The 56,803-nt window shown below is 67.4% G+C and carries 46 protein-coding genes and 11 tRNA genes (1 of these 57 running past the window's edge); 40 read left to right on the plus strand and 17 right to left on the minus strand.

Annotation, left to right across the window (positions count from 1 at the left end; translation table 11 throughout):
- The 3 genes from ACZ0AE_RS04090 to ACZ0AE_RS04100 all read left to right on the plus strand — a co-directional run.
- On the plus strand, positions 1-352 hold the 3' portion of the coding sequence (locus ACZ0AE_RS04090; protein ID WP_038690219.1) for a hypothetical protein. The gene continues 158 nt to the left of window position 1, outside the view; 352 of the gene's 510 nt are visible here — the last part of the coding sequence; its start codon lies off the left edge, out of view; the stop codon is at positions 350-352.
- 19 nt (positions 353-371) lie between these two features.
- On the plus strand, positions 372-1,205 hold the full coding sequence (locus ACZ0AE_RS04095; protein WP_448133095.1) for a pseudouridine synthase: 834 nt from the start codon (positions 372-374) through the stop codon (positions 1,203-1,205).
- A gap of 92 nt (positions 1,206-1,297) precedes the next feature.
- Complete coding sequence (locus ACZ0AE_RS04100; RefSeq protein WP_463600446.1) at positions 1,298-1,642, plus strand: hypothetical protein; 345 nt, start codon at positions 1,298-1,300, stop codon at positions 1,640-1,642.
- Positions 1,643-2,081: 439 nt separating this feature from the next.
- Here ACZ0AE_RS04100 and kbl read toward each other — a convergent pair whose 3' ends face one another.
- Positions 2,082-3,293, minus strand: a complete 1,212-nt coding sequence (gene kbl / locus ACZ0AE_RS04105) for a glycine C-acetyltransferase (protein WP_463600447.1) — start codon at positions 3,291-3,293, stop codon at positions 2,082-2,084.
- A 195-nt stretch (positions 3,294-3,488) separates the two neighbouring features.
- Here kbl and ACZ0AE_RS04110 point away from each other — a divergent pair, with 195 nt between their 5' ends.
- Entirely contained in the window at positions 3,489-4,190 is a 702-nt protein-coding gene (locus ACZ0AE_RS04110) for a TorF family putative porin (RefSeq protein WP_038690211.1), read from the plus strand.
- A gap of 164 nt (positions 4,191-4,354) precedes the next feature.
- On the opposite strand, the gene tdh is transcribed toward ACZ0AE_RS04110, so the two are convergent.
- The gene (gene tdh / locus ACZ0AE_RS04115; protein WP_038690209.1) at positions 4,355-5,377 is read right to left on the minus strand and encodes an L-threonine 3-dehydrogenase; all 1,023 of its coding nucleotides are present in this window, start codon (positions 5,375-5,377) and stop codon (positions 4,355-4,357) included.
- A gap of 467 nt (positions 5,378-5,844) precedes the next feature.
- Here tdh and ACZ0AE_RS04120 point away from each other — a divergent pair, with 467 nt between their 5' ends.
- The 7 genes from ACZ0AE_RS04120 (at position 5,845) to ACZ0AE_RS04150 (ending at position 14,604) form a co-directional block, all read left to right on the plus strand.
- The gene (locus tag ACZ0AE_RS04120; RefSeq protein ID WP_463600448.1) at positions 5,845-8,007 is read left to right on the plus strand and encodes a S46 family peptidase; all 2,163 of its coding nucleotides are present in this window, start codon (positions 5,845-5,847) and stop codon (positions 8,005-8,007) included.
- 275 nt (positions 8,008-8,282) lie between these two features.
- On the plus strand, positions 8,283-8,927 hold the full coding sequence (locus ACZ0AE_RS04125; RefSeq protein WP_038690206.1) for a histidine phosphatase family protein: 645 nt from the start codon (positions 8,283-8,285) through the stop codon (positions 8,925-8,927).
- Positions 8,928-8,973: 46 nt separating this feature from the next.
- Positions 8,974-10,248: a bifunctional tetrahydrofolate synthase/dihydrofolate synthase gene (gene folC, locus ACZ0AE_RS04130; protein ID WP_463600449.1), complete on the plus strand. Its 1,275-nt coding sequence runs from the start codon at positions 8,974-8,976 to the stop codon at positions 10,246-10,248.
- Between the two features lie 107 nt (positions 10,249-10,355).
- A complete protein-coding gene (locus ACZ0AE_RS04135) occupies positions 10,356-11,393 on the plus strand; it encodes an SPOR domain-containing protein (protein WP_463600450.1) in 1,038 nt (345 codons plus the stop codon).
- A 55-nt stretch (positions 11,394-11,448) separates the two neighbouring features.
- Positions 11,449-12,246, plus strand: a complete 798-nt coding sequence (locus ACZ0AE_RS04140) for a CvpA family protein (RefSeq protein ID WP_463600451.1) — start codon at positions 11,449-11,451, stop codon at positions 12,244-12,246.
- A 29-nt stretch (positions 12,247-12,275) separates the two neighbouring features.
- Entirely contained in the window at positions 12,276-13,742 is a 1,467-nt protein-coding gene (purF, locus tag ACZ0AE_RS04145; protein WP_038690198.1) for an amidophosphoribosyltransferase, read from the plus strand.
- A gap of 10 nt (positions 13,743-13,752) precedes the next feature.
- Complete coding sequence (locus tag ACZ0AE_RS04150; RefSeq protein WP_137190932.1) at positions 13,753-14,604, plus strand: ferritin-like domain-containing protein; 852 nt, start codon at positions 13,753-13,755, stop codon at positions 14,602-14,604.
- 146 nt (positions 14,605-14,750) lie between these two features.
- On the opposite strand, the gene ACZ0AE_RS04155 is transcribed toward ACZ0AE_RS04150, so the two are convergent.
- A complete protein-coding gene (locus tag ACZ0AE_RS04155; protein WP_463600452.1) occupies positions 14,751-16,238 on the minus strand; it encodes a DUF2235 domain-containing protein in 1,488 nt (495 codons plus the stop codon).
- Positions 16,239-16,457: 219 nt separating this feature from the next.
- Between ACZ0AE_RS04155 and ACZ0AE_RS04160 the strand changes: the two genes are divergently transcribed.
- Complete coding sequence (locus ACZ0AE_RS04160; RefSeq protein WP_038690194.1) at positions 16,458-17,711, plus strand: M12 family metallo-peptidase; 1,254 nt, start codon at positions 16,458-16,460, stop codon at positions 17,709-17,711.
- 59 nt (positions 17,712-17,770) lie between these two features.
- On the opposite strand, the gene ACZ0AE_RS04165 is transcribed toward ACZ0AE_RS04160, so the two are convergent.
- The 10 genes from ACZ0AE_RS04165 to ACZ0AE_RS04210 all read right to left on the minus strand — a co-directional run bounded on the left by ACZ0AE_RS04165 (position 17,771) and on the right by ACZ0AE_RS04210 (position 32,602).
- Positions 17,771-18,427: a hypothetical protein gene (locus tag ACZ0AE_RS04165; RefSeq protein ID WP_463600453.1), complete on the minus strand. Its 657-nt coding sequence runs from the start codon at positions 18,425-18,427 to the stop codon at positions 17,771-17,773.
- 18 nt (positions 18,428-18,445) lie between these two features.
- On the minus strand, positions 18,446-19,189 hold the full coding sequence (gene lpxH / locus ACZ0AE_RS04170) for a UDP-2,3-diacylglucosamine diphosphatase (RefSeq protein ID WP_038692461.1): 744 nt from the start codon (positions 19,187-19,189) through the stop codon (positions 18,446-18,448).
- A 51-nt stretch (positions 19,190-19,240) separates the two neighbouring features.
- Positions 19,241-19,780, minus strand: coding sequence for a phosphatase PAP2 family protein (locus tag ACZ0AE_RS04175; protein ID WP_038690190.1), 540 nt, complete (start codon positions 19,778-19,780; stop codon positions 19,241-19,243).
- A complete protein-coding gene (locus ACZ0AE_RS04180; RefSeq protein WP_038690188.1) occupies positions 19,761-20,900 on the minus strand; it encodes a glycosyltransferase family 4 protein in 1,140 nt (379 codons plus the stop codon). The genes ACZ0AE_RS04175 and ACZ0AE_RS04180 overlap by 20 nt, the downstream gene beginning before the upstream one ends.
- Positions 20,901-21,429: 529 nt before the next feature.
- Positions 21,430-24,363, minus strand: a complete 2,934-nt coding sequence (locus ACZ0AE_RS04185) for a TonB-dependent receptor domain-containing protein (RefSeq protein ID WP_463600454.1) — start codon at positions 24,361-24,363, stop codon at positions 21,430-21,432.
- Positions 24,364-24,818: 455 nt separating this feature from the next.
- Positions 24,819-26,345, minus strand: a complete 1,527-nt coding sequence (ppx, locus tag ACZ0AE_RS04190; RefSeq protein WP_038690184.1) for an exopolyphosphatase — start codon at positions 26,343-26,345, stop codon at positions 24,819-24,821.
- A 183-nt stretch (positions 26,346-26,528) separates the two neighbouring features.
- A complete protein-coding gene (gene ppk1 / locus ACZ0AE_RS04195) occupies positions 26,529-28,610 on the minus strand; it encodes a polyphosphate kinase 1 (RefSeq protein WP_038690182.1) in 2,082 nt (693 codons plus the stop codon).
- Entirely contained in the window at positions 28,607-29,947 is a 1,341-nt protein-coding gene (gene phoR / locus ACZ0AE_RS04200; protein WP_038690180.1) for a phosphate regulon sensor histidine kinase PhoR, read from the minus strand. Before phoR ends, ppk1 begins: the two co-directional genes overlap by 4 nt.
- A 189-nt stretch (positions 29,948-30,136) precedes the next feature.
- Positions 30,137-30,826, minus strand: a complete 690-nt coding sequence (phoB, locus tag ACZ0AE_RS04205) for a phosphate regulon transcriptional regulator PhoB (RefSeq protein ID WP_038690178.1) — start codon at positions 30,824-30,826, stop codon at positions 30,137-30,139.
- Between the two features lie 135 nt (positions 30,827-30,961).
- A complete protein-coding gene (locus tag ACZ0AE_RS04210) occupies positions 30,962-32,602 on the minus strand; it encodes a M48 family metalloprotease (protein WP_463600455.1) in 1,641 nt (546 codons plus the stop codon).
- A 154-nt stretch (positions 32,603-32,756) separates the two neighbouring features.
- Here ACZ0AE_RS04210 and grxC point away from each other — a divergent pair, with 154 nt between their 5' ends.
- The 6 genes from grxC to ACZ0AE_RS04240 all read left to right on the plus strand — a co-directional run bounded on the left by grxC (position 32,757) and on the right by ACZ0AE_RS04240 (position 37,414).
- Positions 32,757-33,056 carry a glutaredoxin 3 gene (gene grxC, locus ACZ0AE_RS04215; RefSeq protein ID WP_038690174.1) on the plus strand — a complete coding sequence of 100 codons (300 nt, stop codon included), beginning with the start codon at positions 32,757-32,759 and terminating at the stop codon, positions 33,054-33,056.
- Positions 33,053-33,445 carry a carboxymuconolactone decarboxylase family protein gene (locus ACZ0AE_RS04220; protein WP_038690172.1) on the plus strand — a complete coding sequence of 131 codons (393 nt, stop codon included), beginning with the start codon at positions 33,053-33,055 and terminating at the stop codon, positions 33,443-33,445. The genes grxC and ACZ0AE_RS04220 overlap by 4 nt, the downstream gene beginning before the upstream one ends.
- 288 nt (positions 33,446-33,733) lie before the next feature.
- Positions 33,734-34,741 (plus strand): isocitrate dehydrogenase, encoded by a 1,008-nt coding sequence (locus ACZ0AE_RS04225; protein WP_038690170.1) that lies wholly within the window; start codon positions 33,734-33,736, stop codon positions 34,739-34,741.
- 176 nt (positions 34,742-34,917) lie between these two features.
- Positions 34,918-35,661, plus strand: coding sequence for a cysteine hydrolase family protein (locus ACZ0AE_RS04230; protein ID WP_463600456.1), 744 nt, complete (start codon positions 34,918-34,920; stop codon positions 35,659-35,661).
- Positions 35,662-35,717: 56 nt separating this feature from the next.
- On the plus strand, positions 35,718-36,626 hold the full coding sequence (locus tag ACZ0AE_RS04235) for a LysR family transcriptional regulator (protein WP_463600457.1): 909 nt from the start codon (positions 35,718-35,720) through the stop codon (positions 36,624-36,626).
- A gap of 26 nt (positions 36,627-36,652) precedes the next feature.
- Positions 36,653-37,414, plus strand: coding sequence for a sulfite exporter TauE/SafE family protein (locus tag ACZ0AE_RS04240; RefSeq protein WP_038690164.1), 762 nt, complete (start codon positions 36,653-36,655; stop codon positions 37,412-37,414).
- 44 nt (positions 37,415-37,458) lie between these two features.
- Here ACZ0AE_RS04240 and ACZ0AE_RS04245 read toward each other — a convergent pair whose 3' ends face one another.
- Entirely contained in the window at positions 37,459-38,217 is a 759-nt protein-coding gene (locus ACZ0AE_RS04245) for a Bax inhibitor-1/YccA family protein (protein WP_038690162.1), read from the minus strand.
- A 175-nt stretch (positions 38,218-38,392) separates the two neighbouring features.
- Here ACZ0AE_RS04245 and ACZ0AE_RS04250 point away from each other — a divergent pair.
- The 18 genes from ACZ0AE_RS04250 (at position 38,393) to ACZ0AE_RS04335 (ending at position 51,176) form a co-directional block, all read left to right on the plus strand.
- Positions 38,393-38,469, plus strand: a tRNA-Pro gene (locus ACZ0AE_RS04250).
- 42 nt (positions 38,470-38,511) lie between these two features.
- Positions 38,512-38,588: transfer RNA gene (locus ACZ0AE_RS04255), tRNA-Arg, on the plus strand.
- Positions 38,589-38,623: 35 nt separating this feature from the next.
- Positions 38,624-38,700 (plus strand) — tRNA-His (locus ACZ0AE_RS04260).
- Positions 38,701-38,781: 81 nt separating this feature from the next.
- Positions 38,782-38,857 (plus strand) — tRNA-Lys (locus tag ACZ0AE_RS04265).
- A gap of 224 nt (positions 38,858-39,081) precedes the next feature.
- A tRNA-Lys gene (locus tag ACZ0AE_RS04270) sits at positions 39,082-39,157 on the plus strand.
- 267 nt (positions 39,158-39,424) lie between these two features.
- Entirely contained in the window at positions 39,425-39,688 is a 264-nt protein-coding gene (locus ACZ0AE_RS04275; RefSeq protein WP_463600458.1) for a hypothetical protein, read from the plus strand.
- A gap of 64 nt (positions 39,689-39,752) precedes the next feature.
- Positions 39,753-41,102 carry a chloride channel protein gene (locus ACZ0AE_RS04280; RefSeq protein ID WP_463600459.1) on the plus strand — a complete coding sequence of 450 codons (1,350 nt, stop codon included), beginning with the start codon at positions 39,753-39,755 and terminating at the stop codon, positions 41,100-41,102.
- Between the two features lie 87 nt (positions 41,103-41,189).
- Positions 41,190-41,274, plus strand: a tRNA-Leu gene (locus tag ACZ0AE_RS04285).
- A gap of 237 nt (positions 41,275-41,511) precedes the next feature.
- Positions 41,512-42,807 carry a trigger factor gene (gene tig, locus ACZ0AE_RS04290; protein ID WP_038690156.1) on the plus strand — a complete coding sequence of 432 codons (1,296 nt, stop codon included), beginning with the start codon at positions 41,512-41,514 and terminating at the stop codon, positions 42,805-42,807.
- Between the two features lie 66 nt (positions 42,808-42,873).
- Positions 42,874-43,500: an ATP-dependent Clp endopeptidase proteolytic subunit ClpP gene (gene clpP / locus ACZ0AE_RS04295; RefSeq protein ID WP_038690153.1), complete on the plus strand. Its 627-nt coding sequence runs from the start codon at positions 42,874-42,876 to the stop codon at positions 43,498-43,500.
- 125 nt (positions 43,501-43,625) lie between these two features.
- Complete coding sequence (gene clpX, locus ACZ0AE_RS04300) at positions 43,626-44,915, plus strand: ATP-dependent Clp protease ATP-binding subunit ClpX (protein WP_038690151.1); 1,290 nt, start codon at positions 43,626-43,628, stop codon at positions 44,913-44,915.
- A 142-nt stretch (positions 44,916-45,057) separates the two neighbouring features.
- On the plus strand, positions 45,058-47,523 hold the full coding sequence (lon, locus tag ACZ0AE_RS04305; protein WP_038690143.1) for an endopeptidase La: 2,466 nt from the start codon (positions 45,058-45,060) through the stop codon (positions 47,521-47,523).
- Between the two features lie 205 nt (positions 47,524-47,728).
- Positions 47,729-48,001 carry an HU family DNA-binding protein gene (locus ACZ0AE_RS04310; RefSeq protein ID WP_038690141.1) on the plus strand — a complete coding sequence of 91 codons (273 nt, stop codon included), beginning with the start codon at positions 47,729-47,731 and terminating at the stop codon, positions 47,999-48,001.
- An 11-nt stretch (positions 48,002-48,012) separates the two neighbouring features.
- A tRNA-Val gene (locus ACZ0AE_RS04315) sits at positions 48,013-48,087 on the plus strand.
- Positions 48,088-48,114: 27 nt separating this feature from the next.
- Positions 48,115-48,191 (plus strand) — tRNA-Asp (locus ACZ0AE_RS04320).
- Between the two features lie 113 nt (positions 48,192-48,304).
- Positions 48,305-48,381, plus strand: a tRNA-Asp gene (locus ACZ0AE_RS04325).
- A 90-nt stretch (positions 48,382-48,471) separates the two neighbouring features.
- Positions 48,472-48,548: transfer RNA gene (locus tag ACZ0AE_RS04330), tRNA-Asp, on the plus strand.
- A 654-nt stretch (positions 48,549-49,202) separates the two neighbouring features.
- Entirely contained in the window at positions 49,203-51,176 is a 1,974-nt protein-coding gene (locus ACZ0AE_RS04335) for a peptidyl-prolyl cis-trans isomerase (RefSeq protein WP_038690140.1), read from the plus strand.
- A 403-nt stretch (positions 51,177-51,579) separates the two neighbouring features.
- Here the strand turns inward: ACZ0AE_RS04335 and ACZ0AE_RS04340 are convergent, their stop codons facing one another.
- Both ACZ0AE_RS04340 and gloB read right to left on the minus strand, forming a co-directional pair.
- Complete coding sequence (locus tag ACZ0AE_RS04340; RefSeq protein WP_038690138.1) at positions 51,580-52,809, minus strand: lytic transglycosylase domain-containing protein; 1,230 nt, start codon at positions 52,807-52,809, stop codon at positions 51,580-51,582.
- Positions 52,806-53,573 carry a hydroxyacylglutathione hydrolase gene (gene gloB, locus ACZ0AE_RS04345; RefSeq protein WP_448133111.1) on the minus strand — a complete coding sequence of 256 codons (768 nt, stop codon included), beginning with the start codon at positions 53,571-53,573 and terminating at the stop codon, positions 52,806-52,808. Before gloB ends, ACZ0AE_RS04340 begins: the two co-directional genes overlap by 4 nt.
- 11 nt (positions 53,574-53,584) lie before the next feature.
- On the opposite strand from gloB, the gene ACZ0AE_RS04350 reads away from it, so the two are divergent.
- The 3 genes from ACZ0AE_RS04350 to dnaQ are packed head-to-tail and all read left to right on the plus strand — an operon-like array spanning position 53,585 to position 55,423.
- On the plus strand, positions 53,585-54,229 hold the full coding sequence (locus tag ACZ0AE_RS04350; protein ID WP_447592175.1) for a methyltransferase domain-containing protein: 645 nt from the start codon (positions 53,585-53,587) through the stop codon (positions 54,227-54,229).
- An 11-nt stretch (positions 54,230-54,240) separates the two neighbouring features.
- A complete protein-coding gene (rnhA, locus tag ACZ0AE_RS04355; protein ID WP_038692460.1) occupies positions 54,241-54,693 on the plus strand; it encodes a ribonuclease HI in 453 nt (150 codons plus the stop codon).
- A 4-nt stretch (positions 54,694-54,697) separates the two neighbouring features.
- Positions 54,698-55,423: a DNA polymerase III subunit epsilon gene (gene dnaQ, locus ACZ0AE_RS04360; RefSeq protein WP_137190911.1), complete on the plus strand. Its 726-nt coding sequence runs from the start codon at positions 54,698-54,700 to the stop codon at positions 55,421-55,423.
- 123 nt (positions 55,424-55,546) lie between these two features.
- On the opposite strand, the gene ACZ0AE_RS04365 is transcribed toward dnaQ, so the two are convergent.
- Positions 55,547-56,251, minus strand: a complete 705-nt coding sequence (locus tag ACZ0AE_RS04365) for a PP2C family protein-serine/threonine phosphatase (protein ID WP_038690130.1) — start codon at positions 56,249-56,251, stop codon at positions 55,547-55,549.
- 169 nt (positions 56,252-56,420) lie between these two features.
- Between ACZ0AE_RS04365 and ACZ0AE_RS04370 the strand changes: the two genes are divergently transcribed.
- Positions 56,421-56,511, plus strand: a tRNA-Ser gene (locus tag ACZ0AE_RS04370).
- Positions 56,512-56,803: the final 292 nt, after the last annotated feature.

The raw sequence follows: 56,803 nt of genomic DNA on the forward strand, positions 1-56,803 counted from the left end.
GCAGCTCGGCATGCCTGCCGGCGTGCTCACCTCCAACTTCGACCAGCAGCAGTCGCTTGATCGCGTCCTGCAGCGCCTGCGCATCGACGGCTGCCAGAACATCGCCAAGGCCATGCCCGGCGCACCGGCGATCAAGGCCAACGACCCGGCCGCCTACAAGCCGGCCACCGAGTTCGACAACACGCCGTGGCGCTTCGACATGAGCCAGAACGGCAAGCGCATGACCGCTGAAGAATTTGATGCCTGGATGAAGGCCCGTGGCGTGCGCGTGGTCAAGGCGCGCCCGGTTCCCGCTGCAGCGCCGGCCGCGGCCGAAGTACCGGCTGACACCAAGCCGGGCGAGAAGAAGTAAGCCGCCTGCGCGGAGCACGATGAGCACACGCCGGCCCCCTGCCGCGCCTGCATCTCGACCACGCCGCCCCGAGCGGCGTGCGTCACCGGTAAGCGCAGCGCGCACCGACAGCGCGCCGCGCCATGGCCTGGCCCGCGTCCTGTCCAAGGCCGGGCTGTGTTCGCGTACCGAAGCCGCGCGCTGGATCCAGGCCGGGCGTGTCACCGTCGATGGCCGCGTCATCAACAACCCCGAATTTCCCATCATCGACGGTCGCCACCACGTGCGCGTCGATGGCCAGCCGCTGGACGCGCCGCGTCGCATCCACCTGATGCTCAACAAGCCGCGCGGCCTGGTCACCACCGCGCAGGACGAGCAGGGCCGTGACACCGTCTACCGCTGCTTCGATGGTGCCGGCCTGCCGTGGATCGCCCCGGTCGGGCGCCTGGACAAAGCCAGCGAAGGCCTGCTGTTGTTCAGCAACGACCCCCAATGGGCCGCGCGCCTGACAGATCCCACCACCGGCCCGGACAAGACCTACCACGTCCAGATCGACGCCATTCCCGATGCGGCGCAGCTGCAGGCGTTGTGCACCGGCGTGGAGGACGAAGGCGAGCTCCTGCGCGCGCGTCGCGCCACCCTGCTGCGCAGTGGCGACAAGACTGCCTGGCTCGAAGTGGTGCTGGAAGAGGGCCGCAACCGGCATATCCGCCGCCTGCTGGCCGCATTCGACATCAACGTGCTGCGCCTGGTGCGCGTGGCCATCGGGCAGTTGCCGATGGGTGCGCTGGGCAAGGGCACCTGGCGCGAACTGAGCGCGCACGACCTGGACCTGCTGTATGCCGCGGCCGACGGTGCCGCGGCCCCGCCGTGATTTCCTGGCCTGCCCGTGCGTGGCAGGCCAACCGAACCGGGCAATGGATGGCCTTGTACCCGACGTTCCATTCACTCCCGGGAGATTCCCCCATGCACGCCCAACGCCTCAACCTTTCCCTGTTCCGCGGCGCCTGCCTGCTGGCATCGGCCGCGCTGCTCACTGCCTGCGGCGGACACAAGCACACCGCCAAGGCGGACGCGCCGGCGGCTGACAAGGTGGTGGAAGTCAAGACCCCTGAGCTCGACGGCCGCGGCAGCTACCGCTTCATGATGAGCAACGGCGACAAGAAAATGTCCGCCGACGAGTTCGACGCCTGGATGAAGGCCAACGGCATCCGCGTGGCCAAAGGCAACGGCCAGGACCGCCCGGTCGCCGCACCGGTGGTGGTGGCCAGCAAGGAACAGGCCAAGGACAAGAAGAAAAAGAAGAAGTAACCCCGCGCGCGGGGCGGATGTCCATGACCCGCAACGGCCGGGTCCACCCCGGTCATGCGCGCCAACGCCGGTAGAGCCGACCGTTGGTCGGCTGGGGCACGCCCGCGTGCCCCTGTGTCAGATGATCATGACCCCGGACGAAGGGCAGCCGACCAACGGTCGGCTCTACCCCGGTTACATGCTCCTGTGTCAGATGTTCATGACCCTGGACGAAGGGCAGCCGACCAACGGTCGGCTCTACCCCGGTTACATGCCCCTGTGTCAGATGTTCATGACCCTGGACGAAGGGCAGCCGACCAACGGTCGGCTCTACCCCGGTTACATGCCCCTGTATCGGATGTTCATGAGCCGCAACGGTCGTGTCCAACCCGGTCATGCGCGTGTCCGATGTCCACGACCCACAACAACGGTAGAGCCGACCGTTGGTCGGCTAAAGCACTCAGCCCTTGATCACACCCAGCTCCACACCAATGCGGGTGAACGCATCGATCGCGCGGTCCAGGTGGGCACGCGTGTGCGCGGCGCTGATCTGGGTGCGGATGCGCGCCTGGCCCTTGGGCACCACCGGGAAGAAGAAGCCGATCGCGTAGATGCCTTCTTCCAGCAAACGCTCGGCGAACTTCTGCGCCAGCGGGGCGTCGTACAGCATCACCGGGCTGATCGGGTGCACGCCCGGCTTCACGTCGAAACCGGCGGCGGTCATCTTCTCGCGGAAGTAGGCGGTGTTCTCGGCCAGGGTATTGCGCAGGTCGTCGGCGGCGGCCAGCATCTCGAACGCCTTGATGCCGGCGGCGACCACGTGCGGCGGCAGCGAGTTGGAAAACAGGTACGGGCGCGAGCGCTGGCGCAGCAGTTCGACCACTTCGGCGCTGGCGCAGGTGAAGCCGCCCAGCGCGCCGCCCATGGCCTTGCCCAGGGTGCCGGTGATGATGTCGATCTTCTCCAGCACGCCCTTGACCTCGGCCGAGCCACGGCCGGTGGCACCCAGGAAGCCGGTGGCATGGCATTCGTCGATGTGCACCAGCGCGTTGTACTTCTTCGCCAGCGCGGTGATCTCGTCCAGCGGGGCGATGAAGCCGTCCATCGAGAACACGCCGTCGGTGGTGATCAGCTTGGTCTTGCAGCCGGCGGCATCGGCAGCCTGCAGCTGGGCTTCCAGGTCGGCCATGTCGCAGTTGGCGTAGCGGAAGCGCTTGGCCTTGCACAGGCGCACACCGTCGATGATCGAGGCATGGTTGAGCGCGTCGGAGATGATGGCGTCGTTCTCGCCCAGCAGCGGCTCGAACAGGCCGCCGTTGGCATCGAAGCAGGCCGCGTACAGGATGGTGTCCTGCTTGCCGAAGAAGGCGGCGATCTGCTGTTCCAGCTGCTTGTGCAGGTCCTGGGTGCCACAGATGAAGCGCACCGAGGCCATGCCGAAGCCGTGGCTGTCCAGCGCGTCCTTGGCGGCCTGGATCAGGTCGGGGTGGTCGGCCAGGCCCAGGTAGTTGTTGGCGCAGAAGTTCAGCACCGTGCGGCCGTCGTCCAGGGTGATCTCGGCCGACTGCGGGCTGGTGATGATGCGTTCGGACTTGAACAGGCCCTGGGCGCGGATCGCCTCCAGTTCTTCAACGTAGTGCTGGGTCAGCGGGGCGGAGGTGGCGTCGCTCATGGCAGGCAGTCTTCGGCACGGGAAAACCGGGATTTTACCTGTCGGCGCCGGGCCCGGGGGGCGCTGGCGGGGTCCTGGCAGGTCGGCGGCGCGCGAAACGGTTGCACACGTGATTGTTGCATCGCAATATCAATCAGGTTAAAAAACCGTAAACCCCGCTGTACCGCCCACCCCACGTCCCGGAGAGACCCCCGCATGAACCACGCCACGCGCTGTACCGCCGCCGCTGTGCTCTGCGCCGCCCTGCTTGCCCCGTTTGCCGCCAGTGCCCAGGACGAGGCCGAATCGCCGTTCAGCTGGAACATCACCGGTGTGTCCGATTACGTGTTCCGCGGGGTATCGCAGACCGATGAGAACCCGACCGGCCAAGCCGGTTTCACCTACACCTCCCCGGTGGGCCTGTACGCCGGCGTGTGGGGCTCGGGGGTGGACTTCGGCGACGGCAGCCCGGATCTCGAAGTCGACTACTTCATCGGCTACGGGGTGGATGTCAGCCCGAACGTCAACTTCGATGTGATGCTCAACCACTACAGCTATCCGGGGGCGAGCGATCTGGCGTACACCGAGCTGATCACCAAGACCACCTTCGCCGAGCACTACAACCTCACCGTGGCTTACACCAACGATGTCTGGAACACCGACACCGACGGCTGGTACTACGCGGTGGGTGGTGAGTGGGCGCTGCCGCAGGAGTTCAACCTGACTGCCAATGTCGGCCGCAGCACCTTCGAGGACGGTATCGCCAAGGACTACACCGACTGGAACGTCGGCGTGAACCGCAGCTTCGGCATGGTTACCCTGGGCCTGGGGTACTACGGCACCGATGGCAACGGTCGCGACAACTCGGGCAAGCTGGCCGACAACCGCGTGGTGTTCACCGCCTCGGTCGGCAAATGACCTGACGTTGCGATGGACATGAAAAAGGCGCCGAAAGGCGCCTTTTTCGTTTGCGGGCGTGTACCGACCATCGGTCGGTACCTACCGAGGGCACGCCGCAATCGCCGGTCGGGTCACGACCGCCGCCGCGGCAGGTCACGCCCGTGGGCCGTGACCGCGCTGCCTCAGTTCCAGCTCAGCACGACCTTGCCGGCCTTGCCCTGTTCCATCAGGTCGAAGCCCTTCTGGAAGTCGTCGATCGGCAGCTGGTGGGTGAGCACCTTGCCGAGCGGGAAGCCGGACAGCACCAGCTGGGTCATCTTGTACCAGGTCTCGTACATCTTGCGGCCGTAGATGCCCTGCACGGTCAGGCCCTTGAAGATGATCTTGTCCCAGTCGCAGCCGGCGCCCTTGGGCATGATGCCGAGCATGGCGATCTTGCCGCCGTGGTACATGCAGTCGAGCATGTCGTTGAAGGCGCGCGGGTTGCCGCTCATTTCCAGGCCGACGTCGAAGCCCTCCATGTGCAGGTCCTTCATGACGTCCTTGAGCGATGTGTTGGACACGTTGACCACGCGGGTGGCGCCCATGTCGGCGGCCAGCTTCAGGCGGAAGTCGTTGACGTCGGTGACCACCACGTTGCGCGCACCGATGTGCTTGCAGATGCCCGCGGCGATGATGCCGATCGGGCCGGCGCCGGTGATGAGCACGTCTTCGCCGATGACGTTGAACTCCAGCGCGCAATGCGCGGCGTTGCCGTACGGATCGAAGAAGGCGGCCAGCTCGGACGGGATCTGGTCGGGGATGGGCCACAGGTTGCTGGCCGGCATCACCATGTATTCGGCGAAGGCACCGTTGACGTTGACGCCGATGCCGACGGTGTTGGGGCACAGGTGCGGGCGGCCGCCACGGCAGTTGCGGCAGTGGCCGCAGACGATGTGGCCTTCGGCCGAGACGCGCTGGCCGACTTCATAGCCGGTGACGCCGGGGCCGATCTCGGCGATGCGGCCGACGAATTCGTGGCCGATGGTGAGGCCGGGCTTGATGGTGCGCTGGCTCCATTCGTCCCACAGGTAGATGTGCAGGTCGGTACCGCAGATGGCGGTCTTTTCCAGCTTGATCAGGACCTCGTTCGGGCCCGGGGTGGGGACCGGAACTTCTTCCAGCCAGATGCCCTTGGCGGCTTCACGCTTGACCAGGGCCTTCATTGTTTGCTGCGCCATCGGGGTGGAACTCGTCTGGGGGAAAACGCGGATTATAGGGCCGCGGGCGGTTTTCCCATGTTGCATTGCGGGTGGTTTAGCGGGGCGGCAGCGCCTGCTTCTGGCGAGCGAGGTGGCGGGCAGGCCGGTGCAGGACACGCCGTGAACCCGTCCATGGGGGCTCGTGGTCCGCATCCATGCGGCCCAACGGTCCTGCACCGGCCTGCCCGCCACCTCCAGCCGGCTGTCCGTGCCCGCGGAGGGCGTAGAGCCGGGCTCTGCCCGGCTGGTGGTCAGCATCCCTGCGGCGCAACCGTCCTGCACCGGCCTGCCCGCGGGGTGCGTAGAGCCGGGCTCTGCCCGGCTGGCAGGGCCGCCCGCCTGCCCGGCTGGCGCGCCCCATGACTTCCGGGCTTCGGGCCGGGGCAGGGGGCTGGGCTACACTCGGCGGTTCTTTCACCAGGGGCTGCTCAATGCGCTCGAACCTGCTCGCTTTCTCCGTCGTCGCCAGCCTTGGGCTGGTCCAGGTCGCCCATGCCGCTGAAGGCATGTGGGTGCCGCAGCAGCTGCCGGAGATTGCCGGGCCGCTCAAGCAGGCGGGCTTGAAGCTGTCCGCCGAGCAGATCTCCAACCTCACCGGCGACCCGATGGGCGCGGTGGTGGCACTGGGCGGCTGCACGGCCAGCTTCGTGTCCCCGCAGGGCCTGGTGGTGACCAACCACCATTGCGCGTACGGCGCGATCCAGCTGAACTCGACCGCCGAGAAGAACCTGATCAAGGACGGCTTCAACGCGCCGACCCTGAAGGATGAGCTGAGCGCCGGCCCGAACGCGCGCGTGTTCGTGCTCGACCAGATCACCGACGTGACCGCGCAGGCCAAGGCCGCGATCGCTGCCGCCGGCAAGGACCCGCTGGCCCGCACCCGCGCGCTGGATGCGTTCGACAAGGCGCAGACCGCCGCGTGTGAGGCCGATGCCGGTTTCCGCTGCCGCCTCTTCAGCTTCTCCGGTGGCAACACCTACCGCCTGTTCCGCAACATGGAAATCAAGGACGTGCGCCTGGTCTATGCGCCCCCGGGCAGCGTGGGCAAGTTCGGCGGCGACGTCGACAACTGGATGTGGCCGCGCCACACCGGCGATTTCTCGTTCTACCGCGCCTACGTGGGCAAGGACGGCAAGCCGGCGGCCTTCGCGGCCGACAACGTGCCCTACCAGCCCAAGCACTTCCTGAAATTCGCCGACCAGCCGCTGGGCGCCGACGACTTCGTGATGGTGGCCGGCTACCCGGGCCGCACCAACCGCTATGCGCTGGCCGGTGAGTTCAACGAAACCGCGGGCTGGACCTACCCGACCATCGCCCAGCACTACAACGCGGTGCTGAAGATGATCGACGAAGCCGGCAAGGCCGACGCCGACATCAAGGTGAAGTACGCCGCCACCGCGGCCAGCATGAACAACGTGGCCAAGAACTACGTCGGCCAGCTGGAAGGCTTCAAGCGCATCGACGCTGCCGGCCAGAAGAAGGCCGAAGAAGCGGCCGTGCTGGCCTGGCTGAAGCAGCAGGGCGCGGCAGGCAAGCCGGCGCTGGCCGCGCACGCGCAGCTGATCAAGCACCTGGATACCAGCAAGGCCACGCGCGAGCGCGACCTGTTCGTGAGCCAGTTCAACAGCACCTCGGCGGTGGGCGCGGCCCTTTCGCTGTACCGCCTGTCGATCGAGCGCGCCAAGCCGGATGCCGAGCGCGAAGCGGGCTTCCAGGAGCGCGACCTGACCACCATCGAAGGCGGCCTGAAGCAGATGGATCGCCGCTACGTGGCGAAGATGGACCAGCAGCTGCAGACCTACTTGCTGGACCAGTACGTCGCCCTGCCGGCCGATCAGCGCAGCAACGACGTGCTCAACACGTGGCTGGCCGGCAGTGATGCCGCTGCGGTGAAGGGGCTGGTGGCCAAGCTGGGCGGGACCGAACTGGGCAGCCTGGACAAGCGCCTGACCTGGTTCAAGGCCGACCGCGCCGCCTTCGAGGCCAGCACCGATCCGGCGATCCAGTACGCCGTGGCGGCGATGCCGTCGCTGCTCAAGCAGGAGGAGCAGAAGAAGATCCGCGAAGGCGAATCGCTGACCGCCCGCCCGCTGTACCTGCAGGCCGTGGCGGACTACAAGAAGAGCAAGGGCGGCTTCGTTTACCCCGATGCCAACCTGTCGCTGCGCATCACCTTCGGTAACGTGATGGGCTATGGCAAGGACGGCGTGAACTACACCCCGTTCACCACCCTGGAAGGCGTGGCCGCCAAGGAAACCGGCGTGGATCCGTTCGATTCGCCCAAGGCGCTGCTGGATGCGGTCAAGGCCAAGCGCTATGGCGGCCTGGAAGACAAGCGGATCGGCTCGGTGCCGGTGAACTTCCTGTCCAACCTGGACATCACCGGCGGCAACTCCGGCTCGCCGGTGCTGGATGCGCACGGCAAGCTGGTGGGCCTGGCCTTCGACGGCAACTGGGAGTCGGTGAGCTCCAACTGGGTGTTCGACCCGGTGATGACCCGCATGATCGCGGTGGACAGCCGCTACATGCAGTGGATCATGCAGGAAGTGGCGCCCGCGCCGCAGCTGCTGAAAGAGCTGAATCTGGCGAAGTGACCCCCAAAACCCCGCGACGAAAGCCGCGGGGTTTTTCGTTGGGGGATCGGGCGTGCCGCGCGTACCGACCAACGGTCGGTACCTACCGGCGACAGATGCCGACCCGCACCCATCCGCGTAGATGCCGACCGTTGGTCGGCATGCAGGCGGTTCAGGGCACAGGCGGCATGCCGACCAACGGTCGGCATCTACCGGGTATCATGCGGTGCTGCGCGCTCATTCACGTCATGTGAACGATTGCGACAGCCTTCCTCCCCCAAGGACTCCCAGTACGCATGCGCATCCTGCTTGCCCGCCACGGTGAAACGCCGTGGAATGCCGAAGGCCGTTACCAGGGCCAGATCGATATCCCGTTGTCGCCGATCGGCGAAGCCCAGGCCCAGGCCCTCGGGGAGCGCCTGAAGTCGGTGGATATCACCCGCGCGGTGGCATCGCCGCTGTCGCGTGCGCAGCGTACCGCGCAGCTGGCGCTGGGTGCCGAGCGTGCGTCGATGCTGCTGACCGAACCGGAGCTGCAGGAGATCGCGCACGGTGAGTGGGAAGGGCTGCTGGCCAGTGAAATCCATGAAAAAGATCCGTCGCGCCTGCAGGCCTGGCGCGACGAGCCCGACACCGTGCTGATGCCCGGTGGCGAATCGCTGCGCCTGGTGCTGGAGCGCAGCTGGCGTGGCCTGGCGCGTGCCGCCGAAGGCCTGGGCGAGCACGACACCCTGCTGGTGGTCGCCCACGATGCGGTCAACCGCGTGATCCTGTGCCGCATCCTCGGCCTGCCGCTGTCGCGCCTGTGGACCTTCCGCCAGGCCCCGACCACGCTGAACCTGCTCGAAGGTGCCGACCTGGACCAGCTCGAACTGGTGCGCCTGAACGACTGCGCGCATCACACCCCGTTCTTCGGCGAAGCCAAGCACCGCGCGCTGTAACCGTCCCGCGTCCCATTCCGTCGTTCGCCTCACTGATCCAATGCCCATGACCACCGCCCGACCGCAGACCCTTTCCGCCTGGCTCAGCCATATCGAGCAGCAGCACCCGGCCACCATCGACATGGGCCTGGAGCGCGTGCGCAGCGTCGCGCAGGCATTGGGGCTGGCGCAGCCGGGCGAGCACACCGTGGTCGTGGGCGGCACCAACGGCAAGGGCTCCACGGTGGCCTTCATCGAGGCGATCGCGCGGGCCGCCGGCTGGAAGGTGGGCGCGTACACCTCGCCGCACCTGCTGCGTTACAACGAGCGCGTGCGCATCGATGGGCAGGACGTCACGGACGAAGCGCTGATGGCCGCGTTCAATGCGATCGAAGACGCACGCGGCAGCACCACGCTGACCTATTTCGAGTACGGCACGCTGGCCGCGCTGTACCTGTTCGGGCAGGCCGGGCTGGACCTGGCGGTGCTGGAAGTCGGCCTCGGCGGCCGCCTGGACGCCGTCAACATCGTCGACAGCGACGTCGCGGTGATCACCACCGTGGACATCGATCACAGCGAGTGGCTGGGCGAGGACCGCGAAGCGATCGGCGTGGAGAAGGCCGGCATCATCCGCGGCTGGAAGCCGGTGATCCTGGGCGAAACCGATCCGCCGTCCAGCGTGCTGGCACGTGCCTACCTGCTGGGGGCCAACGCGATCCGCGGCGGCAGCGATTTCTTCGCCGATGTCATCGACGCACAGCAGTGGCGCTGGCGCGATGTGGGGTTCAGCATTGAATTGCCGGCGCCGGCACTGCGCGGGCCGATCCAGCTGCGCAATGCGGCCTCGGCGATCGCCGCGCTGCGTACGCTGGACAAGCCGCTGCCGCGCGCGGCCATCGCCGAAGGCGTGGCCCATGCGCGCATCCGCGGCCGGTTGCAGAGCGTGCAACGCAACGACGTGGACGTGCTGGTGGATGTGGGCCACAACCCGCAGGCCGCGCGCGAACTGGCGGCTGCACTGAAGGCCGCACCGGTGGCCGGGCGCACCCGGGCGGTGTTTGCCGCCCTGCAGGACAAGGACGCGGCCGGCGTGGTCGAAGCGCTGGGTGGGCAGGTGGATGACTGGCACCTGGCCGGCCTGGACGGTGCCCGCGCGCAGAGCGCGCAGGCGCTGCAGGCACGCCTGCTCGACACCGCCGCGGCCGCTGCCCAGCAGCACGCCACCGTTGCCGATGCGCTGGAGGCCGCGCTGGCTGCCGCCGCCGCGGGCGACCGGGTGCTGGTGTTCGGCTCGTTCCATACCGCCGCACAGGCGCTGCAGTGGCTGGACGCAGCGGACTGAGCCACCCTTTTCATCGCGCTGCGGCCGTTCAGCCGCCGCCGTCGCCGCTCACGCCGACACCCGTATAATCGCCGTGGCATTCCGCCGCGCCGCCCTGCCTGCCTTCCGTGGATACTCCTCTGAAACAGCGACTGATTGGTGCCATCGTTCTGGTGGCTTTGGCTGTGATCTTCCTGCCCATGCTGGTCAAAGGCCCCGCGCCTGACAGTGGCGTGGCCAGCGTGCCCATCAGTGCGCCGGCAGCGCCGTCGGACGGCCAGTTCGAAACCCGCGAACTGCCGCTGGTCGCGCCCACCGGTGCGGCCACAGGCCTGCAGGGGGCATCGACCACCCAGCCGCTGCAGGATGGCGTGGACGCCCCCCCGGCGGCCGCCGCAGCCGATACCTCGCCCGCCGTGGCGGCCGGCAACTTCGCGGTCAGCTTTGGCGCCTATGGCAGCCAGGCCGATGCCGACGCGGTGATCGCCTACCTGAAAAAATCGCAGCTGCCCGGGTTTGCCGAGCCGGCCACCATCAATGGCCGCCAGGCGTGGCGCGTGCGCGTCGGCCCGTATGCCGATCGCGCCCAGGCCGAAGCCGCCCGCCTGCAAGCGGTGAAGGTGCGCAATGACGTCAAGGCCGAAGTAGTGACGCTGGATGCGCGCGCCGACACGGCCGTGGCCGCTGCCCCGACGCCGACGCCGGCTGCCACTGCCGCCCCTGCCACTGCGTCCAGCGCGGCCGCTGCGCCATCCAGCGCGGCGGTCAAGACTGAAGCGCTGCCGCCGGAGCCGGTCGCCGCGACCAAGCCGGTGGCGCCCAAGCCCGAGCCCAAGCCGGCCCCGGCCAAGCCTGAGCCGGCCAAGCCGGATCCGGCGGCAACCGCCGCCGCCAAGCCGGTGGCCACCCCGGCGGCGCCGGCCGCCAGCAGCATCGGGTTCGCCGTGCAGCTGGGCGCGTTCGGCCAGGCCGCTGAAGCCAATGCACTGCGCGACAAGGTCCGCGCGGCCGGGTTCAGCGCGTTCGTGGAACAGGTACGCACCGACAAGGGCACGCTCAACCGCGTCCGTGTCGGTCCGGTCGCCAACCGCGCCGACGCCGAAAACCTCAAGGCCCAGGTGGCGTCCAAGGTGGGCGTGGCAGGCATGGTCCGGCCGCATCCCTGATGCCGCACGCGTCCGCGCGCCCTGAGCCTGCACGGCCCCGGTGCCGGGGGCGCGCATGATCGATATCGCCCTGCTGGTGGTGATCGCCCTGTCGGCACTGCTCGGCGTGCTGCGCGGCTTTGTCAGCATCGTCATCAGCCTGGCGTCGTGGGTGCTGGGCGGCTGGGCCGCGCTGGTCTTCGGGCAGGACGTGGCCACCTGGTGGGCAGCGTCGGCCGAACCCGGCACCGGCCATGTGATCGCAGGCTATGTGTCGGTGTTCCTGCTGGTCATGGTGGCGGTGTGGGCCATCGGCCTGGTGATCCGCCAGCTGGTACGGGCCACCAGCCTCAACGGTGCCGACCGCCTGCTGGGCGGGGTACTGGGCGTGGCCCGGGGCGCGGTGATCGGCTGCGTGCTGTTGCTGGCGGCGTCCTACACCCCGATGGCCAATGAACCCAGCTGGCGCGACTCGCAACTGCGGGGCGTGCTCGACCCCGGCGTGGCCTGGTTGCAGGCGCGCATGCCGGGCATGCCCGAGCTGCCGCAACTGCCCGGCGTGGACGCCCTGCAGGGCCTGGCCGGTCTGCCGGCGGCGTTGCCGGAGGTGAATGCGGCGCAACTGCCCGGCGCGGAGTTGGGCAAGCCGGGCCTGACAGGCGATAATGGCGTGCTTGGCGGATTGCTGGCAGGGCGCGGATGGCCGCGACCACTGGATGAAACCCCGCAGCAGGCGGGAGACCCCACCGACGTGGGGGCGCGCAGCGGCAGCCCAGGTTCCTCGCAGCACAACGATCCGGCGCGCGTGCGCCCGGATCAGCCTGTTCCGGCACGGAACGGGTCCCCCGGCCAGGCACGGCCACCTTCACTGTAGATGGGCACAGCCCAGCGGAGATTCGCACCATGTGTGGCATCGTCGGAATCGTCGGCAACCAGAACGTCGCCGGGCAGTTGTATGACGGCCTGACCGTCCTCCAGCATCGTGGCCAGGACGCGGCCGGCATCGCCACCGCCGACGGCACACGGCTGCGCGTGCAGAAGGCCAACGGCCTGGTCCGCGACGTGTTCGACGCCAAGCGGATGTCGACCCTGGAAGGCCGGGTCGGCATCGCCCACGTGCGCTACCCGACCGCCGGTTCGGAAGGCATGGACGAGGCGCAGCCGTTCTACGTGAACTCGCCGTACGGCATCGCGCTGGCCCACAACGGCAACCTGATCAATACCGAAGCCCTGCGCCAGCAGGTGTTCGAACAGGACCGCCGCAACGTCAACACCGATTCGGACAGCGAAGTGCTGTTGAACGTGTTCGCCTACGAACTGGACGCGCAGCGCCAGCTCACCCCGGAAGCGGCGATCCGCGCCGTGGCCGGCGTGCACCGCCGGGTCAAGGGCGGCTATGCGGTGATCAGCGTGGTGCTGGGCCTGGGCCTGGTCGCCTTCCGCGATCCGCATGGCATCCGGCCGCTGGTGCTGGGCAAGCGCGCCCACGCCGAAGGCGATGAATACATCGTGGCCTCCGAATCGGCCGCGCTGGACGTACTGGGCTTCCAGCGCGTGCGCGACGTGCGCCCGGGCGAAGCGCTGGTCATCACCGCGCGTGGCGAGCTGTTCTCCGAAGTCTGCGCCGAGCCGGCCGAGCACAGCCCGTGCATCTTCGAATACGTGTACTTCGCACGTCCCGATTCGATGATCGACAACGTGTCGGTGCACAAGGCGCGCATGCGCATGGGCATCAAGCTGGGCGAGAAGATCCTGCGCCTGCGCCCGGACCACGACATCGACACCATCATCCCGATCCCGGACACCTCGCGCGACGCCGCGCTGGAGATCTCCAACACGCTCGGGGTGAAGTACCGCGAAGGCTTCATCAAGAACCGCTACATCGGCCGCACCTTCATCATGCCGGGGCAGGGCGAGCGCGTGAAATCGGTGCGCCGCAAGCTCAACCCGATCCACCTGGAGTTCCGCAACCGCGTGGTGCTGCTGGTGGATGACTCGATCGTGCGCGGCACCACCAGCCAGCAGATCGTGCAGATGGCGCGCGACGCCGGTGCGCGCAAGGTGTACCTGGCCAGCGCCGCGCCGCCGGTGCGTTACCCCAACATCTACGGCATCGACATGCCGGCCGCCGAAGAACTGGTGGCGCACAACCGCAGCATCGAAGACATCGAAAAGCACCTGGGTTGCGACTGGTTGATCTACCAGGACATCGAAGACATGGAAGCGGCGGTGCGCGAAGGCAACCCGGAGCTGAAGGCCTTCGATTCGTCGTGCTTCAACGGCGTCTACCCGACCGGTATCGAGCCGGGGTACTTCGAGCGCATCCAGCAGTTGCGCTCGGACGATGCCAAGCACAAGCGCCGCGCCTGAGGGTGCATCGATGGCTGAGCAGTTGCCGCTGGAGGCGGCCGGTGACCTGCTGCGTGCCGCGCAGCAGTGCCTGGCCGCAACGGACCCGCTGCATAAAGTCGCGCTGACCCAGGCCTACGCGGTGCAGTTCCGCGCGGGCCAGCTCAAGGCCCGCGCCGATGCCGCACCGCCCGCGCCGATCCGCATGCCGGGCCGGCCGTCCAGGCCGCACCTGGTGCACCCGCGCGACCTGCCCAAGCGCGGGCTGGGCAGTGTGGAGGGGCGCGCGGCGTTCATCCATGCCATCGCCCATATCGAACTCAATGCCATCGACCTGGCCTGGGATGCGGTGTACCGCTTCCGTGGCCTGCCCGGTGCGTTCCATGCCGACTGGGTGAGCGTGGCCGACGACGAGTCGCGCCATTTCATGCTGTTGCACGGGCGGCTGCAGGCGCTGGGGTTCGATTACGGGGATTTCGACGCGCACAACGGCCTGTGGGAAATGTGCGAGAAGACCGCGCACGATGGGCTGTCGCGGATGGCGCTGGTGCCGCGCGTGCTGGAGGCCCGCGGGCTGGATGTCACCCCGGGCATGATCAACAAACTGCGGTCGGCCAATGACCACGCCACCGCCGATGTGCTGGAGATCATCCTGCGCGAGGAAGTGGCGCATGTGGCGGCCGGGTCGCGCTGGTATCACTGGTACTGCAAGCGCGCCGGGGTCGAACCGCGCGAACGCTTCATCGCGCTGTTGAACGAGTACGCCGGCGGCTTCCTCTACGGCCCCTTCAACCTGGAGGCGCGCCTGCTGGCCGGGTTCGACGAAGAAGAACTGGCCAACCTCATCGAGCAGGCCGGCCGCACCAGCGGCCCGGTGCGGTAACCCCACACCGGGTGCGGCCACCCAACATGGTGCAGCCACCCATGGGGTGGCTCTACCGCATCACGCGACACGGTAGAGCCACCCCATGGGTGGCTGGCGCATCACGTTTGGTGGCTGGCGCATCACGTTGGATGGCTGCACGTAAATCACGCGTTTGGCAACACCACGCGTTTGCCGTCCTCGGTCGGCCGGTTGATGTAGAACAGCCCCGGCCCGGGGCGATACGGCAATTCACGGGTGCCTTCATCGGCGGCGTACAACAGCGCGGTATCGCCGAGCGCATCGAAATTCCAATGCGCCGACTGCATCAGGTAGTGCTGCCGCAGCAGCTGTTCCTGTGCCGCATCCAACGCCTGGCCCGACAACAGCCGCGCTGCGATCGGCAGTAGCACGTCGGGCAGGGTGAGCGCGGCCACGTCATCGGCATCGGCCAACCAGCGCACGCCGGCCGCGGCCGCACGCTGCTGCATCAGCCGCAAGGCCACCCACTGGTAGCGCCCGTCGATGTCGCGCTTCAACACCACCGCCGCATGCGCATACAGCACCCACTGCGGCAGCACGCTGGCACTGCCGGCCACCCGCTGCGCCTGCCAGCGGTGCCACACATCCACCCACACCGCGTCATCGCCCAATCCCAGCGCGGCTTGCCAACGCTGGCACGCCGCCAGCGCCTGCCGGTACACCTGGGTGCCCTGTAGCAGGTGCAGCGGCGGCACCTCGGTGTCGGCCAGGCCGTGCCCTGTAACGCGCTGGCCAAGCGGGCGGGTCAACAGCTTGGGCCCCTCGATGCGCTGGTCGTAGCCGCCGCCGATGTTGGCGTGCACGCCGGGCAGGGCGATCTCTTCATGTTGCGGCGCCACCGAGGTCAGCGCGAAGTGGTAACGGTGTTCGTCGCGCGCGGCAATCTGCAGCACCTTGGCGGCGCACCCGGCCGGCAGCGCGACATCGGGCAGTTCGTCGCGCTGCTGCGGGTTGATCGCCACCACCGTATCGAAGAGCCCGACAAAGCGCGCCGGCCGTGCGGGGACGGTCGCCTCGTTGGCCACCTGCCAGCCGGTGCGGTGCACCTGCTCGCGCAACCACGCGCGGCCGTCGGCGCGGTTGAGCCGAGTGAGCGCATCGCGCGCGGACGCCGCGCCACGCGAAAAACCGAACAGGTCGATATGCAGCGTTTCCAGCACCGCCTGCGGATGGTTACGCGCCAGCGCCCGCAGTGCATCGGGCAGCAGTTCGTCCAGCGCCCGCCGCGCCTTGGCGCGCACCCCCGTGCGCCCAATGCCGAAGGCCAGGCCCATCAGGTCGTCATCGGTGCCGGTGCGGGTGCCGGCGCCCTCGATGTAGATCGCCAGCGACACCACCGGGCCGCGCGCCCGCTGCGCGCGGTCGTCGGGATACAACGCATGCAGCCGCGCGATGTTGGTCAGCCCGTTGCTGTAGCTGCTGGTCAGCCGGCTCTGGTACGGCGAGGCGTCATCGGCCACCAGCGGCGCCGGTGGTCGTGCGGTGGGCGTGGTGCTGCCGGGAGGGCGTGACGCGCGCAACAGGTTGTCGGCGTTGTTGCGGGTGCCGTCGAAGAACAGGCCGATCTGCAGCGACAGCGTCGCCGTGGGTGCCGGAGGGGGCTGTCCTGCCATGGCCGTCTGTTCCCAGTGGATGTGACGACGTTAGCGCGAAAACGACACGGACGCGACGTCGCTGAACCGCGCGGTCGGCGGTCACAGTTCGGAAAAGTGATCGACCTTGTCTATTGAATTCACGCGATCAAGTGGAGCCATATGGGCGGGCCCGCTCGCAGGGGCAGCACCGTAACCACGATGTCCACCCCCGTTTTCCACTCAGAGAGAGACGACACGATGTCCAGATCGATGAGCAAGGCCGCAGGTGTCATCACGTTGTGCATGGCGGCGGCAGGCGCTGCCAGCGCCGCCCCGTTGTTCGAACCGGTCACGGTGCTGAGCCGTGCCGGCAGTGCCAACCAGCCCGCCGCGCAGGCGGTGCTGTCGGCCGCGTCCACCGCGGCGGTGCAGGAGGTGCGGATCGATGCCGCAGCGGTCAATGCCGGCCAGCGCCAGCTCGAGTTCGAGCTGCTGGGGACGCCGGTGCAGGCGCTGCAGCAACGCGTCGAGGCCCTGCCGGACGGCGGCAGCGTCTGGTACGGCCAGCTGCAGTCGCGCAGCGCCAAACTGGGCGCGCGGGCGGCTGCCAACGACCCGGCCAACTCGGTGATCCTGGTGCGTAACGGCGACACGGTGACTGGCTCCATCCGCAAGGACGGCCAGCTGTACCGCCTGCGCCCGCTCAGCGATGGCCGCCATGTGCTGGTGGAAGTGGACGAGTCGCGCATGCCGGCCGACCACCCGGCCGACTACAACAGCCTGCCGCAGGTGGCCATGCCGGTCAGCGACCGCGCCGGCATCGCCGCTGCGTCATCGGGAACGCCGGCCACCATCCGGGTGCTGGTGGTGGCCACCAACGGCGCGGTGGCCGCGTACGGCGGCAACATGCAGTCGCTGGTGCAGTTGGCGGTGGCCGAATCCAACCAGGGCTACGTCAACAGCAACGTGGGCATCACCCTGCAGCTGGCCGGTTACGAGACCACCCCCTATGTGGAATCAAGCAGCTTCTCCACCGACCTGTCGCGTTTCCGCAACACCAGCGACGGGGTGATGGACAGCATCCACACCAGCCGCAACACCACCCGCGCCGACGTCGCCGTGCTGGTGATCAACAACGCCAGCTCGTGCGGCCTGGCCTCCGGCATCGGCTCCACCGCCGCCACCGCGTTCGCGGCGGTGCATTGGGACTGCGCTACCGGCTACTACTCCTTCGCTCATGAAATCGGCCACCTGCAGAGTGCGCGCCACGACATCGCCACCGACCCGAGCACCTCGCCGTACGCGTATGGCCACGGCTACCGCTACGAGCCGTCGAGCGGTTCGCGCTGGCGCACGATCATGGCCTATGCGTGCACGGCGGGCTGCCCGCGCCTGAACTTCTGGTCCAACCCGAACATCAATTACAACGGCGTGCCGATGGGCATTGCCAGCAGCGCCGACAACCAGCGCGTGCTGGTCAACACCAAGGCTGCGGTGGCCGCCTTCCGCTGATCTCTGGCCAACGCCCTGCCTGCCACCGCGCGCTGCGGTGGCGGGCAGGGCATCTTGGGTCAGGCGGGATCTGCCGCGTCGGGGCGGCAGCGCCGCAGCGCGGTCTGGCCATCGCCGGCCTCGATCCGACCGGCGGTCTTGTCGCCCCCGGCGGCGGTGCTGTCGGCATCGATGAAGAGCAACAGGTTCACGATCGCACTGGTGGCCGTATACGCGGTGTCGCCGTCGGCCGTGGTCACGCCGCGATACAGCCGCGGGGTTTTGCCACAGACCACCAGCTCGTAGGCCATCGCGCCAACGCCCTCGCCATCGCCGGCCTGCAGCCGCATGCGTTCGCCATAGGGGCCGCTGCCAAAGCGTTCCAGCAGCACCCAGCCCTGCGCGGGAGGCGCCTGTTCGAACGCGAATACGGGCGTGCGTCCCTGCGCATCGGTGATGCCCTGGTAAACATCCTTCTCCGCGGCCACGAACGGCAGGTCGAACGCGGTGTGCGACAGCGCGAACGGCCGCAGTGCGGCCGGTGCGGCGCTGACCGTATCGCGCAGCACGAACTGGTACCGGTGCGGGCCGCTGCCCACCTGCGGCGCGTGCGGGTCGGGGGGGATCTGTTCCACCTGGGGTGACCCAGTGGCTTCGGCGGGGGCGGCGCTGGCTGCCACAGGCGCGCCCAGCGAAAGCAGCGCGGCCAGCAGCAGGGCCGGTGGACGGTCGATCATCCGTGATCCTTTATCGGCTCAGCGCGCCAGCGTGTCCAGGCTCCAGCCCTGCGCGGTCACGCGCAGCACCGACCCTTGTTCATACCAGTCACCCAGGACAATCCGGGTGCACGGGCGATCGCCGACCTGCAGCGCGTGGATCGCCGGGCGGTGGGTGTGGCCGTGGATCATGGTGTCCACGCCGTGGCGTACGTAGGTGGCCTCCACTTCGGCCGGTGCCACGTCGGTGACGGTCTCGAAGCTGGCGCGGTCGTCCTGCTTCATTTCCGACTGTCGCGCCTGGCTGGCGTCGCGCGCTTTCTGCGCGAAGGCGATGCGCGCGGCCAGCGGCTGGGACAGGAACTGCGCCTGGAACACCGGGTCGCGGGTCTGCGCGCGGAATTGCTGGTAGGCCACGTCGTCGGTGCACAGCAGGTCGCCGTGCTGCAGCAGCACCGGGCGACCGTACAGGTCGATCACGCTGGGGTCGGGCAGGATGCGGAAGCCGGCACGGCGCGCGTAGTCGTTGCCGACCAGGAAGTCGCGGTTGCCGCGGATGAAGTACACCGGCACGCCGGCATCGGACACGGCATGCAGCGCGTCGGCCACCGCGTCGGCGGCGGCCGAGGGCGTGTCATCGCCGATCCAGGCTTCGAACAGGTCGCCCAGGATGTACAGCGCGTCGGCCTGCATCGCTTCATCGCGCAGGAACGCCAGGAACAGCTCGGTGATGGCTGGACGACTCGGGTCCAGGTGCAGATCGGAAATGAACAGCGTGGTCATGCGCGCATTGTAAAACGGGTCGGGCGGCTCTGCTGCGGCCTGCACCCCAGGTTACAGCGGCAGCGGCAACCACCGAAGGCTGGCGCCGGCCAGGGCTGTCGCAATTGCCGTGGCGGCCAGCACATCGCTGGGATAGTGCAGGCCCAGCACTACCCGGGACAGTCCCACCGCGGCGGTGAACGGCACCAGCAGCGGTGCCAGCCACGGGTAGTAGGCCAGGGCGACGATGGTGAACGACACCGCGTGCAGGGTGTGCCCGGAAGGGAAACTGAATTCATCCAGCGGCGCGACCCAGGCGCGGATGCGCAGGTCGGCGGCATACGGGCGCGGGCGTCGGGTCCAGCGTTTGAGACCCTTGTACAGCAGCAACGCCATCAGCCCGGTGGCGGCCATGTGCAGCGAGGCCTGCAGCCCTTCAAACCCGTCCAGCAGCACCAGTGCGGCCATCAGCGCATACCAGAACACCCCATCGCCCAGCCGGCTGACCACGGCGAACGCGCGGCGTACCCGGCGGCGCCTGCAGTAGTGGTTGGCGCGGCGGCACCAGCGGGTTTCGTGCCCGCGCAGGGCGTCAAGCGGCGTGGTCGGCATGGGGCCTCCGGGCCGTGGCCAGTTCGGACAACAAGGCATCGAATTCGGCCACCACCTGCTGTGGATGCAGCCGTTTCATGGCGGTGGCCGCGTTGCGGCCCAGCCGGGCCCGCAGCACATCGTCGCCGGCCAGCTGCAGCGCGGCGGCGACGAACTCACTGTCGGTGTTCACCGCCATGCCGTTCTCATCGGTGCGCAGGTACTCGCGTGCCGCGCCGTAATCGAAGGCCACGGTGGCCACGCCGCTGGCCATCGCTTCGAGGGTGACGTTGCCGAAGGTCTCGCTGCGGCTGGGGAACAGGAACAGGTCGCCGCTGGCGAAGTGGCGCGCGAGCGCGTCGCCGCGCTGCACGCCGCAGAAGATGAAGTCGGGATTTTCATGCGCCAGTTTTTCGCGCGAGGGGCCATCGCCCACCCAGATGAAGCGCGCCTTGGGGCGTATCTGCTGCAGGCGCCGGAACGCCTTCACCGCCAGGCCGAGGTTCTTTTCCGGCGCGATGCGGCCCACGTAGATCGCCGCAAAGCCGTTGCCATCGATGCCCCATTCCTCGCGCAGTGCGGGGTCGCGCCGCGGTGGTTCAAACTGGCTGCTGTCCACCGCACGGGCCAGCAGGCGCACGCGGTCGAAGCCCTGTTCGCCCAGGAACTGCTGCAGTTCCTGGGTGGGCACCAGGGTGGCATCGGCCTGGTTGTGGAAGCGCCGCATCCAGCGCAGCGCAGCGGCCTGCAGCCAGGCCACGCCGTAGTCGGGCAGGTACTCGTCGAAGCGGGTGTGGAAGCCGCTGGCGACCGGGATGCCGAGCCGGCGCGCGGTGCGCAGTGCGGACCAGCCCAACGGGCCTTCGGTGGCGATGTAGATCGCATCGGGGCGCTGCAGCTGCCATTGCCGGGCCAGGCGCTTGGGCGCAGGCAGCCCGAAACGCAGGCCGGGGTAGCGCGGCAGCCCGGCGCCGGTCACCAGCAGGGTGCCTTCCTCGGTGTCGGCTTCGGTGGCCTGGCGCGGGCGGACCAGGTCCACCTGGTGGCCAGCCGCGCGCAGTCCCTGTTCCAGCCCCTGCACGGTCAGGGCAACGCCGTTGACTTCGGGGGGGTACGTTTCAGTGACGATGGCATAGCGCATGGCGGGCCTCCGGTATGTGGCCATGCTGGGCGCGCGCGATGTAGCGCCCATGACGCGCGCATGACCGGCCGATGACGCCCCCAGCTTCTGCACGCGCAGTTTGGATCGGCTGGCGTCCCCGATCGGGGCGGTCGCGCGCGTGAGGGCCCCGTAGCAGCCGGTAGGCCCCTGGCGCAAATGTCCCCCGGCCGCGAAGCGGCCTCCTCCTTTATTTTGCCGAGGGGCCTACCGGCTGCTACGGGGCTCGGCTTGCGGTGCGCAGGTGGACGCCACGCCTTTTTGGGCGGTGGGTCGGGCGCTGGGCCCTCATGCCCTTGGAGGCGAAATAAAGGGGGAGGGGGCGGCCGCAGGCCGACGCCGGGGGCGTCGCCGGAAAGGGCATGGGGGCCCAGCGCCCGATCCGCCGCCGGCTGTGTGCCGGGAAAGCATCAAGGCACGTTTCTGCCTGCCCCGCAGATGGGCGAAGAACCAAAAAAAACCACGGCCCCGAAGGGCCGTGGTTGGGTGTTGCGGTATTACCGGGCAGCGATCAGAACTGCTGCTTGTACTGCATGTACACGAAGCGACCGATGTCGAAACCGCCGTAGTACGAGTACACCGAGTTCGGCTTGGTGTACATCACCGGGCCGAGACGGTTGAACACGTTGTTGGCGCCGATCGACACGGTGGCGTTCCACGGCAGCTTGTAGCGCGCCTGCACGTCGTGGAAGGTGACCGAGCCACGCTCGTTGTAGTTGCGTGCGCCCTTGTACCACGGTGCATACACGCCCGGATCGGAACACTCGTCCGGATGGTTCGGCAGGCTCAGGCACTGCTCCTTCACACCGGAGTAGTAACGCGCGCTCCAGCTGACGCCGAAGTTCTCCAGATCCCAGCCCACGGTGGCGTTGGAGCGCACGCGGAAGCCGATGCCGGTGTTGGCGGCGATGCCGTTGATGGTGGTCGGCACGGTCGCCGCGTCGTTGGACGAACGGTAGATGTTCGAGCTGACGTAGGTGGTCGACCAGGAGGTGCTCAGCTTGCCGTAGTCGGTATCCAGACGGTAGCTCAGGTCCATGTCGTAGCCTTCGGTCTCGGCGAAACCGGCATTGCGGTTGCCGAACTTCAGGCCAGTGACGATGCCGGTGACCGGATCACGCGAGAAGCGGGCGCAACGCGACTCGATGTTCTGCTCGTAGCAGTCGATCAGGATCTGATTCGGGCTGTCGGAGACGATCGTGTTGTCGATGCGGATCTTCCACCAGTCCAGCGACACATTGAAGTTGCTGATGAAGGTGGGGCTCCAGACCACGCCCAGCGTCTTGCTGGTCGAGGTTTCCGGCAGCAGGTTGGGATTCGAGCCGGAGGTGAACGGGACCGGCGTGGCCGCGCTCGAACCCGAGGTGGGCTGACGGGTCGAATCAAGCTGACGGAAGGTGGCGACGTTGGCGATGTCCTGCGCGCAACGGGCACGCACGCTGCTGCTGCTCTTGGCCGAGCCATACACGCTGTCGCACGGATCGGTGAAGGTCGCGAAGGTTTCCGAACCGCCACCGAACAGGTCGTTGATGGTCGGGGCACGGAAGCCCTCGGCCCAGGTACCACGCACCAGCAGCTGGTCCAGCGGACGCCACTTGAAGCCGAACTTGCTGTTGAGGGTGTCACCGAAGGTGTTGTAGTCCGAGTAGCGGGTCGCGGCGCTGAAGCTCAGCTCCTTGGCACCCGGCAGGTCGGCCAGCACCGGCACGTTCAACTCCAGGTACGCTTCCTTCACCTTGTACGCGCCACCGGTCGGGCCTGCGGCCAGGTTGGTGGTCGCGCCGGTCTGGGCGAGCGCATCGGGGACGAACTTGCCGTTCTCTTCGCGGTTTTCCAGGCCGAACGCGAAGCCGACATCGCCGGCCGGCAGGGTGAACGCGCTGCCGCTGAGGTTGGCGAACCAGTTCTTGGTCGAGGTCTGACCGGTGGCGTTCTCTTCCGGGAACAGCCAATCCTGCAGCGCCTGGTTGCCGTCCAGACCGTACGGGTTCTGCACGCCGTACGGCACCAGCGGGTTCCACACCATGCAGTTGGCCTTCGGGGCGGCAGCGCTGCCGCACTCGACCTTGCCGGTCGCGGTGTTCAGGTACGACGGCCCCACCGCATCAATGACGCGCTGCTTGTGCAGGTTGCCGGTGGTGTGCTGGGTCAGCTCGTTCTTGCTGTACTGGTAGCCCACTTCCCAATCGAAGTAGCGCTCGCCCAGGTCGAACGAGCCCTCGAAGGAGGCCACGGCACGGTAGGTCTTCAGCTCGCTGGTGCTGGTACGCGGCAGTTCCCAGGTACGACGGTTCCACTGCATCGCGGTCGGGGCAGCGTAGCCGTTCTTGTTGCCGAACGGGTTGAAGTAGCTGTCGATCGACATATTGCCGACGTTGTTGGCCCCCAGCGCGCTGGAGGCCAGCGGGTAGCCGGCGGTGACGCGGGTCGACTCACGCTTGTTGTAACCGAGTTCGGTCTTGAAGCGGACGTTGTCGGTGATGTCGGCCTGGCCGGAGAAGAACACCGAGTCACGCTTGATCGGATAGCTCAGGTGCATCTGATCGTTGGTGTTGCTGGTGTCACCGGTGAACGCGGCCGGGTCGGTCAGGTGGTAGTTGCCCGGCTTGGTCGGATCGGCGCCACGGTTGAGCGAGTAGTCGCAACCGGCAGTCTTGGTGCAGCCCGGGCCGCCCTTCAGGCCGGTGAACTGGCCCCACTGGCTGGTGGTGGTCCAGCCTTCGGTCGGGTGGCGGTCGGTGTTGCTGTACTGGCTGAAGCCGCGGTCACGCGCCCACACGGCCTTTTCTTCCGAATGCTCGGCGGCGAAGGTGGCCGAGAGGCGGTCGTTGGACCAACCGGCAACCACGTCGAAGCGGTCACGCGCGCCGTCGCCTTCGCTGAACTGGCCGTGGTAGACGTTGGCGGTCACGCCGTTGACGTTGCTGCGGGTGATGATATTGACCACGCCGGCCATGGCGTCGGAGCCGTAGATGGCCGAGGCGCCGTCCTTCAGGATCTCGATGCGCTCGATCGCCGACACCGGCAGGACCGACAGGTCCTGGTAGCCGGAGGTGCTGATGCCCAGGCGACGACCGTTGACCAGCACCAGCGTGCGCTGGGTACCCAGGCCGCGCATGTCGACGTAGGTACCGCCGGCATTTTCACCGGCGGTCAGCACGTTGGCACGGCTGATCGTCGGGCTGCCCATGGCGGTGACGTTCTGCAGGATGTCCGAGACCGAGCTGAAGCCCTGGCGCTCGATGTCCATGCGGGTCAGCGCCAGCACCGGCTGGGCGGTTTCCACGTCGACCTGGCGGATGCGCGAACCGGTGATCTCGATGCGGTCAAGGTTGGTTGCTGCCGGCGCGTCCTGTGCCATCGCCGGGGCGGCCATCAGGCCTGCGGTGCCGGCGACCAGGGCATAGCGGATCGCCTGCCCCAGTACGTTGGTGCGTGAATTCATGTGGCTCTCTCTCTCGTTTGGAACTGGATCAAAAAGAGTCGGCGGGCCCAAGTTCCCGCGTCCCCAAAAATCCGACCGTGTGAAGGCCGGTTCCTTGATCATAGTCTCGGTCGTTAATACTTTGTAAATAGTCCGCGAAGAAATTCTCACGGTCTTCTAACGAGCGAGACAAAACTGCAAGAGAAGCAATGACTTGTCGTGGCGGTTCAGGGGGCGCTACGTATCGGTTTGTGTCGAAATGTAGCAATTTGATGCAATGCGGCATGGTTCCCGCGCAAATCCCCCCGCGCCCGGCAGCTGGAGCGGCTGGCAAACGGCCACGACGAAGCCGCCGCCCGCCGGGGTGGGGCGCGGTCAGGGCAAGGGGACATGGTGGGACTACCGCCGCCCGGTACCGCCACGCGGCACAGAAGACGCAGGGAGGGCGGCCCGCGGCGGTGCGCGGGCCGCTGAACTCAGGCCACGAACGGCCGGAACTGCACGCCCAGCCCGGCCATGCCCTCGGTTTCACCGATCAGGTCGGCGCGCAGCAGCGGCCGCGCATCGATGTAGGCCTGCGGCAGGATCAGTGCCAGGCGGCTGTCGTCGGCGGTCAGTTCCAGCGCCGGCATCGGGGTTTCCTCGTGGGCGCGGTTGAGCAGCACCGCCAGCCGCAGCAGCGCGGTCATGCGCCGTGCCGGTTGCAGCAGGCGCTCTGGCAGCGCCTCGAACGCCGACTTGGAGATGTTGCGGCGGTGGCTGCGGACCAGCGCGGCCAGCAGTTGCTGTTCCTGCCGCGAGAAGCCGGCGATGTCCGAGTTCTCCAGCACGTAGCTGCCGTGCACGTGGTAACCGCTGTGGGCGATCATCAGACCCAGCTCGTGCAGGCGCGCGGCCCAGCCGAGCATGCGCGCGTCGTCGGGGTCCAGCGCCCAGCTGTCTTCCACCTGGGCCAGCAGGTTCATCGCGGTGTGCTCGACGCGGTCGGCCTGCACGATGTCGATGCCATAGCGCAGGGTCAGCGCGGCCACCGATTCGTCGCGCAGGTCGTTTTCGCTGGCGCGGCCCAGGATGTCGTACAGGATGCCTTCGCGCATGGCCGCCTTGCTGACCAGCAGCTTCTGCAGGCCCAGCGCCTGGAAGGCCGCCTCCAGCACCAGGATGCCGCCGGCGATGATCGGGCGGCGGTCGGCCGACAGCCCGGGCAGGTTGATGTCTTCGATGCGCTTGGCCTTGAGCAGCTCATCGCGCAGCTGCGGCAGGGCTTCGGCGGTGATCGCGCCCTTGCTCAGCTTCATGGTGGCGCAGATCTCGCTGATCGCCTTGTGCGTGCCCGACGAGCCCAGCGCTTCGTGCCAGCCCAGCGCCCGGTACTTGTTGGCGAACTGCTGGAACTCCGCGCCGATCTCGGTCAGCGCATCCTTCCAGCGCTTGCGGCTGAGCTTGCCGCCCGGGAAGAACCGGCGCGTGCTGGCGATGCAGCCGGCCTGCAGGCTTTCGCGTTCCAGGGTCTGCATGCCCTGGCCGATGATGAATTCGGTGGAGCCGCCGCCGATGTCGATCACCAGCCGGCGCTGGTCCGGCTTGGGCGGCTGCGCGTGGGCCACGCCCAGGTAGATCAGGCGGGCCTCTTCGCGGCCGCTGACCACTTCGATGGCATGCCCGAGCGCGGTCTCGGCCGGCATCAGGAAGGCCTGCGGCGAGCGCAGCTGGCGCACGGTGTTGGTCGCCAGCGCGCGCACCCGGACCGAGGGAATGGCGCGGATGCGCTGGCCGAACCGCGCCAGGCATTCCAGCGCGCGCTGGCGCGCCTCGGCGGACAGGCCGCCCTTGCCATCCAGGCCATCGGCCATGCGCACGGTCTCGCGCAGGCGGTCGACCACCCGCAGCTGCCCGAGCGTGTAGCGCGCGATGACCATGTGGAAACTGTTGGAACCCAGGTCGATGGCGGCGAGCAGGTCGCCATCCTGCAGGGCGGGCGGAGTCGTGGAGGTATGCGGCATTTGCGAATGTTAGCCGAAGGGTGGGTCGCGAAGTCACCGCGCGCCCTTCACATGGGCAGGCTGCGACGACCGGTCGCATCGAAGGGGGCAGGCGGCTGCCCGGCCGGTAGGTGCCGACCGTTGGTCGGCACGCAAGAACGTACCGACTCGGGCTATCAACGCGTACCGACCAACGGTCGGTACCTACAGGCCCTGCATCAACGCCATCTGCGCCGCGTGCGGCGGCTCGTCGTGGTCCGGGGTGCACTTCCGGTAGCTGCCGTCGGCCTGCAGCTGCCAGGCGTTGAGGTTGTCGTCCAGGTAGTTCTGCAGCACGTCACGGTAGACCTTGCGCGCCAGCTCCGGGTCCAGGATCGGGAAGCAGGTTTCCACCCGGCGCAGCAGGTTGCGCTCCAGCCAGTCGGCACTGGCGCAGTAGAGCTCGGCGGCGCCATCGTTGCCGAACCAGTAGACACGGCTGTGCTCCAGGAACCGGCCGACGATCGAACGCACCCGGATGTTGTCCGACACCCCGGGCACGCCCGGGCGCAGGGTGCAGGCGCCCCGCACGATCAGGTCGATCTGCACGCCGGCCTGGGAGGCGGCATACAACGCGCGGATCACCTGCGGCTCGTTGAGGGCGTTCATCTTGGCGATGATCCGGCCCGGGCGACCACTGGTGGCCAGGCGGGTCTCGCGTTCAATACGCTGCAACAGGCCGGGGTGCAGGGTGAACGGCGATTGCAGCAGGCGCTTGAGCTTGGTTCGCGGCGCCAGGCCGGACAGCTGCTGGAAGAGCAGGTGCACGTCGTTGCCGATGTCCGGGTCGGCGGTGATCAGGCTCAGGTCGGTATACGCGCGTGCGGTACCGCTGTGGTAATTGCCGGTGCCCAGGTGCACATAACGGCGCAGCTTGCGGCCCTCGCGGCGCACGATCAGCAGCATCTTGGCGTGGGTCTTGTAGCCCACCACGCCGTACACCACCTGCACGCCGGCTTCCTGCAGGCGGTCGGCCAGGCCGAGGTTGGCCTCTTCGTCGAAGCGCGCCCGCAGTTCCACCACCACGGTGACGTCCTTGCCATTGCGCGCGGCCTGGATCAACGCATCGACAATCTGCGAATCCTTGCCGGTGCGGTACAGCGTCTGCTTGATCGCCAGCGCGTTGGGATCCACCGCGGCCTGCTTGATCAGGTCCAGCACCGGGGTGAACGCATCGAACGGATGGTGCAGCAGCACGTCCTTGCGCGCCACCACGTCGAAGATGCCGTCGCCGTCGCGCAGCACGCGCGGGCTGAGGGTGGGGTACTTCAGTTCCGGGCGGGCCAGCAGGTCGTACAGCTGGATCACGCGGTTGAGGTTGACCGGCCCGTCGATGCGGTACACCGCGTTTTCGGTCAGGCCGAAATTCTGCAGCAGCGTGCGCACGATGTCGCGCGGGCAGTCCTGCGCGATCTCCAGGCGCACCGCCGGCCGGTAGCCGCGGTCGACCAGCTCGTCGCGCAGCGCCAGCGCCAGGTTTTCCACTTCTTCCTCGTCCACCACCAGTTCGGAATTGCGGGTCACGCGGAACTGGTAGGCGCCCTGGACTTCCATGCCCGGGAACAGTTCGTCGACGAACGTGGACAGCACCGAGGACAGGAACACATAGGTCTGCGGGCCGCCGAGTTTTTCCGGCAGCTGGATGATGCGCGGCAGCGAGCGTGGCGCGCGCACGATGGCCAGGTGGCCGGCGCGGCCGAACGCATCGGTGCCCTTGAGCACCACCACGATGTTCAGCGACTTGTTGAGGATCTTCGGGAACGGGTGCGACGGATCCAGCCCCAGCGGCGACAGCACCGGCATGATCTCGTTGCGGAAATAGGCGCGCAGCCAACGCTTCTGGCGGTGGTTCCAGGAGTGCCGGCCAAGCACGTCGATGCCGGCGTCGTGCAGTGCCGGGCGCAGGGTTTCATTCCAGCAGCGGTACTGCTGGTCCACCAGCTGTGCGGCGCGATCGTGGATCGCGTTGAGAATCGCCTGCGGGGTCATGCCATCCGGGGCCGGCGGCAGCCCGAACTCCTGCGCATGGCGGACCGCGGCGGCGCGGATCTCGAAGAACTCGTCCAGGTTGGTGCAGGAAATGCACATGAAGCGCAGCCGCTCCAGCAGCGGCACCTGCGTGTCCATCGCCTGGGCCAGCACGCGGAAGTTGAAATCCAGCTGCGACAGCTCGCGGTTGATGTACAGCGCCGGGTCACGCAGTGGATCGTTGTCCACAGGCACGGCGATGGGAACGAGAGTGCTCATGCGGAAAGGTCTTCGGAAGAGGAAAGGGAGGCCGCGTCGGCGCGCTCGCGGACGTGGTCGGCATCGAAGTGGCACGCAAACACGCTGCCCTTGCCGACCTCGCTCTGGATCTCCAGGCGTGCATGGTGCAGGCCCAGGATGTGCTTGACGATCGACAGGCCCAGGCCGGTGCCACCGCTTTCGCGCGAACGGCTGCTGGACACCCGGTAGAACCGTTCGGTCAGGCGCGGCAGGTGGGTGGCGGGAATGCCGTAACCGGTGTCGCGCACGCTGAGCACCACGCCCTGGCCCTCGCGCGCCAGCTCTACTTCGACCCGGCCACCGGCCGGGGTGTAGCGCACCGCGTTGGTGACCAGGTTGGAGAAGGCGCTGTGCAGTTCCTTGTTGGAGCCCTGCAGATCGACCCCGGCACTGTCGATCACGCTGATCTGGTGGCGGCCCTGGCTGTGCGCCTCGGCCTCACGGCGCAGCGTGGCCAGCATCGGCGCCATCGCCACGGTCTCTTCTTCGGTGTGTTCCTGCGATTCCAGCCGCGACAGGGTGAGCAGGTCTTCGACCAGCTGGGCCATGCGCTGGGACTGCTTGCGCATCTCTTCCAGCATCGGGCCGGTGCCGGGGAAGTCCTCCGGCTCCATCATGTCCAGGTAGCCGTGCACCACTGTGAGCGGCGTGCGCAGTTCATGGGACACATTGGCCACGAAGTCGCGGCGCACCTGTTCCAGCCGCAGCAGCTTGCTCACATCGCGTGCGATCAGCAGCCAGTAGTCCGGCGAGTAGGGAATCAGGCGCAGGTTGAGCCGGATCGCCGGGTCGACCGGGGAGGGCACGTCCAGGATCGGTTCGGCATTGCGCCCGCCGGCGAGCCAGTGGGCCAGCGGCATCGGTTGCAGGCGCTCGACCAGAGCCTCGCCCAGGTCACCGGGATGGTGCAGGCCCAGCAGCGAGGTGGCCGCTTCGTTGAACCACTGCACGCGCTGGCTGTTGCGGTCCACCACCACCACCGCGTCGGGCAGGGCGGCGGCGGCGGCGCGGTAGCTGCGCAGCATGTCCAGCAGGCGCCGCTTGCGCGTGCGCATTTCCAGCTGGTTGCGGTACAGCAGGCGGTCCAGTTCGTTCCACACGCCGTTGCCGCCGCCCATGTCCCAGCGCTGCCGGGCGGTCAGCCGGCGCAGCACCCGGCGCAGCCGCCAGTAATGCCAGGCCAACGCGCCGATGGAGGCCAGCGCGATGCACATCCACACATGGCCGGTGAGCAGCCCCAGCACGCCGGCGGCGAGCAGCAGCAGGGCGAGGGTGGCCAGTGTCTTCAACCAGGCAGAACGGATGTGGCGCGGCATTGCGGTCTCGCGGAAAGTGCGGTCCCCGGTGTGATCCGGGGAGAGCGGGGCGCTGCCCCGCTACCAAACGTGGAGCGGGACTCTACCCCGCTGCGTAGGGCGGGACTCTACCCCGCTGCGTAGAGCGGGGCTCTGCCCCGCTGCTGCAGCTGCTGCAGCTGCCTGAGCCTAGCAGAAGCAGCGCCGTGATCAGGTCGAGGTGGAGAAGCGATACCCGGCGCCGCGCACGGTCTGCACCATGTTTTCCGCCGCGAACGGTTCCAGCGTCTTGCGCAGCCGGCGGATGTGCACGTCGATGGTGCGTTCCTCCACGTAAACGCTGCCGCCCCACACATGGTCCAGCAACTGGGCGCGGGTATAGACGCGCTCGGGGTGGGTCATGAAGAAGTGCAGCAGGCGGTATTCGGTGGGGCCGATCGGCACCGGCTGGTCGCCAGCGAACACGCGGTGGGCGGCGCCGTCGATGCGGATCGAACCGACCGCCACGCTGCCATCCTCGTCATCGTCGCGGGCGCGGCGCATCACCGCGCGGATCCGGGCCAGCAGTTCGCGGGCCGAGAAGGGCTTGACCACGTAGTCGTCGACACCGGCTTCCAGGCCGCCGACGCGATCGTTCTCTTCGCCTCGCGCGGTCAGCATGATGATCGGCACCTCGCGGGTGAGGGCCTCCTTGCGCCAGCGCCGGGCCAGGTCCAGCCCGCTGGTGCCCGGAAGCATCCAGTCCAGCAGGATCAGGTCGGGGACGCGATCGGCGATCGCCGTCTGCGCTTCGCGCGCATCGCCGGCATGGATGGGGTCGTAGTCGCCCTTGCGGAGGGCGAAGGCGACCATTTCGCGGATCGCGGGTTCGTCATCGACGATCAGAATGCGTTTCTGCACGTGCGCACCGTATTGCTTATCAGACCGGGATTGAGCCCAGTAGACTACGGTTTCATGACATGTTTGTGACGACCGGGGCGGCGATCGATGCCGATTGCCATGCGCTGGTCATCTGCCGGCAGCGCGGTCGCCGGCTCAACGCCGTTCCAGCTCCGGGTCGCTGATGCCCTGGCGGCGCATTTCGAGCACGGTCGGGGTGATGGTCTCGATGCGCGCATCCACCCGCGCGCGGCCGACATAGTCCAGCCCGGGCTGCTTCTTCAGGGCCTGCAGCTGGATCAGCGCCTGCTCCGGCCGGCCGTTCAGGTAGGCCGCCTCGGCGTACGCCTCGCTGGCCCGTACGGTGTCGCCGGCCAGTTCGCTGGCCCGGGCATAACGCAGCTGGAACACCGGATCATTGCCGCTTTGCGACAGCAGCGGGCGCAGCATCGCCTGCGCGCGCTGGCCGGCCTCGCGGCCGCCCTGCTCGTTGAGGATTTCGGCGTAGGTCAGGGCCACCGGGCGGCTGCCGGGGTGCTGGCGCAGCAGCGTCTCGAAGCGGGCGTTGGCCTGGGCGGCCTGGCCGGCGCGCGACTCGGCCTGGCCCAGCGCCACCGCGACCCACAGGTTGTCGGGATGGTCGCCCAGCAGCGCGACAAGGTCGGTACGGGCCTGCGCGGCCCCGCTGTTGCGCAGCCGTGCCAGGGCCAGGCCGTAGCGCTGCGCCGGGCTCAAGCCGTCCTTCTGCGCGCGCTGCAGGTTTTCGTACTCGCGCACCACGTCGCCCGGCGTATCGGCGCTGAGCACCCGCAGGCGTTCGCGCGCCCATTCGAACTGGCCGCTGGCGCCCCGGCTGAGGGCATTCACCGACAGCTGCATCGAGGCCGGCAGCAGCGGGTTGCCGCGTCGCACGATCGGGTCGGACAGGGCCGGGTCGGCGGGGTTCACCCGTTCCTGGCGGACCCCACCGGGAACCTCGGTGGTCAGCAGCACGGTGTCCTTCTTCATCTGCTCGGCGCGGGACTTGGCCTCGCTGATGCGGGTGGTGTTGACCGGGTGGGTCTGCAGGAAGTCGGGCACCGAGTAGCCGCCGGCGTTGCCGCGCATCGAGGCGGACATGCGTTCGAAGAAGCCGGCCATCGCATCCACGTCGTAGCCGCTGCGGGCCAGCGTGCGGATGCCCAGACGGTCGGCTTCGGATTCGTTGCTGCGGGTGTAGTTGATCTGGCGCTGCTGCATCAGGCCCATGCCCGAGGTGATCGCGGCCATGGTCGCATCGCCGGAGGAGCTGCCGCCGGCCTGCTGCGCGGCGACCACCGCCGCCAGCATGCCCAGCAGGATCGGGATCTGGTCGCGCTGGGCGCGCTCCACCCCGCGCAGCACGTGCTGCTGGGTGACATGGGCGATTTCGTGGGACAGCACTGCGGCCACCTCATCCTCGCGTTCGGCGGTCAGCACCAGGCCCGCGTTGACCCCCACATAACCGCCCAGCGTGGCGAAGGCGTTGATCTGCCGGTCCTTGAGCATGAAGAACGTGTAGGACTGGCGCGGCTGGGCACTGTTGGAGCCCAGCCGGGTGCCGATGTTCTGCAGCCAGTCGTCCACCAGCGGGTCGTCCAGCAGGAAGCCGTAGTTGCGCAGCTCGCGCAGCATCATCCCGCCGTACTCGGCCTGGCGCGCCGGGGTCAGCAGTTCCCCGGCCGACGACCCGATGTCCGGCAGCTTGGAGTCCTGGGCCGAGGCCAACGGCGTGGCCAGGGCGAGGGTGAGCGCGGCGGAGAGCAGCAGAGGGCGCAAGTGAAGCTCCAGGACGGGCAGGGCGGGGAACCAGGGCGGCAGCGTGACAGGCCCCATGCCAATCTGCGGTTAATCCACAGTGTTGCGGTCATGACATGGAAAAACCAGCGGCCAGCTACCATATACAGACACTCGTTTGTCCGTGGAGTTTCCCGTGAGCCAAGATGTTGCGTCCAACCCGGGTGGGGCCCCCGCCATCACCATCTATTCCACCGCCGTCTGCCCCTACTGCGTGGCCGCCAAGAACTTCCTGAAGAGCAAGGGGCGCGACTGGACCGAAGTGCGGATCGACCTGGACCCGGTCGAGCGCGACAAGATGATGGCCAAGACCCGCCGCACCAGCGTGCCGCAGATCTTCGTCGGCGACGTCCACGTGGGCGGCTATGACGACATGATGGCGCTGCACCGGGCCGGCAAGCTGGAACCGCTGCTGGCCGGCGAGGGCCAGGCGTGAGCGCGGCCGACGACGGCAGCAAGGACCGCATCGCCGAGTTCACCGAATTCCGCCAGCGCATGAACCAGCGCATCCTGGGCGAGCCCAACCAGGTGGTCCGCCGCTTCTTCGCGCTGGACACCCAGACCTACCAGGCCGGCGCGCTGGATGTGAAGACCAAGGAGCTGCTGGGCCTGGTCGCCTCGATGGTGCTGCGCTGCGATGACTGCATCAGCTACCACGTGGCCCAGTGCAAGGACGCCGGGGTGACCCGCGAGGAGTTCTTCGAGACGTTCTCGGTGGGCCTGGTGGTCGGCGGCTCCATCGTGATTCCGCACCTGCGCCGCGCGGTCGATTTCCTGGACCAGCTCGAAGGCGGCGCCGCCGCACCGGCTGTTCACGAACATTGAGGTTGGGGCGGCCGCGGCGCTGCCCTCCCTGATGACGCCGGCGACGCGCCGGCGGGTTTCTGTTCATGTTCGGCATTGGGTGCCCACCGACCAACGGTCGGTGGCTACCGGTGGGGCGCTGGCTGCCGGTGTGTGGGGCTGTCTGGTTGCCGGCCAGCGGCCGGCACTACCAATGGCGGATTTGGGTCCGTTGGGCGGGTCAGGCATAATTGCCGATGAAACTTCCCTTGCGCCCGTGCTCCGCGTAGCTGACGGACGGCGCTCCCCCTCGGTTCGGAATACACATCAATGACGCAGAAAATCACGGTCATCCGCGGTGACGGCATCGGCCCGGAGATCATGGACGCTACCCTGTTCGTGCTCGGCAAGCTGGACACCGGCTTTGAATACGAAGACGCCGACGCCGGCTTGGTCGCGCTGGAAAAGCACGGCGACCTGATGCCCGCTTCCACGCTGGAATCGATCGCACGCAACAAGATCGCCCTGAAGAGCCCGCTGACCACCCCGGTCGGTGGCGGCTTCACCTCGATCAACGTCAGCCTGCGCCGTCACTTCGACCTGTACGCCAACGTGCGTCCGGCCGTGTCGTTCCCGAACACCAAGTCGCGCTTCGGCGACGGCGTGGACCTGATCACCGTGCGTGAGAACACCGAAGGCGCCTACCTGGCTGAAGGCCAGGAAGTGTCGGCCGACGGCGAGACCGCGTTCTCCGGTACCCGCATCACCCGCAAGGGCTCCGAGCGCATCGTGCGCTACGCCTTCGAGCTGGCCCGCAGCACCGGCCGCAAGAAGGTCACCGCCGTGCACAAGGCCAACATCATCAAGTCGACCTCGGGCCTGTTCCTGGCCGTGGCGCGCGAAGTGGCGGCCAAGTACCCGGACATCGAGTTCCAGGAAATGATCGTCGACAACTGCTGCATGCAGCTGGTGATGCGTCCGGAACAGTTCGACATCATCGTGACCACCAACCTGTTCGGCGACATCATCTCCGACCTGTGCGCTGGTCTGGTGGGCGGCCTGGGCCTGGCCCCGGGTGCCAACATCGGTGAGAACGCGGCCATCTTCGAAGCCGTGCACGGCACCGCGCCGGACATCGCCGGCCAGGGCAAGGCCAATCCGTGCGCGCTGCTGCTGGCGGCCGCGCAGATGCTGGACCACGTCGGCCAGACCGACAACGCCGAGCGGCTGCGCAAGGCCATCGTCGCCACCCTGGAAGCCAAGGATTCGCTGACCGGCGACCTCGGCGGCACCGGCAACACCATGGGCTTCGCCCAGGCCATCGCCAGCCGCCTGTAAGCGGTCGGTCGACATCGGCAGAGTCCACAACGGGGCGCCTTCGGGCGCCCCGTTGCGTTGGGGGCCTGGGACGTTATCTGTGCGAATTGGGCACAGATTCTGTGCGGTCAGAGGGCTGGTTAGTGCGAGATCCGCGCAGCATCCTGTGCCCACTTTCCACGCGCAGGAACACCACGATGAACCTCACCGCCTTCGGCCTTGCCAGCCTGGCCGGCATGGCTGCCACCGCCCCGGTGGCAGCCGCCGAACCGACCCATCCCACCATCCGCCACCTGGCCGGTGCCCCGGCGATCGCCGCGCTGGACGCCGCCAAGACCGCCGTGCTGGTGATCGATGTCCAGAACGAGTACTTCGATGCCCATGCCGCGGCAGGCTTTGCCGGGGGCCGCATGGTCATTCCCGACGGCGTGGCCGCACTGCGCCAGACCCGCCGCGTGGTCGACTTCGCCGATACCCACGGCATCCGCGTCATCCACGTGCAGCATGTGCTGCCGGCGGGCGCGCCGCTGTTCGCGCAAGGCAGCGTCAACGTCGCCTTCCATCGCGACATGCAGCCGCGCAGTGGCGAAACCGTCATTGAGAAGGACAACGTCAGCGTCTTCGCCGGTGGCTCGGCCGCAGTGCTGGACAAGGCGCTCAAGGACGCCGGCATCGACACGTTGATCATCACCGGGCTGCAGACCCATGCCTGCGTCGTCGGTGCCGCCCGCGATGCGGCGGCCGCGCCGCGCGGCTATCGCGTCCTCGTGGCGTCCGACGCCAGTGCCAGCCGCGACCTGGACCTGGCCGACGGCAAGCGCATCGGCCACCGCGCGCTGCACGAGGCGTCGCTGGCGCAGATCCAGGATGCGTTCGGCGATGTCATGGCCACCGACGCGATCCTGGCCCTGCCGGTGCGCGAGGCCGGCAACGGCGCTTGATAAGCTGGCGGGGCCCGCAACCGCGGGTCCTGCCACCCACCTGGAGCTGCCTGTCGATGGACCACTTCGCCGCCCTGCGCGCGCTGCGCGCCATCGTCGAGGCCGGCAGCTTCAGTGCGGCCGCCGAGCGGCAGGGGACCACCCACTCGTCCATGTCGCGGCAACTGCGGCAGCTGGAAGAGCATCTGCAGGTCCGGTTGCTCGATCGCACCACCCGGCGGCTGTCGCTGACCGAGGCCGGGCGTGACTATTACCGCGATGCCGTGGCCTTGCTGGAGCGGCTGGAACTGGCCGACGACCGCGCCCGCGCCGTGCAGGCAGCGCCGAGCGGCCGGGTGCGGATCAGCGTGCCGCAGGTCGTTGCAAGCCAGGAGCTGGCGCACTGGTTGCCCGGTTTCCTGGCCCGCTATCCGCAGGTGTCGCTGGACCTGTGCGCCGACGACCAGCTGGTCGACGTGGTCGGTGGCGGTTTTGACATGGCCCTGCGCATTGCCGCCACCTTGCCCGACAGCCAACTGGTGGCGCGCGAGCTGGCCTGCTGCCCGCGCATCCTGGTGGCCGCACCGGCCTACCTGGCCCGGCATGGTTTGCCGCGCCAGGTGGCCGACCTGCACGCCCATACGCTGCTGGCGTTCCAGCCCGGCGCCGCCAGCACCCCGTGGCACCTGCACGGGCCGCGGGGTGCACAGGCCAGCGTGGACGCCGGCCAGCGCCTGCGCGTGGATGCCACGCCCGCCCTGTACGCCGCCGTGCAGGCGGGCATGGGCATCAGCCTGTTCACCGCGTTGACCGTGCAGGACGACCTGCGCGCCGGTCGCCTGATCCGCGTGCTGCCGGGATGGCATGCCGGTGAGCGGCGCTACTTCGCGCTGTACCCGCACGCACGTTCGCTGGCACCGAAGGTGCGCGCGCTGGTGGACTACCTGGCCGCGCATTACGCTGGGCTGGTCAGCGCGGCCGTCTAGCGGTCGCCCAGCAACGGGACGCGTGAATGGATTCGGTGTATCTGGTGGTCGCGCTGGGCGCGATCGTGGCGGGGTTCGTGCAGGGCCTGTCGGGCTTTGCGTTCGGCATGGTGGCGATGTCGTTCTGGGCGTGGACCCTGGACCCGCGGCTGGCGGCCACGTTGTCGGTGTTCGGTGCGCTGGTGGGTCAGTTGCTGGCGGTGTTCACCGTACGCCGTGGCTTCAACCTGCGGCTGCTGCTGCCGTTCGTGCTGGGCGGATTGGCAGGCATCCCACTTGGCGTGGCGGTGTTGCCGCACCTGGACATGGCGTGGTTCAAGGCGCTGCTGGGTGGGTTTCTTGCGCTGTGGTGCCCGGTGATGCTGATGGCGCGTTCCCTGCCGCCGATCACCGTCGGTGGTCGCCTGGGCGACACGGTGGCCGGCATGGCCGGTGGTGTGCTCAGCGGCATCGGTGGCTTCGCCGGGCCGGTGCCAACGCTCTGGGCCACGCTGCGCGGCTTCGGCAAGGACGAGCAGCGAGCGGTCATCCAGAACTTCAACCTGTCCATGCTGCTGGTCACCATGGGCGTGTACCTGGGCAGTGGCGTGGTCACCCGCCAGATGCTGCCGTACTTCGCCATCGTCGCGCCGGCCATGCTGGTGCCGACGCTGCTCGGTGCCCGTCTCTACATCGGCATCAGCGAAGCGCGCTTCCGCCAGATCGTGCTGGGCCTGCTGACCGCCTCGGGCGTGGCGCTGCTGGCCTCGGCAGTGCCCACGCTGCTGGCCCGCCAGGCCGGCGCATGAAAAGGGCGCCCGAAGGCGCCCTTGGGTGTTTCCCTGGTGGTGATTCAGCGCTGCTGGATCTTCGACAGCAGGCGCAGGAATTCCACGTACAGCCACACCAGCGTCACCATCAGGCCGAACGCGCCGTACCACTCCATGTACTTCGGTGCGCGTGCTTCGGCACCGGTTTCGATGAAGTCGAAATCCAGCACCAGGTTCAGCGCGGCCACCACCACCACGAACAGGCTGAAGGCGATACCGACCCAGCCGCCTTCATGGATCATCGGGATGTTGATGTTGAAGAAGCCCAGCACGAACGAGGCCAGGTACAGCAGCGCGATGCCGCCGGTCGCGGCGACCACGCCGAGCTTGAAGTTCTCGGTGACCTTGATCAGCCCGCTGCGGTAAGCGGCCAGCATCACAAACAGCGTGCCGAAGGTGAGCATCACCGCCTGCATCACGATGCCCGGGAACTTGGCGTTGAACAGGGCCGAGATGGACCCCAGGAACAGGCCTTCCACCAGCGCGTACATCGGCGCGGTCACCGGCGACCATTCCTTTTTGAACACCGTCACCAGCGCCAGCACCAGGCCGCCGATCGCACCGCCCATCGCGTACAGCATGGCGCTGGAGGTGGGCAGGCCGGAGGCGTCGATGGCCTGGCTCCACGCGTACGCCGCGGTCAGCACGGTCAGCAGCAACAGCACGCCGGTCTTGTTGACGGTGCCATTGATGGTCATCACCTGATCGGGCGAAGTCACCACCGAGCCGCTGGCCAGGTCGAGGAACGTCGATTCGGAAAGTGCGGGGTTGCCGCTGCGCATTGCCAATCTCCTTGAAGGGTAGGGTGCCGACCATCCGGCCGCTGTGCCGAGAATAGCCGATACGCTGTTGCCGGATCGGGGCATGCACGACAACGTGAAAAAAGCGTTGACAGATGCCGCGCACATTCCCACAATAGCCGACTCTTTCGGGGGGAACCTCGAGGGATCAAACCGCCGGGGTATAGCGCAGTCTGGTAGCGCGCCTGCTTTGGGAGCAGGATGTCGGGGGTTCGAATCCCTCTACCCCGACCAAGCCTGCTCAAAACAGGATTGAAATGCGATAATCCAGCCAGGGCGCCCGTAGCTCAACTGGATAGAGCACCGGCCTTCTAAGCCGGCGGTTACAGGTTCGATTCCTGTCGGGCGCACCATCAGGTGCATGCGTCAGGAAGCAAAGGTTTCAGTGGTGGCTGTAGCTCAGTTGGTTAGAGTTCCGGATTGTGATTCCGGAGGTCGGGGGTTCGAGTCCCCTCAGCCACCCCACTGATTTGAAACTGGTTCGCCGAAAGTGAATCAGGGTTGCAAAAGACGACACACGCGTTACAATGTGCGTCTGAGTTTTCAGGGCTGTTAGCTCAGTTGGTAGAGCAGTTGACTCTTAATCAATAGGTCCAAGGTTCGAATCCTTGACAGCCCACCAAGACAGAAGCCATCTGGTTATCCAGGTGGCTTTTTTCTTGCCTGCGGTTCTGTGGGCGTTGGTAGTGCCGAGCCACGCTCGGCAACCACGTAGAGCCGAGCGGGATCGAAGCTCTGCCAGCCGGGCAGAGCCCGGCTCTACCGCGGAGCGGTGTTTCTCGCCCGTTTAGAAAAAGTGCTTGCATCCCCGGCGGGAAATCCAGCATAATTCGCCTCCCGATTTTCGGGCTGTTAGCTCAGTTGGTAGAGCAGTTGACTCTTAATCAATAGGTCCAAGGTTCGAATCCTTGACAGCCCACCAAGACGAAAGCCACCTGGTCATCCAGGTGGCTTTTTTCTTGCCCGGCGTTCGCGTGCGACGCAACCCGGTAGTGCCGAGCCACGCTCGGCAACGGTCCAACGCGCCAGGATCTCCATCGCGCACGGAGTTGCCATGACTTCCCGCCGCCCGCCGCGCCGAACACGTCAAGGCGTTTTCCCAACCTGCAACGCCGCGCACGGTCTGTGCCTGGCAACCGCGTTTCACTCGACGTACCGCGCCAATGGCGCCTGTTCGAGGGCAGCAACGATGACTCTTCCCACTATCGCCGGACTCATGCTGGCCGCCTTTGCCGGTACCGCGCTGGCGGCCGACGCGCCGCCGCAGGCCGCGCCGCCGTCGGTGCAGGCGCAGTACGCCACCACGGTGGTTCGCCATGACATGGCGCCGGGCACGTTCGTGCCTGCCATCCCGCTCGCAGACGTGCCCGCCCATCCTTACGCGCAGACCGTGCTGCGTACCGACCTGGCCGACGGTGACTTCCAGCCCGCCCAGGCCGTGCCAACCGACTGATTCGGCCGCCGCTGCCGCCAGTCACTGCACATCGCGTGGATCGGTCCGGTGGAACACTATCGGCATGGATACCCCGTCACCTTCGTCGCGCACGCGCTGGCTCGGCTCGCGGCAGCAATGGTTCGAGCGCCTGGCGCTGTGGGGCGGGGCAGTGGCGGTGGCGCTGGCCGCCATCCTGTTCGCCAAGGCCAGCGACGCGGCATTCGCGCTGTTCCGGCGCATCTACGATGCCTCGCCGTGGTGGCCGCTGCTGCTCACCCCGGCCGTGTTCGCCCTGTTGGCCTGGCTCACCCACGGTGCGCTCAAGCCCACCCGCGGCAGCGGCATTCCGCAGGTGATCGCCGCGTTGGACAAACCCGATGCCGACTTCCGCCAGCGCAACCTGTCGTTGCCGGTGTCCGCGGGCAAGCTGGGGCTCACGGTGCTGGCCTTGCTGGGCGGGGCGTCGGTCGGGCGCGAAGGCCCCACCGTGCATGTCGGGGCCAGCCTGATGTACGTGATCGGGCGTGCGCTGGGCTTCCGCGACCCGCGCCACGCCGGCCACTTCCTGCTGGCCGGTGGTGCGGCGGGTATCGCGGCGGCGTTCAACACCCCGCTGGCCGGCGTGGTGTTCGCCATCGAGGAGCTGTCCGGGCGGCTGGAGCATCGCTTCTCGGGCGCGCTGCTGACCGCGGTGATCGTCGGCGGCGTGGTTTCGCTGGGGCTGCTGGGCAACTACACCTATTTCGGCCGGGTGGATGTGGCACTGCCGCTCGGCATGGGCTGGCTGGCGGTGCTGTTGTGCGGGGTGGTCGGTGGTCTGGCCGGGGGGCTCTTCAGCCGCGTGGTGCTGGCCGCGATGGACGGACGCCCGCGCTGGCTGGGGCGGGCGCGGTCGGCGCGACCGGTGCTGTTCGCCGCCGCCTGCGGGCTGCTGCTGGCACTGCTTGGGCTGGTGTTCGGCGCGGGCGCGTTCGGCACCGGGTACGAGCAGGCCCGCGGCCTGGTGCAGGGGCAGGCGCTGGTCGGACACGAATTCGGCCTGATGAAGCTTGCCGCCAACCTGGTGTCCTACATCGCCGGCATCCCGGGCGGGCTGTTCTCGCCCGCGCTGGCCGTCGGCGCCGGCATCGGCCACAACCTGGCCGCGCTGCTGCCCGGGGTGGACCCGTCGGCGGTGGTGCTGCTGGGCATGTGTGCCTACCTCACCGGCGTCACCCAGGCGCCGCTGACCTCGGCGGTCATCTCCATGGAGCTGACCGACAACACCGACATGCTGCTGCCGATCCTGGCGGCGGTGCTGCTGGCCCGCGCGGTGTCGTCGCTGGTCTGCCGCCAGCCCATCTACCGCGCGCTGGCGCAGCGGTTGCTGGAAGCCATGCCCGCCGCGCCCGTGCAAGCGCCAGCCGCGCCGCCGGGCCGGCCAGAGGCCTGAATGCGTGGCGCGCCGCCGGCCGGTGGCGCCGACAGCGCTTTTTCTTTGGCTCCAGCCCTGCAACAATGGTGGGCTGAGCATCTGCTCGCGAAAGTGGCGGAATTGGTAGACGCCCTGGATTTAGGTTCCAGTGCCGCAAGGCGTGGGGGTTCGAGTCCCCCCTTTCGCACCATCCCATTCCCGGCGCTGGCCGGCACCATGACGATGGGCACGTCCCGGATCCCGGGAGACGGCGGCATGCTGCCCTGGTGCGCCTTCACGGCCGCGCCCGGCCCGCGCTGGCGGCGCTGGCCGTTATCGGCGAAACTACAGGGCTGCGGCGGGCATGCGCGTCAACGACCCCGCGTTCTAAACCCGTTCCATCCATCACATCGTGCCGGGGGCGTTGCCGCCGGTGGCAGGAGTCAACATGCAAGCTTCGATCGAATCCACTGGCAATCTGGAACGCCGCCTGACCTTCTCGCTGCCGGAAGACCGCCTGCAGACCCACATCAGTGGCCGTCTGGGCGAAATCGCCCGCACCGCGCGGATCAAGGGCTTCCGCCCGGGCAAGATCCCGGCCAAGGTGATCGAACAGCGTTTCGGCCAGCAGGTCCGCAGCGAAGCCGTCGACGGCCTGCTGCGCGAGACCTTCGATGCCGCCCTGCGTGAGCACGAGCTGCGCATCGCCGGCACCCCGCGTATCGACAAGGGCGAGGAAGGCGAATTCTCCTTCGTGGCCACCGTCGAGCTGATTCCGGACTTCGGCGACGTGGACGTCAGCAAGCTGACCGTGGTGCGCCACACCGCCGACATCAGCGATGCCGACATCGACCAGATGATCACCAACCTGCGCGAACAGCGCCGCAGCTGGAGCCCGGTCACCCGTGGCGCGCAGGAAGGCGACCTGGTCGCGCTGGAAACCTTCTCCCAGGCCGGCGATGAGCGCCTGCCGGCCGAAGGCAGCGAAAAGGGCAGCGTCATCGTGGGCCAGGGCATGATGTTCGAGCAGATCGAGCAGGGCCTGGTCGGCATGACCAAGGGTGAAGAAAAGACCCTGGACGTCGAATTCCCGGCTGACTGGCGCGTGCCGGCCCTGGCCGGCAAGCAGGTCAAGGTCACGGTCAAGGCCGTGGACGTCTCCGCCCCGGTGCTGCCGGACGTGGACGAAGACTTCATCAAGAGCTTCGGCGTGAAGGGCGGTGACGAGGAGCAGTTCCGCAAGGACATCCGCGCCAACCTGGAGCGCGAGCTGAAGGGCGCCCTGATGAACCGCCTGCGCCGTGAAGTGGGCGAGCAGCTGATCGCCGCCTATGCGTCGGTGGAAATGCCGCCGCGCCTGGTCGAGAACGAAGCCCGTGCCATGCTGGGCCAGCAGATCGAGCAGATCCGCCGCAGCGGCCGCAACCCGGGCGAAATCCCGGCCGATGCCCATGAAGGCTTCAAGGACGCCGCCGCCAAGCGCGTGCTGGTCGGCCTGCTGGTGGGCGAAGTGGCCCGCAAGAACGACCTGCGCCTGGATCCCAAGCGCCTGAATGAAACCATGCGCCTGATCGCCTCGACCTACGAAGAGCCGGAGCAGGTCATTGAGATGTACCGCAATGACCCCCAGCTGATGAGTGGGCTGCAGAATCGCGTGATGGAAGAGCAGGTGATCGACTGGATCGCCGAGCGCGCCCAGCACACCGAAGAACAGCTGTCGTTCCAGGACGCGATCCGCCAGTAAGCGGCCCGCGTTTTACGCCCCGCGCCCCGGCGCGGGGTTGTTCCCCCCAAAATAGGTGCCTCACTAATGGACAACCGAACCACAGCCCTGAACATGGTTCCGATGGTGGTCGAACAGACCAGCCGCGGCGAGCGCGCCTATGACATCTATTCGCGCCTGTTGAAAGAGCGTCTGATCTTCCTGGTTGGCCCGATCGACGATCACATGGCCAACGTGGTGGTGGCGCAGCTGCTGTTCCTGGAAGCGGACAACCCGGAAAAGGACATCAGCATCTACATCAACTCGCCCGGTGGCGTAGTCACCGCCGGCATGGCGATCTACGACACCATGCAGTACATCAAGCCGGACGTGAGCACCATCTGCGTCGGCCAGGCCGCCTCGATGGGCGCGCTGCTGCTGGCATCCGGCGCGGCCGGCAAGCGGTATGCGCTGCCGAACTCGCGGGTGATGATCCACCAGCCGCTGGGCGGCTTCCAGGGCCAGGCCACGGATATCGACATCCATGCCCGTGAAATCCTGACCCTGCGCTCGCGCCTGAACGAGGTGCTGGCCAAGCACACCGGCCAGTCGCTGGAGACCATCGCGCGCGATACCGAGCGCGACAACTTCAAGAGCGCCGCCGATGCGGTGGCTTACGGTCTGGTCGATCAGGTGCTTGAACGCCGTCCGGAAGAGTCGATCACCCCGGCGTGATGACGCATCCAGGCCGGCAAACCGGCTTGTTTCCGCAGGGTCGGGCGGACTGGTGTCCCCCCGACCCTGTGTTATTCTCGAATCGAACCCCCGTTCAGCGGGTGGGGTAACTGGGTAAGCGAAGCATGAGCGAAGACCGCCAAGGTCGTTCCACGGACACCGGCAAGATCCTCTACTGCTCTTTCTGCGGAAAGAGCCAGCATGAGGTGCGCAAGCTGATTGCGGGCCCGAGCGTGTTCATCTGCGATGAGTGCGTGGAGCTGTGCAACGACATCATCCGTGAAGAACTTGAGGAAAAGGCGCAGTCGGCGCGCAGTTCGCTGCCCAAGCCGCGCGAGATCCTCGAGGTCCTTGACCAGTACGTGATTGGCCAGAACCGGGCCAAGCGCACGCTGGCCGTGGCTGTGTACAACCACTACAAGCGCATCGAGAGCCGGCAGAAGAACGACGAGGTCGAACTGGCCAAGTCGAACATCCTGCTGGTCGGCCCGACCGGTTCGGGCAAGACGCTGCTGGCCGAAACCCTGGCCCGCCTGCTCAACGTGCCGTTCACCATGGCCGACGCCACCACGCTGACCGAAGCCGGTTACGTGGGCGAGGACGTGGAGAACATCATCCAGAAGCTGCTGCAGAAGTGCGACTACGACGTCGAGAAGGCACAGCAGGGCATCGTCTACATCGATGAAATCGACAAGATCTCGCGCAAGAGCGAGAACCCGTCGATCACCCGTGACGTGTCCGGCGAAGGCGTCCAGCAGGCCCTGCTGAAGCTGATCGAAGGCACCGTGGCCAGCGTGCCGCCGCAGGGCGGGCGCAAGCATCCCCAGCAGGAATTCCTGCAGGTGGACACCAAGAACATCCTGTTCATCTGCGGCGGTGCGTTTGCCGGGCTGGACAAGGTGATCCAGGCGCGTTCCAACGATTCGGGCGGCATCGGCTTTGGTGCCAAGGTCAAGAGCGCCGAGCGCAAGCAGGAAATCGGCAAGGTGCTGGCCGAAGTCGAGCCGGAAGACCTGATCAAGTTCGGCCTGATCCCGGAATTCGTCGGCCGCCTGCCGGTGGTTGCGACCCTGGAAGAGCTGGACGAGGCCGCCCTGGTGCGCATCCTCACCGAGCCGAAGAACGCCATCACCAAGCAGTTCAAGAAGCTGTTCGAGATGGAACACGTCGAGCTGGAGTTCCGCCCCGACGCCCTGGCCGCGATCGCCCGCAAGGCGCTCAAGCGCAAGACCGGTGCCCGTGGCCTGCGTACCATCGTCGAATCGGTCCTGCTGGACACCATGTACGACCTGCCGTCGGCCGAGAACGTCAGCAAGGTCGTGGTGGATGAATCGGTGATCGAGCACAAGTCCGAGCCGTACCTGATCTACCAGACGCCACCGGCGCCTGAACAGAAGGCGGCTGGCGCTGAATAATCGGTTCAAGCAATTGAATTGATAGAAGTTTTTCAGAACAGCTTGCATCTAGAAGCCGATGGCCCCATAACGAGGCCATCGGCTTTTTTTGTATCCGGGCGAGGCGCCCGGAGGCCATCCCCACTGTTCCACTGGAGCCCACATGGCCCGTTCCCCAACTGAGACTCTCGACCTGCCGGTACTGCCGCTGCGTGACGTGGTGGTGTTCCCGCACATGGTCATTCCGCTGTTTGTCGGCCGCGACAAGTCCATGCACGCGCTGGAACAGGCGATGGCGGCGGACAAGCGCATCCTGTTGCTGGCGCAGAAGTCGGCCGAGACCGACGATCCCACCGCCGCCGACCTGTACCAGGTGGGCACGCTGGCCCAGGTGCTGCAGCTGCTGAAGCTGCCCGATGGCACCATCAAGGTGCTGGTCGAGGGCCTGTCGCGGGTCAACGTCACCCAGGTGACCGAGCGTGACGGCGCGCTGCAGGGCATCGCCACCGAAATCGAATCGGACGAGTCGCGCGAGCCGCGCGAGATCGAAGCGATCGCCCGCTCGCTGATGTCGCTGTTCGAGCAGTACGTCAAGACCAACCGCAAGCTGCCGCCGGAACTGCTGCAGACCCTGGCCGGCATCGATGAACCCGCGCGCCTGGCCGACACCATCGCCGCGCACATCAGCGTGCGCCTGGCCGACAAGCAGCGCCTGCTGGAAACCCTGCAGATCGGCGACCGGCTGGAAATGCTGGTGGGCCTGGTCGACGGCGAAATCGACGTGCAGCAGATGGAAAAGCGCATCCGCGGCCGCGTGAAGTCGCAGATGGAAAAGAGCCAGCGCGAGTACTACCTCAACGAGCAGATGAAGGCCATCCAGAAAGAACTGGGTGACCTGGACGATGCGCCCGGCGAGCTGGACGAACTGGCCCGCAAGATCGCCGAGGCGGGCATGCCCAAGCCGGTGGAAACCAAGGCCAAGGCCGAGCTCAACAAGCTCAAGCAGATGTCGCCGATGTCCGCTGAAGCGGCGGTCGTGCGCAACTACCTGGACTGGCTGCTGGGCGTGCCGTGGAAGAAGCGCACCAAGGTGCGCAAGGACCTCAAGGCCGCGCAGGACACGCTGGATGCCGATCACTTCGGCCTGGACAAGGTCAAGGACCGCATCCTGGAATACCTGGCGGTGCAGTCGCGCGTGAAGCAGATGAAGGGCCCGATCCTGTGCCTGGTCGGCCCGCCCGGTGTGGGCAAGACCTCGCTCGGCCAGTCCATCGCCAAAGCGACCAACCGCAAGTTCGTGCGCATGAGCCTGGGCGGCGTGCGCGACGAGGCCGAAATCCGCGGCCACCGTCGCACCTATGTCGGTTCCATGCCGGGCCGCATCGTGCAGAACCTTAACAAGGTGGGCAGCAAGAACGCGCTGTTCGTGCTGGACGAAATCGACAAGATGTCGATGGACTTCCGTGGCGATCCGTCGTCGGCGCTGCTGGAAGTGCTGGATCCCGAGCAGAACAACGCGTTCAACGACCACTACCTGGAAGTGGACCTGGACCTGTCCGAAGTGATGTTCGTGGCGACCTCCAACTCGCTCAACATTCCCGGCCCGCTGCTGGACCGCATGGAAGTGATCCGCATCCCCGGCTACACCGAGGATGAAAAGCTCAACATCGCCATGCGCTACCTGGTGCCCAAGCAGCTCAAGGCCAACGGCCTGAAGCCGGAGGAACTGGAGATCGAGGCTGACGCCATCCAGGACATCGTGCGCTACTACACGCGCGAATCGGGCGTGCGCAACCTCGAGCGCGAAGTGGCCAAGATCTGCCGCAAGGTGGTCAAGGAAATCGCGCTGGCCGGCCCGGCCGGTCTGCCCAAGCCGGCCAAGGCCAGCAAGAAGGCCGGTGCGAAGAAGAAGGCGTTGGTTGTGGTCACCGGCAAGAACCTGGACAAGTATCTGGGCGTGCGCCGGGTCGATTTCGGTCGCGCCGAGGAACAGAACGAGATTGGCCTGGTCACGGGCCTGGCCTGGACCGAAGTGGGCGGCGACCTGCTGCAGATCGAATCGACCCTGGTCCCGGGCAAGGGCCAGCTGATCCTGACCGGCCAGCTGGGCAACGTGATGAAGGAATCGGCCTCGGCCGCCCTGTCGGTGGTGCGTTCGCGCGCCGAGCGGCTGGGCATCGACAACGAGTTCCTGCAGAAGCACGACGTGCACGTGCACGTGCCCGACGGCAGCACCCCCAAGGACGGCCCGAGTGCCGGCATCGCGATGGTGACGTCGCTGGTGTCCACGCTGACCAAGGTGCCGATCCGGGCCGAAGTGGCGATGACCGGCGAGATCACCCTGCGTGGCCGCGTCACGGCGATCGGCGGGCTGAAGGAGAAGCTGCTGGCCGCGCTGCGTGGCGGCATCACCACGGTGATCATCCCCGAGGAGAACCGCAAGGACCTGGCGGACATCCCGGCCAACGTTACCCGTGATCTGAAGATCATCCCGGTGAAGTGGATCGAAGAAGTGCTGGACCTGGCCCTGGAGACCCCGCTCACCCCGAAGAAGGCCAAGAAGGATGGGGCGCGCGTCACAGTGCGCGGCAAGAGCAAGACAGCTTCCAACACGCGCGTCAAGCATTGACGTGTGCTGTCGAAATGCCCGAAACCCGCGTCGTTATTGGCTTTTCAGCTTGCGCGGGTAGGGGTCCACTGGTATAAAAGCACCACTCGCGAGTCAGTACGCACTGACGTCGGCGAATCGAGAACTTCACTGGCATCCGGCCGCAGTCTGGGTCGGATGCTTCACTGTCGAACATGCGGAATCCCCGCCAAAGGAGCTGTACAGAATGAACAAGACCGAATTGATCGACGCCGTTGCCGAGGCCGCCGACCTGACCAAGGCCGAGTCCAACCGCGCCGTCGATGCCGTCATCGCTTCCATCACCAAGGCCCTGAAGGGCGGTGACGCTGTGACGCTGGTGGGCTTCGGTACGTTCCAGGTTCGCGCGCGTGCTGCCCGCACCGGCCGCAACCCGAAGACCGGCGACACCATCAAGATCGCTGCATCGAACAATCCGTCGTTCAAGGCTGGCAAAGCCCTGAAGGATGCCGTAAACTAAGCGGCTTGCTGGGGTGCTTAGCTCAGCGGTAGAGCGTCTCCTTTACACGGAGAGGGTCGGGGGTTCGAAACCCTCAGCACCCACCACAGCACCGCAGTAAACGTTTGAGATTTGGAGCGGTAGTTCAGCTGGTTAGAATGCTGGCCTGTCACGCCGGAGGTCGCGGGTTCAAGTCCCGTCCGCTCCGCCAGTTTCAAGAAGGCCCCTGAGCAATCGGGGGCCTTGTTTTCTCCGCCGATGGTAGAGCTGACCGTTGGTCAGCTGGTAAAGCAGACCGTTGGTCGGCTGAAAAAGTTAAAATGCGGAGCGGTAGTTCAGCTGGTTAGAATGCTGGCCTGTCACGCCGGAGGTCGCGGGTTCAAGTCCCGTCCGCTCCGCCAGTTTTAAAAAAATCCTCGAAAAAAGCAGTCATCGGGGTAGGTTTTCTGAATATCTTCGGATAGAATGAGCGCCTGCAAAGTTTCAAGCGCGGAGCGGTAGTTCAGCTGGTTAGAATGCTGGCCTGTCACGCCGGAGGTCGCGGGTTCGAGTCCCGTCCGCTCCGCCAATCTTTGAAGAGCCCCTGGTGCAAACCAGGGGCTTTTTTTTTGGTTTTTCTCCCCGCGGACGGGAACGTCGTGTTGCAACGCCCGGCGCAGATGGCGTGCATCCGTGCACGTGCGTCTTGGTTGTCCAGGCGACGGTGTGGATCGGGGGCGCGGCTCCGTTCGGGACTACTGCGAGCGTGAGGGCCCCGCAGCGGCCGGCAGGCCCCTGGCGCAAATGTCCCCCGGCCTGGCGGCCTCCTCCTTTATTTTGCCCAGGAGCCTACCGGCCGCTACGGGGCTCGGCATGCGGACAGCCCCGGAGCGAGGCATCTCTGGCTCCCGTTGGTGGGTCGGGTGCTGGGCCCCATGCCCTTGGAGGCGAAATAAAGGAGGAGGGGGCGGCCGCAGGCCGACGCCGGGGGACATTCGCCGGAAAGGGCATGGGGCCCAGTGCCCGATCCACCAACAGCCGCTGGCAGAAGAAACAGTTCTGTGTGCCGCGGCGGCGTCAACCGCGTCGCGGCCAGCGGCCCCTGCCGGGATCGGTGTGATGGCGACATCCGGCGGCCCGCAGCCGTTGCGATGGCGGCGCCGCGCCTGCCCGCGATGGTTTTGGAGCCACGCCGGAAGCGGGTTACACTGCCCGGCTCGCCACTCAGGCCATGATTTTTCCCATGCTGCAGAAACTTCGCGACAAGACCTCGGGCTGGATCGTTACCGTGATCCTGGGGCTGCTGATGATTCCGTTCCTGTTCGTGATCGACTCCAGCTACCTCGGTGGCGTGGGTGCGCAGAACGTGGCCAAGGTGGCGGCACCGCCGACCTGGTGGCGCTCGGCGCCGTCGTGGTGGCCGATGTCGTTCCTGTGGCAGCACCACGAGATCAGCTCGCAGGATTTCCGCGTGCGTTTCGAACAGGCCCGCCAGCAGGCGCGCCAGGAGCAGGGCGAGAACTTCGACCCGCGCGAGTTTGAAAGCACCGAAAACAAGCTCGCCGTCCTGGACCAGATGATCGACGAACAGGTCGTGCGCCTGGCCGGTGAACAGTCCGGTATCGTCATCGGCGACAACGCCGTGCGCGAATACATCGCCGCGATCCCGGCCTTCATCGGCGCGGACGGCAAGTTCAACGACAACCAGTATCGCCTCGCGCTGGCCGGTGGCAATCCGCCGCGTACCCCGACCCAGTTCGAGGCTCTCGTGCGCGAAAGCATCCAGCAGTCGGTGATTCCGTCAGCGCTGCAGGTGTCCGGTTTTGCCACCGCCGCCGAAGCCGAGCGCCTGCTCAAGCTGCTGGGCGAAACCCGCGACGTCGAACTGGCCGCGCTGCCGGAACTGCCGGCCGACACCGCCGAGGTCACCGACGCGCAGATCAAGCAGTGGTACGACAGCCACACCAAGGATTTCCGCCAGCCGGAAACCGTGTCGCTCGAATACGTCGAAATCAACGGTGCGAACCTGCCGGCGGCCGCCCCGGCCGACGAAGCCGCCCTGCGCAAGCGCTATGAAGACGAGAAGGCGCGGTTTGCCACCCCGGAACAGCGCCTGGCTTCGCACATCCTGATCGCCGCCGATGGCAGCGACCCGGCCAAGCTCAAGGCCGCCGAAGAGAAGGCCACCCGCATTGCCGCCGACGCGCGCAAGCCCGGTGCCGATTTCGCCGCACTGGCCAAGGCCAACTCCGAAGACCCCGGTTCCAAGGAACACGGTGGCGATCTGGGGTGGGTCGAGCGTGGCGCAATGGTGAAGCCGTTCGAGGACGCGCTGTTCAACATGCAGGCCGGCGAAGTGACCGGGCCGGTCAAGACCGACTTCGGTTACCACGTGCTGCTGCTGCGCGAAAAGAAGGGCGGCGAAGGCCGTCCGTTCGAAGCGGTGCGCGACCAGCTCGCCGCCGAGGCACTCAAGGCCGACAACGAGCGTGCGTTCACCGACCTGAGCGGCCGCCTGGTCGACTTGGTGTACAAGAACCCGACCTCGCTGGAAGGCCCGGCCAAGGACATGGGCCTGCCGGTCCAGACCCTGGGGCCGTTCACCCGCACCACCGCCAGTGGCATCGCGGCCAACCCGGCCGTGCTGCGCGCCGCGTTCTCCGACGTGCTCACCCAGGACGGCACCGTCAGCGATCCGATCGAGCTGGAGCCGAACCACACCGTGATGATCCGCGTCACCGATCACAGCCCCGAGCAGGCGATGCCGCTGGCCAAGGCGCGTGAACAGGTGATTGCCGCCATCCGTGGCGAGCGTGTCCGTGTGGCGTCGGAGAAGGCCGCCGATGCGGTGCTGGCCAAGCTCAAGGCCGGCCAGACCCTGCAGGCCCTCACCGTCAGCGACAAGCTGCAGGTGACCCCGCTGCCGGGCCTGCCGCGTACCCAGCCGGTGCCGACCCCGGAAATCAACCGCGCCGTGTTCACCGCGGCACTGCCGGCCGACGGCAAGCCGAGCTACGGCAAGGTCGCCATGCAGGGCCGTTACCTGGTCTTTGCGGTGAACAAGGTCAATCCGGCCAACCTGGCCGAGATCCAGCCGGAGCAGAAGAAGGCCTTCACCGATCAGCTCAACCAGATCGATGGCATGGCCGCCGCCAAGGCCTACATCGACGCGATGCGCAAGCATTACAAGGTGCAGACCGAAGAGGCGAACCTGTAACCGATCCGGTTGCAGTGGCAGCAGAAGGCCCGGCATTGCCGGGCCTTCTGCGTTATGGGCAGGCCCGAAGGCCGATCCGTCACCGGCGGCGGTCATGCGCCGCCGCCGCGCCTTGGGCCGAGGTTGGTGGGCGGCCGGGGCGCACGGCGGCCGAGGCTGGATCCATCGCGGCGCAACCTGTCGGCCGCACCTGATGGCTCGCACGCTCGCTATCCCGGTAGGGTCGCGCCCCAGCCGGCTGCAGACCCAGCCGATCAGCGCGATGTCGGCATGACCCGAACCGGCGCTGCCGTCCGCGGCAGACCCGCACCATGCCGGGCGCCGGAAACGACGATGCCCGGCAAGGCCGGGCATCGTAGGTACCGCATCGAACCGATCAGGCCGGCCGGGCCGGCGCGTCGTATCAATCTTCCACGCGCAACACCGCCCCCGGCTTCAGCACGCTGCTGCCGGTAAGCCCGTTCAGCGACAACAGCGCCTTGAGCGGCATGCCGTAGCGGCGCGCGATGGTCCACGGCGACTCGCCGTCGCGCACGGTGTGGCGGCGGTTGCGCGGCCGGTCGGCACTGCTGGCCACGGTCCGGGCCGCGCGCGCGGTCGGCGCAGTGGCCTTGGCGGCCGGCGCGGTCTCGGTGCGGTCCGGGGACTCCACGGCGGCCACGGCGGCCATCACGGCTGCGCTGGCGTCGACCGGCGCGTGCGTGGCCGGTGCCAGCACCGTCACCTGGCCGCTGGGGCGGCCCTTGCCGCTCGCCAGTGCCGGGTTGAGCCGGGCAATCCGCGCCGGGTCCAGCGAGCGCTGTGCGGCCCACTGCTGGACGCTGGTGCCCGCGGGCAGGGTGTGGCCCTTCAGCACCGGCACCGTGCGGTCCAGCGAGGCCATCACGCCTGGCTTGGTTTCGGCGTTTTCCAGCACACAGGCCAGGGCGTGCAGCTTCTCGACGTAGGCATAGGTGATCGGCGACAGCCCCGGCAATTCGGCCGGGCGCGCGTTCTGCGCGTTCATGCCGGCCTTGCGCAGCGATTGCAGCACCCGGTACTCGCCGGCGTTGTAGGCCATGGTGGCCAGGCGCCAGTCGCCCCCGAACATGCCGTGCAGGGTCTTGAGGTAACGCACCGCGGCCTGGGTGGAATCCACTGCGGACAGGCGACCGTCGTAGCCCGGGGTCATCTGTACGCGGTGGTTCTTGGCGGTGGTGGCGATGAACTGCCACAGCCCGGCGGGACCGCTGCCATTGCGGGCATTGGGCCGGTAGCCGCTTTCCACGAACGGAATCAGCGCGAATTCGGTGGGCAGGTTGGACCGGCGCAGTTCTTCGACCACGTAGCCAAACAGCACCAGGGCATCGTCATCGGTATTGGCCAGCCGTGACGGGGCATGCGCGAACTGCTTCTGCCACCGCGGGCTGGTGGCCTCGGCGTTGCAGGTGGGTTCGGCCAGGCCATCGCGGAAGCTGGCGAAGATTTCCTGCCCGTTGCGCACCGATACCGGCGGCAGGGCGGCGGGGTCCAGGGGCAGCTGGGAGAGCCCGGCCACGTTCTGCGACATTCCCGCACTCAACGACTGGGCGCTCGCGCCACCGGCCAGGGACAGCGCCAGGCCGAGCGCGAGCGGCAACAATCGCCGGCTCATGTACCGAATCCGTCTTTCCAGCCGCGCAAGCCTGCGACGACATCGACTTCATCGGTGACGGGGCGACCCAGGTGGGCACTGACGGCCTGCTGGATCGACGGCGTTCCGGTACGCAGGAACGGATTGCAGTGGAGCTCGCTGGCCAGTGACACGGGCAGCGTAGGACGGTCATCGCGGCGCATGGCCAGGGCCTCCTCATGGCGCTGCAGCAACGCAGCGTTGGTGGGGTCGACATGCCGCGCGAAGACGGCATTTGACACGGTGTATTCGTGCCCGCAGCACAACAGCAGGTGCGGGGGCAGGGACGCCAGCTTCTGCAGGGATGCCAGCAGCTGGGACGGCGTACCTTCGAACATGCGGCCACAGCCCAGGCTGAACAACGCATCGCCACTGAAAAGATGTTCAGCGGTGTGAAACGCGATGTGGAACCGGGTGTGGCCGGGCACGGATACTACGTGGAACCTTTGGCCTGCTGCCTGAATGCATTCACCTTCAGCCACCCGGTGGGTAGCCATCGGGATGCGCGGATCGTCGGGTGCATACACCGCAAGCCCCGGATACCGGGCCTGCAGGGCCGCCACGCCGCCGATGTGGTCGTTGTGGTGGTGGGTGAGCAGAATCGCGGTGGGGGTCCATCCCTGCTGCGTTGCGGCAGCCAGGACGGGGGCGGCGTCGCCGGGGTCGACCACGACCGCCTGGCCGTCGTCGGCGACCAGCGCCCAGATGTAGTTGTCCGCAAATGCGGGTAGGGCAGTGAGTCGCATAGAATTGGACCATGCCCGCCACGCCGAGCCCCCGTCAAGCGTCAGTCGCATCCTGGTTTGATACTGAACCGGCACATGTGCTGTGCCAGTTGGAGTTCCAGTGGCTGACGCCGTTGCTGGCCGAGCGCCCGGTCACCCCATGGTTGTGGGTGGCGCCCACGGCCGCCTGGGCGGCCCTGCCGGACCTTCCCGGGCGCGGCCTGCGCCTGCACCGCGACGGCGCAGGCTTTGCCGGCGACACCCGCTGTGGCCTGCCCCTGCCGTTGCCGGACGAGAGCGTCAACGCCATCGTGCTGCAGCACGTGACCGCACGCGATGCCGAGCAGCTGATCGGCGAGTGCGAGCGGGTGCTGATGCCGGGCGGGCGGTTGTGGCTGTCCACGCTCAATCCGTTCAGCCCGTACCGCCGCCAGTGGCGCCAGCACGGCCTGGTGGTGCGCAGCCCGCAACGGTTGCGGCACACCCTGGAGCAGGCGGGCCTGACCTGTGACGGGCTGAGCTACCTGGGACCGATGTGGCGTGACCGCGCCCCGGGCCAACGCAGCTTCGCGCCGCTGCGGGCGGCCTGCCTGTTCACCGCCGAGAAACGCACCCCGGCCCTGCCGGGACCTACGCCACTGCCGGTCCGTCGATGGCACGGCACCGTGGCGACCTGATCTGGACTGCAATGAAAACAATTGAAATACACACCGACGGTTCCTGCCTCGGCAATCCCGGCCCCGGCGGCTGGGCGGCCTTGCTGCGTTACAAGGCGCAGGAGCGCGAACTCAGCGGCGGTGAAGCACATACCACCAACAACCGGATGGAGCTGATGGCGGCCATCTCCGGGCTGGAAGCGTTGACCGAGCCGTGCAACATCGTGCTCTACACCGACTCGCAGTACGTTCGCCAGGGCCTGACCCAGTGGATGCCGGGCTGGATCCGCAAGAACTGGAAGACCGCCGGCGGCGACCCGGTCAAGAACCGCGAACTGTGGGAACGCCTGCATGCGGCCACGCTGATGCATACCATCGACTGGCGCTGGGTGAAGGGCCATTCCGGCGACCCCGACAATGAACGCGTGGACCAGCTGGCGCGCGACGCCGCGGTCCGGATCCGCGCCGCCGGCCCGGTACACTGAGCCCATGCGTCAGATCATCCTTGATACCGAAACCACCGGCCTGGAATGGCGGAAGGGCAACCGCATCGTCGAAATCGGCTGTGTGGAACTGCTTGAACGCCGTCCCAGCGGCAACAACTACCACCAGTACATCAAGCCGGACTGCGAATTCGAACAGGGCGCGCAGGAAGTCACCGGGCTGACCCTGGAGTTCCTGGCCGACAAGCCGGTGTTCGCCCAGATCGCCGAGGAGTTCCTCGCCTTCATCGACGGCGCCGAGCTGATCATCCACAACGCCGCCTTCGACATCGGCTTCCTCGACAACGAGCTGTCGTTGCTGGGCGACCAGTACGGCAAGATCACCGACCGCTGCACGGTGGTCGATACGCTGAAGATGGCGCGCGAGCGCTTCCCCGGCCAGCGCAACTCGCTGGACGCGCTGTGCAAGCGGCTCGGCGTGGACAACGCGCACCGCCAGCTGCACGGCGGCCTGCTCGATGCGCAGATCCTGGGCGATGTCTACATCGCACTGACCTCCGGCCAGGAGGAAATCGGCTTTGGTTCGGCCGATGACGGGCAGCGCGGCACCGCGCATGCGCAGGCCTTCGATACCTCACGCCTGCTGCCGCGCCCGCGCGTGGTTGCCACGGCGTCCGAGCTGGAGGCGCACGAAGCGCGGCTGGCCAAGCTGCGCAAGAAGGCCGGCCATGCCATCTGGGATGGGCCGAAGGTGGAAGAGGCGGTGGCGTAAATGCATCGCGACCAACGGTCGCGATCCACACAACGGTCCTGATCCACCGACCGTGATGCACCGGCCGTCGTGATCCACGCAATGAACCGGTAGGTCACGACCGTTGGTCGTGACCGGGGTCAATCAATGGCACCGCACCAGAATCACGGTGATGTTGTCCGACCCGCCGCCATCCAGCGCGGCCGCCACCAGCGTGTCCACGCATTCCTGCGCGCTGGCGTCATCGAAGGCCAGGGTGCGGGCGATGCCGGTGTCCTCCACTTCCTCGGTCAGCCCGTCGCTGCACAGCAGCAACTGCATGCCCGGGCGCAGTTCGCCGGTGGTGGTGGCCACATTCAGGTGCGCCGGGTCGGTAACCCCCAATGCCTGGGTCACCACGTTGCGGTGCGGGTGCGCGCGCGCCTGCTCGGCGGTCAGGTTGCCCTGGGCCACCATTTCCTGCACCACGCTGTGGTCCTGGCTGAGCTGGGCCAGCTGGCCGTCGCGCCACAGGTAGGCGCGGCTGTCGCCGACCCAGGCCACTTCGTACCGGTTGCCCTGGACCCGCGCGGCCACCACGGTGGTGCCCATCGGCAGGCTGTCGTTGCGGCGGCGCGAGGTGCGGATGATCTCCTCATCGGCCACCCGGATGGCGTGCGCCAGCGTGGCGCCGTGGCGGATCTCGCGCACGATGGTCTCGCGCGCCAGCGCGCTGGCCACTTCGCCGCAGGCGTGCCCGCCCATGCCATCGGCCACCAGCCACAACGCCAGTTCGCCATCGCCGTAGTAGGTGTCCTCGTTGAGGTCACGGCGCAGGCCGGGGTGGGTGAGATGTCCGAATTCGATCATGGGTGGGCTGCAGCCAAAGGGGCGTTGCGGGGGATAACGGCATGATCGCGGCCCGCCGGACATCCGGCAAGGCATCCATACAGAAGAAATTCACTTCGCCGGTGCGGAATGACTTGTCGTCAGCGCGTCCTGCCCGTATCATTCGCGTCCCGGTTCGCCGGGACCATCTGGAGAGGTGGCAGAGCGGTTGAATGTACCTGACTCGAAATCAGGCAGGCGTTTATAGCGCCTCGGGGGTTCGAATCCCCCCCTCTCCGCCAGACACAAAGAAAAAGGGCTGCCCGTTGGGCGGCCCTTTTTCTTTGTGTCTGGCGCGGGATGCGACGGCGCTGCGCGCCGTCGCCCCAAACGCTGCTGTGCAGCGTTTGGGCCCGGTCCCTTTGCCTGCCTCTCCCCGCCCCTGTCGGGGCAGCCCCTCAACAGAGGGGCTTGTGCCTTGGTTCGGGTTGCGCGCCAACGGAGACACTGCCGAACGCGAAGGCAGGAGCAACGGCTGACAACCGCTGACCTGCGTTCCACGCCACGTCCGTTAAACTGGCGGCCACCTGTAAC

The sequence above is a fragment of the Stenotrophomonas sp. AC248 genome (assembly GCF_979258185.1).

Bases quoted from the DNA above. Each gene is read 5' to 3' on its own strand.
- ACZ0AE_RS04310 (WP_038690141.1), top strand. From the start codon at position 47,729: ATGAACAAGACCGAATTGATCGACGCCGTTGCCGAGGCCGCCGACCTG.
- dnaQ (WP_137190911.1), top strand. From the start codon at position 54,698: ATGCGTCAGATCATCCTTGATACCGAAACCACCGGCCTGGAATGGCGG.
- ppx (WP_038690184.1), bottom strand. From the start codon at position 26,345: ATGCCGCATACCTCCACGACTCCGCCCGCCCTGCAGGATGGCGACCTG.
- folC (WP_463600449.1), top strand. From the start codon at position 8,974: ATGACCACCGCCCGACCGCAGACCCTTTCCGCCTGGCTCAGCCATATC.
- ACZ0AE_RS04335 (WP_038690140.1), top strand. From the start codon at position 49,203: ATGCTGCAGAAACTTCGCGACAAGACCTCGGGCTGGATCGTTACCGTG.
- ACZ0AE_RS04350 (WP_447592175.1), top strand. From the start codon at position 53,585: ATGCCCGCCACGCCGAGCCCCCGTCAAGCGTCAGTCGCATCCTGGTTT.
- rnhA (WP_038692460.1), top strand. From the start codon at position 54,241: ATGAAAACAATTGAAATACACACCGACGGTTCCTGCCTCGGCAATCCC.
- kbl (WP_463600447.1), bottom strand. From the start codon at position 3,293: ATGAGCGACGCCACCTCCGCCCCGCTGACCCAGCACTACGTTGAAGAA.
- ACZ0AE_RS04240 (WP_038690164.1), top strand. From the start codon at position 36,653: ATGGATTCGGTGTATCTGGTGGTCGCGCTGGGCGCGATCGTGGCGGGG.
- ACZ0AE_RS04150 (WP_137190932.1), top strand. From the start codon at position 13,753: ATGGCTGAGCAGTTGCCGCTGGAGGCGGCCGGTGACCTGCTGCGTGCC.
- ACZ0AE_RS04230 (WP_463600456.1), top strand. From the start codon at position 34,918: ATGAACCTCACCGCCTTCGGCCTTGCCAGCCTGGCCGGCATGGCTGCC.
- tig (WP_038690156.1), top strand. From the start codon at position 41,512: ATGCAAGCTTCGATCGAATCCACTGGCAATCTGGAACGCCGCCTGACC.
- purF (WP_038690198.1), top strand. From the start codon at position 12,276: ATGTGTGGCATCGTCGGAATCGTCGGCAACCAGAACGTCGCCGGGCAG.
- phoR (WP_038690180.1), bottom strand. From the start codon at position 29,947: ATGCCGCGCCACATCCGTTCTGCCTGGTTGAAGACACTGGCCACCCTC.
- ACZ0AE_RS04180 (WP_038690188.1), bottom strand. From the start codon at position 20,900: ATGCGCTATGCCATCGTCACTGAAACGTACCCCCCCGAAGTCAACGGC.
- tdh (WP_038690209.1), bottom strand. From the start codon at position 5,377: ATGAAGGCCCTGGTCAAGCGTGAAGCCGCCAAGGGCATCTGGCTGGAA.
- ACZ0AE_RS04125 (WP_038690206.1), top strand. From the start codon at position 8,283: ATGCGCATCCTGCTTGCCCGCCACGGTGAAACGCCGTGGAATGCCGAA.
- clpX (WP_038690151.1), top strand. From the start codon at position 43,626: ATGAGCGAAGACCGCCAAGGTCGTTCCACGGACACCGGCAAGATCCTC.
- ACZ0AE_RS04155 (WP_463600452.1), bottom strand. From the start codon at position 16,238: ATGGCAGGACAGCCCCCTCCGGCACCCACGGCGACGCTGTCGCTGCAG.
- ACZ0AE_RS04235 (WP_463600457.1), top strand. From the start codon at position 35,718: ATGGACCACTTCGCCGCCCTGCGCGCGCTGCGCGCCATCGTCGAGGCC.
- ACZ0AE_RS04280 (WP_463600459.1), top strand. From the start codon at position 39,753: ATGGATACCCCGTCACCTTCGTCGCGCACGCGCTGGCTCGGCTCGCGG.
- ACZ0AE_RS04340 (WP_038690138.1), bottom strand. From the start codon at position 52,809: ATGAGCCGGCGATTGTTGCCGCTCGCGCTCGGCCTGGCGCTGTCCCTG.
- ACZ0AE_RS04275 (WP_463600458.1), top strand. From the start codon at position 39,425: ATGACTCTTCCCACTATCGCCGGACTCATGCTGGCCGCCTTTGCCGGT.
- lon (WP_038690143.1), top strand. From the start codon at position 45,058: ATGGCCCGTTCCCCAACTGAGACTCTCGACCTGCCGGTACTGCCGCTG.
- clpP (WP_038690153.1), top strand. From the start codon at position 42,874: ATGGACAACCGAACCACAGCCCTGAACATGGTTCCGATGGTGGTCGAA.
- lpxH (WP_038692461.1), bottom strand. From the start codon at position 19,189: ATGACCACGCTGTTCATTTCCGATCTGCACCTGGACCCGAGTCGTCCA.
- ACZ0AE_RS04100 (WP_463600446.1), top strand. From the start codon at position 1,298: ATGCACGCCCAACGCCTCAACCTTTCCCTGTTCCGCGGCGCCTGCCTG.
- gloB (WP_448133111.1), bottom strand. From the start codon at position 53,573: ATGCGACTCACTGCCCTACCCGCATTTGCGGACAACTACATCTGGGCG.
- ACZ0AE_RS04120 (WP_463600448.1), top strand. From the start codon at position 5,845: ATGCGCTCGAACCTGCTCGCTTTCTCCGTCGTCGCCAGCCTTGGGCTG.
- ACZ0AE_RS04140 (WP_463600451.1), top strand. From the start codon at position 11,449: ATGATCGATATCGCCCTGCTGGTGGTGATCGCCCTGTCGGCACTGCTC.
- ACZ0AE_RS04165 (WP_463600453.1), bottom strand. From the start codon at position 18,427: ATGATCGACCGTCCACCGGCCCTGCTGCTGGCCGCGCTGCTTTCGCTG.
- ACZ0AE_RS04225 (WP_038690170.1), top strand. From the start codon at position 33,734: ATGACGCAGAAAATCACGGTCATCCGCGGTGACGGCATCGGCCCGGAG.
- ACZ0AE_RS04175 (WP_038690190.1), bottom strand. From the start codon at position 19,780: ATGCCGACCACGCCGCTTGACGCCCTGCGCGGGCACGAAACCCGCTGG.
- ACZ0AE_RS04185 (WP_463600454.1), bottom strand. From the start codon at position 24,363: ATGAATTCACGCACCAACGTACTGGGGCAGGCGATCCGCTATGCCCTG.
- ACZ0AE_RS04095 (WP_448133095.1), top strand. From the start codon at position 372: ATGAGCACACGCCGGCCCCCTGCCGCGCCTGCATCTCGACCACGCCGC.
- ACZ0AE_RS04160 (WP_038690194.1), top strand. From the start codon at position 16,458: ATGTCCAGATCGATGAGCAAGGCCGCAGGTGTCATCACGTTGTGCATG.
- ACZ0AE_RS04245 (WP_038690162.1), bottom strand. From the start codon at position 38,217: ATGCGCAGCGGCAACCCCGCACTTTCCGAATCGACGTTCCTCGACCTG.
- ppk1 (WP_038690182.1), bottom strand. From the start codon at position 28,610: ATGAGCACTCTCGTTCCCATCGCCGTGCCTGTGGACAACGATCCACTG.
- ACZ0AE_RS04110 (WP_038690211.1), top strand. From the start codon at position 3,489: ATGAACCACGCCACGCGCTGTACCGCCGCCGCTGTGCTCTGCGCCGCC.
- ACZ0AE_RS04365 (WP_038690130.1), bottom strand. From the start codon at position 56,251: ATGATCGAATTCGGACATCTCACCCACCCCGGCCTGCGCCGTGACCTC.